Source organism: Candidatus Cloacimonadota bacterium (assembly GCA_020532355.1).
GTDB lineage: Bacteria > Cloacimonadota > Cloacimonadia > Cloacimonadales > Cloacimonadaceae > UBA5456.
Window position 1 is genome coordinate 1 of sequence record JAJBBD010000138.1, and the last position, 57671, is coordinate 57671.

Annotated in this window: 52 protein-coding genes and 1 tRNA gene (1 of these 53 running past the window's edge); 14 read left to right on the top strand and 39 right to left on the bottom strand. The window is 41.3% G+C overall.

Annotated features, from left to right (window positions below):
* Positions 1–176: 176 nt before the first annotated feature.
* On the top strand, positions 177–539 hold the full coding sequence (locus tag LHW48_04915; GenBank protein MCB5259803.1) for a hypothetical protein: 363 nt from the start codon (positions 177–179) through the stop codon (positions 537–539).
* Positions 540–551: 12 nt separating this feature from the next.
* Complete coding sequence (locus LHW48_04920; protein ID MCB5259804.1) at positions 552–2297, top strand: LruC domain-containing protein; 1746 nt, start codon at positions 552–554, stop codon at positions 2295–2297.
* A gap of 428 nt (positions 2298–2725) precedes the next feature.
* Here LHW48_04920 and LHW48_04925 read toward each other — a convergent pair whose 3' ends face one another.
* The 8 genes from LHW48_04925 to LHW48_04960 all read right to left on the bottom strand — a co-directional run bounded on the left by LHW48_04925 (position 2726) and on the right by LHW48_04960 (position 7494).
* Positions 2726–3523 carry an MBL fold metallo-hydrolase gene (locus tag LHW48_04925; GenBank protein MCB5259805.1) on the bottom strand — a complete coding sequence of 266 codons (798 nt, stop codon included), beginning with the start codon at positions 3521–3523 and terminating at the stop codon, positions 2726–2728.
* Positions 3523–4416 carry a Jag N-terminal domain-containing protein gene (locus LHW48_04930; GenBank protein MCB5259806.1) on the bottom strand — a complete coding sequence of 298 codons (894 nt, stop codon included), beginning with the start codon at positions 4414–4416 and terminating at the stop codon, positions 3523–3525. The genes LHW48_04925 and LHW48_04930 overlap by 1 nt, the downstream gene beginning before the upstream one ends.
* A gap of 4 nt (positions 4417–4420) precedes the next feature.
* Entirely contained in the window at positions 4421–6064 is a 1644-nt protein-coding gene (yidC, locus tag LHW48_04935; protein ID MCB5259807.1) for a membrane protein insertase YidC, read from the bottom strand.
* 10 nt (positions 6065–6074) lie between these two features.
* Entirely contained in the window at positions 6075–6317 is a 243-nt protein-coding gene (yidD, locus tag LHW48_04940) for a membrane protein insertion efficiency factor YidD (protein MCB5259808.1), read from the bottom strand.
* The gene (gene rnpA, locus LHW48_04945) at positions 6308–6622 is read right to left on the bottom strand and encodes a ribonuclease P protein component (protein ID MCB5259809.1); all 315 of its coding nucleotides are present in this window, start codon (positions 6620–6622) and stop codon (positions 6308–6310) included. The genes yidD and rnpA overlap by 10 nt, the downstream gene beginning before the upstream one ends.
* 3 nt (positions 6623–6625) lie before the next feature.
* Entirely contained in the window at positions 6626–6760 is a 135-nt protein-coding gene (gene rpmH / locus LHW48_04950; GenBank protein ID MCB5259810.1) for a 50S ribosomal protein L34, read from the bottom strand.
* 134 nt (positions 6761–6894) lie between these two features.
* On the bottom strand, positions 6895–7215 hold the full coding sequence (trxA, locus tag LHW48_04955) for a thioredoxin (protein MCB5259811.1): 321 nt from the start codon (positions 7213–7215) through the stop codon (positions 6895–6897).
* A gap of 6 nt (positions 7216–7221) precedes the next feature.
* Positions 7222–7494, bottom strand: coding sequence for a co-chaperone GroES (locus tag LHW48_04960; GenBank protein MCB5259812.1), 273 nt, complete (start codon positions 7492–7494; stop codon positions 7222–7224).
* 534 nt (positions 7495–8028) lie between these two features.
* Here LHW48_04960 and LHW48_04965 point away from each other — a divergent pair.
* Positions 8029–8490 (top strand): hypothetical protein, encoded by a 462-nt coding sequence (locus tag LHW48_04965; GenBank protein MCB5259813.1) that lies wholly within the window; start codon positions 8029–8031, stop codon positions 8488–8490.
* Positions 8491–9382: 892 nt separating this feature from the next.
* Positions 9383–10615 (top strand): T9SS type A sorting domain-containing protein, encoded by a 1233-nt coding sequence (locus LHW48_04970; GenBank protein ID MCB5259814.1) that lies wholly within the window; start codon positions 9383–9385, stop codon positions 10613–10615.
* A gap of 170 nt (positions 10616–10785) precedes the next feature.
* Here LHW48_04970 and LHW48_04975 read toward each other — a convergent pair whose 3' ends face one another.
* Positions 10786–11478 carry a class I SAM-dependent methyltransferase gene (locus tag LHW48_04975; GenBank protein MCB5259815.1) on the bottom strand — a complete coding sequence of 231 codons (693 nt, stop codon included), beginning with the start codon at positions 11476–11478 and terminating at the stop codon, positions 10786–10788.
* Between the two features lie 13 nt (positions 11479–11491).
* On the bottom strand, positions 11492–12430 hold the full coding sequence (locus tag LHW48_04980; protein MCB5259816.1) for a LamG domain-containing protein: 939 nt from the start codon (positions 12428–12430) through the stop codon (positions 11492–11494).
* Between the two features lie 202 nt (positions 12431–12632).
* On the opposite strand from LHW48_04980, the gene LHW48_04985 reads away from it, so the two are divergent.
* From LHW48_04985 to LHW48_05005, 5 genes are all read left to right on the top strand, one after another.
* Positions 12633–13487, top strand: a complete 855-nt coding sequence (locus LHW48_04985) for an AraC family transcriptional regulator (GenBank protein MCB5259817.1) — start codon at positions 12633–12635, stop codon at positions 13485–13487.
* A gap of 514 nt (positions 13488–14001) precedes the next feature.
* On the top strand, positions 14002–15381 hold the full coding sequence (locus LHW48_04990; GenBank protein MCB5259818.1) for an aminopeptidase: 1380 nt from the start codon (positions 14002–14004) through the stop codon (positions 15379–15381).
* Positions 15382–15383: 2 nt separating this feature from the next.
* On the top strand, positions 15384–18644 hold the full coding sequence (locus LHW48_04995) for a choice-of-anchor J domain-containing protein (protein MCB5259819.1): 3261 nt from the start codon (positions 15384–15386) through the stop codon (positions 18642–18644).
* Between the two features lie 10 nt (positions 18645–18654).
* Positions 18655–20319, top strand: coding sequence for a hypothetical protein (locus tag LHW48_05000; protein MCB5259820.1), 1665 nt, complete (start codon positions 18655–18657; stop codon positions 20317–20319).
* A gap of 291 nt (positions 20320–20610) precedes the next feature.
* The gene (locus LHW48_05005) at positions 20611–20892 is read left to right on the top strand and encodes a pyrimidine/purine nucleoside phosphorylase (protein ID MCB5259821.1); all 282 of its coding nucleotides are present in this window, start codon (positions 20611–20613) and stop codon (positions 20890–20892) included.
* A 555-nt stretch (positions 20893–21447) separates the two neighbouring features.
* On the opposite strand, the gene LHW48_05010 is transcribed toward LHW48_05005, so the two are convergent.
* From LHW48_05010 to LHW48_05085, 16 genes are all read right to left on the bottom strand, one after another.
* Positions 21448–21636, bottom strand: a complete 189-nt coding sequence (locus LHW48_05010; GenBank protein MCB5259822.1) for a hypothetical protein — start codon at positions 21634–21636, stop codon at positions 21448–21450.
* A gap of 10 nt (positions 21637–21646) precedes the next feature.
* Positions 21647–22090: a pyridoxamine 5'-phosphate oxidase family protein gene (locus LHW48_05015; GenBank protein MCB5259823.1), complete on the bottom strand. Its 444-nt coding sequence runs from the start codon at positions 22088–22090 to the stop codon at positions 21647–21649.
* Positions 22091–22101: 11 nt separating this feature from the next.
* Positions 22102–22959 carry a peptidylprolyl isomerase gene (locus LHW48_05020; protein ID MCB5259824.1) on the bottom strand — a complete coding sequence of 286 codons (858 nt, stop codon included), beginning with the start codon at positions 22957–22959 and terminating at the stop codon, positions 22102–22104.
* A gap of 14 nt (positions 22960–22973) precedes the next feature.
* A complete protein-coding gene (locus tag LHW48_05025) occupies positions 22974–23708 on the bottom strand; it encodes a UDP-2,3-diacylglucosamine diphosphatase (GenBank protein MCB5259825.1) in 735 nt (244 codons plus the stop codon).
* 1 nt (position 23709) lies between these two features.
* Positions 23710–24402, bottom strand: coding sequence for a DUF4159 domain-containing protein (locus LHW48_05030; GenBank protein MCB5259826.1), 693 nt, complete (start codon positions 24400–24402; stop codon positions 23710–23712).
* 10 nt (positions 24403–24412) lie between these two features.
* The gene (locus LHW48_05035; GenBank protein MCB5259827.1) at positions 24413–25822 is read right to left on the bottom strand and encodes a hypothetical protein; all 1410 of its coding nucleotides are present in this window, start codon (positions 25820–25822) and stop codon (positions 24413–24415) included.
* A 1-nt stretch (position 25823) separates the two neighbouring features.
* The gene (locus LHW48_05040) at positions 25824–26906 is read right to left on the bottom strand and encodes a radical SAM protein (protein MCB5259828.1); all 1083 of its coding nucleotides are present in this window, start codon (positions 26904–26906) and stop codon (positions 25824–25826) included.
* Positions 26907–26914: 8 nt separating this feature from the next.
* Positions 26915–27802, bottom strand: coding sequence for a glycosyltransferase (locus LHW48_05045; GenBank protein ID MCB5259829.1), 888 nt, complete (start codon positions 27800–27802; stop codon positions 26915–26917).
* A gap of 3 nt (positions 27803–27805) precedes the next feature.
* Positions 27806–28276 carry a transcription antitermination factor NusB gene (gene nusB, locus LHW48_05050; protein ID MCB5259830.1) on the bottom strand — a complete coding sequence of 157 codons (471 nt, stop codon included), beginning with the start codon at positions 28274–28276 and terminating at the stop codon, positions 27806–27808.
* 2 nt (positions 28277–28278) lie between these two features.
* Positions 28279–28740 (bottom strand): 6,7-dimethyl-8-ribityllumazine synthase, encoded by a 462-nt coding sequence (ribE, locus tag LHW48_05055; GenBank protein ID MCB5259831.1) that lies wholly within the window; start codon positions 28738–28740, stop codon positions 28279–28281.
* 62 nt (positions 28741–28802) lie between these two features.
* The gene (locus LHW48_05060; GenBank protein MCB5259832.1) at positions 28803–30089 is read right to left on the bottom strand and encodes a DUF512 domain-containing protein; all 1287 of its coding nucleotides are present in this window, start codon (positions 30087–30089) and stop codon (positions 28803–28805) included.
* Entirely contained in the window at positions 30089–30853 is a 765-nt protein-coding gene (locus LHW48_05065) for a hypothetical protein (GenBank protein MCB5259833.1), read from the bottom strand. The genes LHW48_05060 and LHW48_05065 overlap by 1 nt, the downstream gene beginning before the upstream one ends.
* A complete protein-coding gene (locus LHW48_05070; protein ID MCB5259834.1) occupies positions 30850–31965 on the bottom strand; it encodes an N-acetylmuramoyl-L-alanine amidase in 1116 nt (371 codons plus the stop codon). The genes LHW48_05065 and LHW48_05070 overlap by 4 nt, the downstream gene beginning before the upstream one ends.
* A gap of 3 nt (positions 31966–31968) precedes the next feature.
* Positions 31969–32898, bottom strand: a complete 930-nt coding sequence (locus tag LHW48_05075; GenBank protein MCB5259835.1) for a radical SAM protein — start codon at positions 32896–32898, stop codon at positions 31969–31971.
* Positions 32895–33278, bottom strand: a complete 384-nt coding sequence (locus tag LHW48_05080) for a cytidine deaminase (GenBank protein ID MCB5259836.1) — start codon at positions 33276–33278, stop codon at positions 32895–32897. The genes LHW48_05075 and LHW48_05080 overlap by 4 nt, the downstream gene beginning before the upstream one ends.
* Before the next feature lie 10 nt (positions 33279–33288).
* The gene (locus LHW48_05085; GenBank protein ID MCB5259837.1) at positions 33289–34389 is read right to left on the bottom strand and encodes a sodium ion-translocating decarboxylase subunit beta; all 1101 of its coding nucleotides are present in this window, start codon (positions 34387–34389) and stop codon (positions 33289–33291) included.
* A 558-nt stretch (positions 34390–34947) separates the two neighbouring features.
* Between LHW48_05085 and LHW48_05090 the strand changes: the two genes are divergently transcribed.
* The gene (locus tag LHW48_05090; GenBank protein MCB5259838.1) at positions 34948–36684 is read left to right on the top strand and encodes a T9SS type A sorting domain-containing protein; all 1737 of its coding nucleotides are present in this window, start codon (positions 34948–34950) and stop codon (positions 36682–36684) included.
* 126 nt (positions 36685–36810) lie between these two features.
* Here LHW48_05090 and lpxA read toward each other — a convergent pair whose 3' ends face one another.
* The 8 genes from lpxA to LHW48_05130 form a co-directional block, all read right to left on the bottom strand.
* The gene (gene lpxA, locus LHW48_05095) at positions 36811–37581 is read right to left on the bottom strand and encodes an acyl-ACP--UDP-N-acetylglucosamine O-acyltransferase (protein MCB5259839.1); all 771 of its coding nucleotides are present in this window, start codon (positions 37579–37581) and stop codon (positions 36811–36813) included.
* Positions 37578–38975 (bottom strand): bifunctional UDP-3-O-[3-hydroxymyristoyl] N-acetylglucosamine deacetylase/3-hydroxyacyl-ACP dehydratase, encoded by a 1398-nt coding sequence (locus LHW48_05100; protein MCB5259840.1) that lies wholly within the window; start codon positions 38973–38975, stop codon positions 37578–37580. Before LHW48_05100 ends, lpxA begins: the two co-directional genes overlap by 4 nt.
* Positions 38972–40009, bottom strand: coding sequence for a UDP-3-O-(3-hydroxymyristoyl)glucosamine N-acyltransferase (lpxD, locus tag LHW48_05105; GenBank protein MCB5259841.1), 1038 nt, complete (start codon positions 40007–40009; stop codon positions 38972–38974). Before lpxD ends, LHW48_05100 begins: the two co-directional genes overlap by 4 nt.
* A gap of 2 nt (positions 40010–40011) precedes the next feature.
* Complete coding sequence (locus tag LHW48_05110; protein ID MCB5259842.1) at positions 40012–40668, bottom strand: OmpH family outer membrane protein; 657 nt, start codon at positions 40666–40668, stop codon at positions 40012–40014.
* Between the two features lie 18 nt (positions 40669–40686).
* Positions 40687–42141, bottom strand: a complete 1455-nt coding sequence (gene gcvPB / locus LHW48_05115; protein MCB5259843.1) for an aminomethyl-transferring glycine dehydrogenase subunit GcvPB — start codon at positions 42139–42141, stop codon at positions 40687–40689.
* On the bottom strand, positions 42134–43468 hold the full coding sequence (gene gcvPA / locus LHW48_05120) for an aminomethyl-transferring glycine dehydrogenase subunit GcvPA (GenBank protein ID MCB5259844.1): 1335 nt from the start codon (positions 43466–43468) through the stop codon (positions 42134–42136). Before gcvPA ends, gcvPB begins: the two co-directional genes overlap by 8 nt.
* An 812-nt stretch (positions 43469–44280) precedes the next feature.
* Positions 44281–46413: an aldehyde:ferredoxin oxidoreductase gene (locus LHW48_05125; GenBank protein ID MCB5259845.1), complete on the bottom strand. Its 2133-nt coding sequence runs from the start codon at positions 46411–46413 to the stop codon at positions 44281–44283.
* Between the two features lie 12 nt (positions 46414–46425).
* Entirely contained in the window at positions 46426–46809 is a 384-nt protein-coding gene (locus tag LHW48_05130) for a 4Fe-4S binding protein (protein ID MCB5259846.1), read from the bottom strand.
* A 152-nt stretch (positions 46810–46961) separates the two neighbouring features.
* Between LHW48_05130 and LHW48_05135 the strand changes: the two genes are divergently transcribed.
* The 4 genes from LHW48_05135 (at position 46962) to alr (ending at position 50947) form a co-directional block, all read left to right on the top strand.
* Positions 46962–47049, top strand: a tRNA-Leu gene (locus tag LHW48_05135).
* A 145-nt stretch (positions 47050–47194) separates the two neighbouring features.
* Entirely contained in the window at positions 47195–47713 is a 519-nt protein-coding gene (locus LHW48_05140; protein MCB5259847.1) for a cupin domain-containing protein, read from the top strand.
* A 10-nt stretch (positions 47714–47723) separates the two neighbouring features.
* On the top strand, positions 47724–49061 hold the full coding sequence (locus LHW48_05145; GenBank protein MCB5259848.1) for a PhoH family protein: 1338 nt from the start codon (positions 47724–47726) through the stop codon (positions 49059–49061).
* On the top strand, positions 49061–50947 hold the full coding sequence (gene alr, locus LHW48_05150; protein ID MCB5259849.1) for an alanine racemase: 1887 nt from the start codon (positions 49061–49063) through the stop codon (positions 50945–50947). The genes LHW48_05145 and alr overlap by 1 nt, the downstream gene beginning before the upstream one ends.
* Positions 50948–51094: 147 nt before the next feature.
* On the opposite strand, the gene LHW48_05155 is transcribed toward alr, so the two are convergent.
* From LHW48_05155 to LHW48_05175, 5 genes are all read right to left on the bottom strand, one after another.
* Positions 51095–53008, bottom strand: coding sequence for a SpoIIE family protein phosphatase (locus tag LHW48_05155; protein ID MCB5259850.1), 1914 nt, complete (start codon positions 53006–53008; stop codon positions 51095–51097).
* Entirely contained in the window at positions 52992–54023 is a 1032-nt protein-coding gene (locus LHW48_05160) for an ABC transporter substrate-binding protein (GenBank protein ID MCB5259851.1), read from the bottom strand. The genes LHW48_05155 and LHW48_05160 overlap by 17 nt, the downstream gene beginning before the upstream one ends.
* Positions 54024–54197: 174 nt before the next feature.
* Entirely contained in the window at positions 54198–55277 is a 1080-nt protein-coding gene (meaB, locus tag LHW48_05165; GenBank protein ID MCB5259852.1) for a methylmalonyl Co-A mutase-associated GTPase MeaB, read from the bottom strand.
* The gene (gene scpA / locus LHW48_05170; protein MCB5259853.1) at positions 55270–57411 is read right to left on the bottom strand and encodes a methylmalonyl-CoA mutase; all 2142 of its coding nucleotides are present in this window, start codon (positions 57409–57411) and stop codon (positions 55270–55272) included. Before scpA ends, meaB begins: the two co-directional genes overlap by 8 nt.
* Positions 57411–57671, bottom strand: partial view of an acyl-CoA mutase large subunit family protein gene (locus LHW48_05175; GenBank protein MCB5259854.1) — the 3' end only. It continues 1614 nt past the right edge of the window; 261 of the gene's 1875 nt are visible here — the last part of the coding sequence; its start codon lies beyond the right edge, outside the window; it ends in the stop codon at positions 57411–57413. Before LHW48_05175 ends, scpA begins: the two co-directional genes overlap by 1 nt.

The following is a 57671-nucleotide window of genomic DNA, read 5'->3' on the forward strand; positions in this document are numbered from 1 at the left end:
ACTCTGGAAATAAAAAACTTGACAGAAAGCAAAGTAAAATTATCTTAGATAAACATGTAAGTATATATAGTAATAATAGCCTTTAGCAGTTTTTAGACTTTACAATATGCCTAAACTAATACTGCTAAAGATAACGCTTATAAAGCATGATTTTATTTGAATAAGGAGAATAAACAATGAAACGCTTAATATTCTTCATTTTAATCGTAGTGCTCTTTTTACTTGGCGCTTGTGACGATACCAAGGTAAAACTAACGGAAGTAAAAATGCAAGATCTGGTTGTTCCTGATAACTTCAATTATGAAATGAATAATCAGATAGATGTAAATTTACAAGGTGCATGGCGATTACCCGTCTACATCAAAACTACGGGCGGAAACCTTTTGTTTAAAGCACAAATGAACCCTGCATCCGGGATTAACACTAAGCTGATTCTTCCCAATACAATAAAAGAAGTTGTGGTTGAATACCAAACTTTTGCCGAAACGATCAATGTGTCTGGAGGCAACTTAGATTTCAACTTCAGAGCAGAACAATAAGGGGGAGCATAAATGAATAAAGTACTTTTGATAGTAACGTTTAGTCTCATCAGTTTTGCCCTTTTTGCTCAAGGTACTATAGCTGTTTGGGGAAGCCCCCATAATCAAGTAGCCCGTAACGTTCCCGAAGGTGACGATTTCATTGATATCGCTGCCGGCAACAAATACGGTGTCGCCCTGCGTGCAGATGGCAGTGTTGTAACTTGGGGACAAGCAAACCAACTGGTAAATAATTCCCCTGCCGGCAACGATTTCGTTGCCATTTCTGCCGGAGATCAACACGCAGTAGCATTAAAAAATGATGGAACAGTAGTAGCTTGGGGTAGCAACTCCTATGGGCAACTTGAAGTCCCAACTAATAGCGATATTGCTAAGGTAGCCTCCGGAATATATCATTCTGTTGCCTTGCGCACTAACGGAGAACTCGTTGCCTGGGGTAACAATAGCAATGGGCAATGCGATGTACCATCTGGCACATTTATCGACGTAGCAGCCGGCAATACATTTTCATTAGGCATAGCTTCCAGTGGAGAAATTGTTGCTTGGGGACAGGGCTGGAATAATGAGCTTAACGTTCCTAGCGGAAACGACTTTGTGCAGGTTTCGGCAAAGTTCCTCCACGCTATTGCCAGAAGAAGCAATGGTAGCATTGTAGCTTGGGGAAATAATACCGAAAACCTTAATGCTCCTACTACAGGTAACTACATCGATCTTGAAGCTGGCTGGCAAGGAAATGTTGCCATACGAGATGATGGAGAATTGGTAGCCTGGGCAAACCTTTGGGTGCTAAGAACCATTCCGGAATGGGTACAAGAACTAGATATCGTAAAAGTAAGCGGCGGCGATGCCTTCTTCCTTGGACTTACTGGAGAATTTGGCGAAAGTGATGCCGATAGTGACGGGGTGGCAGATTCTATGGATTCCTATCCCGATGATCCCCTACGCGCCTACAATCTTAGTTATCCGCTAGAATCAGCTACCGGATGGGGCACACTGGCATACGAAGACTTGTGGCCTCAAAAAGGTGATTACGATCTAAACGACTTGGTGCTTGATTATAAGATCAGCCTTGTCTTAGACGCCGAGATGAAAGTGAAGGATATTCAAGGAGATTTTATGCTGCGCGCTGTAGGTGCATCAAAACTTAATGCATTTGCCATCGAATTCCCCTTCCCCACCTCCAATATCGATATTCCTAATTCTACCTTAGGTGTTGGAGATGGTTCAGAATACTCGATGCCGGTAATTGAGGCCGGAACAAATAGTATTCTTAAGGTTATTTCTTCTACAGCGGATTTTGTGAATGTTCCCGGAAATGGTGTGTACTGGAATACTCAGATGGAACAGCCCTATTTTGATCCTATCCCTATTAGTTTCGAAATTACTCTCATCGAAGCCTTAGATCAAACCACATTACCCTTCTGGGGCTTTTGGAATCCATATTTGATGGTAGATCGAATTGATGGACATGAAGTCCATTTACCCGGATATCCTCCTACAGTTCTTGCCAATGAAGAGCTTTTTGGTGAGGAAGACGACACTACAAATCCTGAAATGAACAGATATTATAAAACAGCCTCAAACCTGCCTTGGGCACTTGATTTGCCAATACACTGGAAATATCCCATCGAAATGAAGGAAATCAGCCAAGCATATTATAGATTTGCTCCTTGGGCTGAAAGTGGCGGAACCATTTACCAGGATTGGTATGACCTTGGCACCGGAGATTTAAATCTGGATTTTATTTACGATAGATAAATTTAGCCTCAAACTATAAAAAACACCCCGGTTTTTTGGACTGGGGTTTTTTCTATACTTAGTATCTCTTCGGCACTTTATTAAACATAGTAGCCGACTGCTGTCCCCTTATGACTCACATGATGCAGAACAAGACAGTTTAATAATTGGGGCATGGAGCAAAGCCCCATACTACAAGGATGGTTGGTGGGCATAACTACGATCAAAAGGCTCACCAAGCCGATGTTTGGTGCAGAATAATCTGCTAAATATGGATGTACAACGGTCTCATGACAGTCTATTGGAACTCTCTTGGGCTTCGTTCAAGAAGAATTTATGCGACTTATTGGAAGATTATATCCCAAATAAGGAAGTGGGGATGAATGTATAATTACAGAGGAGATTACAAGCAAAAAAAAAGAGGATCCGAAGACCCTCAAATAAGTAATTCACACTCTAAGCGAGTTGATGGGAATCTCCCACTCTCGAGTATCGTGATCCAAGAGCAGTGTTCCGTTTTTAGCTTTTAGGCGGTCATAGATCTGCCGTTTAGCTTTAACGGTATCTTGACGGCATACATCATAGGCAGATGTTATCGCCAATGAAGTGTGAAATTTTGTGGCTATGATGTCTCCGGCATAGATGTAAAATGCCTCAGGGCTGTCAATTTGCACATATTGACTGCCGACGGTATGCCCCCCGGCTTTTACACAAGATATCTCTGGATATATCTCTGCTTCCCCATCAATGAGCTGTACATCACCTTTTTGTTCCAACAAGCTTAGTTGATAATCGAAATCATAGGCAGCCTTGTTTAGTCGATCTGGGCTTTTTGCTATTTCCCATTCGTCTTTCTGAATCCAATACTTTGCTTTGGGAAAAGTTAAGGCATGGTGATCTTTAAAACCGGTAATGATACCACCGGCATGGTCGAAATGGAGATGTGTCATAACAACATCTGTTATATCTGTATCCTTATAACCAAGCTCTGATAATGAATAGGGCAAAGTAAATTCACTCGGTTGATAGATATCCCGCTGCTTCTCACTGAATCTGTTCCCCAAGCCTGTATCCACCAATATCCTTTTTTTATCGCAGACGATGAGGAGTAAATTCAAATCCATCTTTTGTCGACGACGCTCATCCGTTGTTATCTTATCTTTCCAAATTGCGTAGGGCAAAACACCCATCAAAGCACCGCCATCAGACCAATAATTCCCAGCGTATACTTTGAAAATCTTTGTCATTATGAATCTCCACCTTGCGTTTTATTGTTTTTTCGGCGCGGTCGATAGTTAGATTTTCGGGGTGGTTTGGGGGAAGGCTCTGGTTTGTCCTTAGCAGTATCGCTTGTTTTGGCAACAGCTGATGGTTTATTCTCTGTTTTCTTTTGAGGACGGCGATTGCGTTTGGGGCGAACTGAAGTACTAACGTTTTCTTTTACTACAGTATCTTTTACTTTGGTTTCATTTTCTTTGGCTTGAGTTGGTTTGGGGTTTTTGAGAACTTCACTCTCTTTTTGTTTGGCAGAAAAAACGACAATACGCTTGATTTCACCTTCACCAATTGTGAGAGTTTTTAGCCCTCTTTGTTTTTCGATATGACGATGGATAATCCTGCGTTCTGCCGGATTCATTGGCTCTAAAGTTATTGCCTTCCCATTAAGTTTGATCTTTTTAAACTGGGGTAAAAACTTGTCTAAAAACTGGTTCTCCTTGCGCTGTCGATATCCGTTCGCATCCACATAGATGCGTTCAAAAGTGTTATCAGATTCAAACACGCGATTTATGAAATATTGAATAGTTTCCAGCATTGAGCCATTTTTCCCGATAACAAAACCGGTTTCTACTATACCCTCAATTGTAATAAAAAGAGTTTTGCCCTCTTTTCTGGTTTTCATTTTAGCAAAGCTTATACCCATTTTGCTTAGTAGTGTTTCTAGAAAGAGGCGGATTCTATCTTCAGGTTCGGGAAGCTGGAAGCGCACTAGAGCAATCTTATTGGCAAAAAGCCCTAAGAATCCCTTACTGGGTTTTTTTATGATTTCATAGTGAAGCTCATGATCACTAATATTGTGCTCACGGCGAAAGTTGCGGATGATCTCTTCAACAGAGACTCCGCTTTTATCGATTGTTGTCATCAAACTATTCCTTATTATGTCTTTTTAGCAGATAGTACTGCTGAATCACCGAAAAGATATTGAACACTGTCCAGTATAAAACCAATCCAGCCGGCATATTACGAAAGATGAAGAACATCATGATCGGCATCATCCAAGTCATCATCTTCTGAGAAGACTGAGCCGCCTTCTGTTTATCGTCCATATCTTCGGTTTGTATTTTTTTAGGTTGCATCATTAGGGATTGGATAATCATAAATAGCCCCATAATGATGGGAAGAATCATGTAAGGATCCGGCTCAGAAAGATCCTTTAACCAAAATATAAAACCTGCATTACGCATATCCAGAGAATAACGTAACACATTGTAAAGGGCAAAAAAAATGGGCATTTGCAATAGCAATGGTAAACATCCAGATAGTGGGTTTGCGCCAGCTTCTTTGTAAAGTTTGCTCATTTCAAGCTGAAGAGTTTTAGGATCATCCTTATACTTCTTTTGCAGATATTGCATTTGCGGCTGAATCTTCTGCATTTTGAGCGATGCATCCATGCTTTTATGGGTAAGAGGATGCAGTATGATTTTGATTACAAGCGCAAGAATTAATATCACAACTCCGTAATTCTGGATGTAGCCATGTAACCAGCTAAGGAACCACGCTATGATATTAGCCAACCAGCGTAGCCAAGAAGCACCCCTCTCGGCAATGTTTTCCATCTGTCTTCCATAAGACTTCAGGATTTTCGCATCGGCTGGACCGGCATACAACACAAAGCTTTGTTGCCAATTTGCTTTAGATTCTGCACTAAAGCTATCGATGGCAAAGCCCGGATTACCGGTATCGGCATTTATCTGTGTGTTAAAACTCTTGCTTAGGGGAGGCTCGTTTTCTTTTAAAGCCAGAGTGAAATACTTACTTCGTACCGCAGACCATGCATAGCTGCCAAAGCTACCCTGAGGTGGGTTTTTACGCATTTTAGAAAGCGTAACTTTCAGGATTTCGTTATCGGCATACAAATAGAATCGATAGTCTTGTGCCTTGCTCTTAGTATTATTCTCGCTATCCGCAATTCCTGCCAGTAGATCATAACGTACACCATTTACGCTACCCATGTTTTGGATATTCGTATCCATTATAATGCCATATTGCTCATCAAGTCGATAAACTCTTTTTACTACTGCATCGTTGGCACTGGCTAAACTGAATTCTATGCTTCGAGATTGTTCATTTAGCGTATAATTAAAATTGTAAGCACTCAAATCTATTGTATTTCCGCCACTGTAGATATTGGCTCCGAGTATTTGTGCGTGATTGGGAATAAGATCTACCAAGTTTTCGGGACCGAAATCGAAATGCTTTAACTGGATGGAATTAATCACCGCTCCCTTTGTGTTAAAACCTACCTTGATGTTTTCATTCTCTAAAAAAAGGATCTCAGCTTCGGCGCTTTGGATAAACAGACTATCAACATTCACTGTTGCAGCAAGAGCTTGATCTGTACTATCGGTAATAGTATTGTGGGGGCTTTGAGAACTTTGTGGGCTTTCCACAACTTCGCTGTTTTGCGTGGCAATGCGGGCATTATCGCGTCGTGGTTTCCAAACAAAATGATCGAAAACCAGATACAACACTAGCATCATAAGTAAAGCGGTGATAGTACGTTTATCCAAGCTTATCTCCTTAGGGAAGAGGATCGTATCCACCCTTACAGAAAGGGTTGCAACGCAATATCCGCCAAGAACTTAAATATGTAGCCTTAAGCAGATTATAGCGTTGATACGCCTGTAATGCGTAGGTGGAACATGTGGGGGTAAAACGGCAAGTCTTAGGTAAAAATGGCGATATACTTAACTGGTAAAATCGAATTAGCATCATAATTAGTTGCGCTGGAATGCTCACAATAAAATGTAGTTTTATAAGCATTGCATCATGTCTCCGAGATGCTCACATAGTTGCTGCCAATTAAGGCTGGCAGCACCCGGTTTTGCAATTATATTCATCTTCAAATGAGAGGGTAAATTGTTTTCGTGTTCCCGAAACCAAGCCTTCATTCTTCGCTTCAGTCGATTTCTTGATGCCGCATTTGATACTTTTTTGCTGATTGTAATACCCAGTGCCGGACCGATAGAATATGGCAAGATGGGTATATAGAAATACTCTGTCCGAATCGCTTTTTCCGCGCGGGTAAACTCCATATATTCCTGATGATCTCTGATCCATCGGATCATGATTTATACGCAGAGAGACTTTCTCCCTTTGGCTCTGCGACGGGCTAATACCTTACGACCGTTCCTGGTAGCCATGCGACTACGGAAACCATGGGTATTCTTACGAGATCTGTTTGAGGGCTGGTAAGTCCTTTTCATTTATCTATTCTCCTTTGAATTTCACTATTTTCGATTAGATTGTCAGGATTTTTTAATAGGCTATTAAGTCAAGGGATTTCATGCAAAAAAGGGCGAAAGCAATAACTTCCGCCCATTCTTTCTTGTGAATCTTCCTAAAGAAGCGGATTCAACTTGTCCATTATCTTTCCTTTTTGAACTAATCCTACCAGTTGGTCGCTAATCACACCATCTTTGAAGATTAGTAATGTCGGGATGGACATAATGGAATACTTCCCGGCAATATCTGGACTTTCGTCTATATTCACCTTGCAGATTTTTACCTTGCCCTCCATTTCGTCGGTAAGCTTTTGGATAATAGGCAATAAGGCTTTACAAGGACCGCACCAGGGAGCCCAAAAGTCCACCAATACCGGTATATCGGATTTTAAAACTTCTGCCTCAAAGGTATCGGTCTTTACTTCTATAATAGCCATAATGCTCTACTCGACTACTGCTAAGATGTCACTCTTGGATAGAATGAGATATTTTTCGCCATCAAGCTCGATTTCAGTGCCGGCATATTTGCCATAAAGCACCTTGTCGCCTACTTTTACTATCTTTTGCAGGTCCTCATCGGTGCCTACGGCAATGATCTCTGCTATCTGTGGCTTTTCTTTGGCGGTATCCGGAATAATGATTCCGCCGATTTTCTTTTCTTCGGCTGCCGTGGCTATCTTTACCACAACATGATCTTCAATAGGTCTCAGTTTCATATTAACCTCCATAGTTTTACGTAAGATTCCTATGCATTATAATAGTCAATTTCTTGTTCTTAGCAAACACTTTTTTGGAGTGCTAATTTTTGTCAAGACTAAATGACTTAATTGGGTTTCTTCATATAAGAATATAACAAGTCACTCAATTTTTAAACATAACAATGCAAAAGGATGCAAAAGAAAAAGTAAAGTGTATAACATCTCCCAAACAGCAATAAACACAGCCGCTAATCCTTATTGTGGCCAATCACAGGCATTTTTACAGTTGACGAATATCAACAAGCTGCAGATGGATAGTTTCGTTCATGACAAAGAAGTTTTTTTTCTTGAAAGCGAGTATGGCAAAAGCTTCGAATCTCTTCATTGCATTTTTTAAAAAGATATCATTTCCTCAAATATGGCGGCAAATGAGTGGAAGATCAGCAGGTCATAATTCTATTTTTGAAAAGTAAGGGATGCCTGTGGCATTTTAAGCTTGACAAAACCTTCGATACTATTATGAATATTTTTAATAAAAATATGGAGTGATTTATGCGTACACTTGCAAACATTATCTGGCACTTCCCGTTCTTCGGGTTTATTTCTGCATTGGGTGTATTTTTAGTTGGTGGGTTATTTGTTATAACGGTAATTGGGGCTCCTATTGGCTTAGGTTTGATCCAGTTGAGTAAATTTTTGTTGTCTCCATTTAGCAGTTCTATGGTTAGCAAATCTGACTTGAGCATAGAACAAAACAAAGCATGGAAAACATTTGGAATTATCGCAACTATTGTGTATATTCCTTTTGGTCTAGTGCTTTGTGTTGTTACTGTCTGCCAGATTGCGGGTTTGTTTATTTCTATTATCGGCATTCCTATTGCTTTAGTGCTTGCAAAGAGTCTTGGGACATATTTTAATCCGGTTAATAAAGTCTGTGTTCCAGTGTCAGTTGCCAAAGAGCTTGAGAATCGCAAAGCCAATGCTGATGTAGATAAATATCTGAACAAACAATAACCCAAAATTACTCAGTAATTCTTAATCAATAACTCTGTCTCAGCCTGCAAAACACTGTAGATGGTGAATTGTGCTTAGACTTCATCAATGACTAAGTCTTGGTAGATTATGCGTATGCAAGAGTCATTATTGTAAGATAACGGAAACTACCCTTCGATAGTCCCCGTGCGCTTGCAAGTTATTCATGCTTATTTAATATGTTTGTGCCTTATTACCTTAAAGAGTCAGGGAAATCGCCAATTCCGTACACCGGTTTTGCAATATTAAATGCAATATTATTCTATCCATTTATCGCCATTTGTAAATTTGGGTAAATCTTTATACGATAACTAGAACCCCACAGTTTCAAGCATATATTAGCGATAGTTCCTCCTGCCATTATCCTGCCGATATAGCAGAATATCCGCCTAAACCTTAGTTATTTATTCGCTAAGGCATGAGGGTGAGAGGCGGATTGTTTAGTGCTTAAAGCTATTGGTTTCTAAGTTAGCAAAAACCAAGCTGTCATTGTTGATACTTCTCTCTTCACGAAGTTTTCAAGCCTTTTTTATCATTACTTAAGATCTGCTGATGAATTGATCAAGGCCCAAACTGTGATCATTCCTTATCTTGGTGATATTTATTATAACCAATTAGAGTCTGTTGCACATCCAGATATAACAGACTTATATGCACGAGATCTCGGTTTGGTGGGCTTTATCAGATCGTAGCTATGCCCACCCACACACTTGTAGTATGGGAATCCCCCTTCCCCATGCCCAGATTACTCAACCGTCATAATTATATAATTGAGAGCGACACCTCGAACTGACTGAATAATATTTAGATAAGGAATAGAAATTGCTTCATAAATATAGGTGTTACATTGTCATCCCGAGCGAAGGAGGATATCATGAAAGCTATGCTTATAGCGTTAATATCGCTAATGATTTTACCGATTTTTGCATTGGACTGCTTACCTTATGGACCGAACGCCGATCAGATAACGGCGGTGCATCTGGCTGGCTGGCCTGAGTGTTATGGAGTAATTGAAGATGCTCAGAAAATGTTGGTGATATTCGAATCTGGGCTTTATCAGGAATATTCATTTAGTGGAGGGGGGCTTAGCATAAAATCCATATTGCTAAAAGACGAAAATACTCTGATGGTTCTAATGGGAGATGGCACATACAGCGATGGATTATGGGATTTTGATCTCACTGAACATAGCTGGACAATCAATGAATGGTTTGCATTCCCAAATTTCCTGCGTTATTCAGGGTACAATTCTACCTACTATCTGGGTACGGAACAGGGACTCTACCATTCTGCCGATGCGGAAACCTGGAATAGGATTTGGGATTTGGGCGAGGGCGATTTTACAGAACTAACATGCTTTGAAGGTCATTTTGCCTGCCTCAAAGACAGTTTTGTGTACACATCGCATAACGCCGGAGAGAACTGGCAAAGCACTACTTCGCCCTTTTTTGAATCAATTCGCTATACCGATAATGGAGTTTTGTACGGCATAATGGCAAGAATGAGCGATTCAGACGGACTTTGGCGCTCTTGGGATTATGGCGAGAATTGGGAACTGGTATTTTACAGTTCCAACCTTAGCTGTATTGGCCCGAATTTTGGTAATAAGCTGCCTTTGGGCTGGTCTGATGGCGAAACAAATAACTGCACAGTATTTCTTTTGGATCATCATGATAATCTGATTGAGCTGGACCATCCTAATCTGTATGCTCCCAGTATTCAGATGGACATATTTCCCTTTGTGAATACACCGTCATTTTATGTGGTGAACGACAATGGATTGTTCTTTATTACGGGATTTCTTGAAGTCGAAGTAGATGACCTCGTTTCTGCCCCAGCACATCCCATGACTATATATCCCAATCCAGGAAAGGCAAATTTGAAGCTAAAGCTTGGCAAATGTGAGGCAGGAGAAAGCTTGAGACTATACGATATAAAAGGAAGAATGCTTTGTAGCATGAATATTGATAACTCACAAGCGGAGCAGATAGAATGGAATCTGAACCGTACCTTGAGCAATGCTCTGCCCGCTGGAATCTATTTTGTGCGTAGAGTTAATGCCTTGGGCAAAACTCTTGCCGTTAAAAGAGTGACATTGATTAACTAATAGAGAGTTTAAAAAGAGGAAATCTTAGATTTTCTGCCTGTGATGAATAATTGAGATATGTGGCAGAGCCCCATACTACAAGGGTGCTAGCTAGGCTCAGATAAAGCCCACCAAACTGAGATCCCGTGCATAAAAATATGCTATATATGGATGTTCAACAGTCTCATTTACTAATGCAGATTCGGTTTCTGCGCTGTTACAAATAACTCGCCATTATCTTCTTCATCATATTGAGCTTTACTGTGCAAGATGCTGAACCCTGCACTGGCAATCTCAACCTGAATGCTTTGTGCCGTACCCAAATAGCGGAGGGCAACTCCTTCCCTCAATAAGCAACGGCTTTCAGAATCAAATCCAAGCAAGATGTCACTATCCGTTCTCTCGTAACACATTGTACTCACCAAATAGTATCCGCCTGGTTTTAGTAGTCTGAACACATTTTGCAGGTAGTTTCGGCGATCTTTTCCAATGATGCAATGCAGAGAGTGATTATCCATCACAAGCTTAAATGAGTTCTCTGGGAAAGGTAGGCTTTTTGTGGCATCGTTTACAGAAAACCTGACCTGTGAGCCGCGCTTGCTTGCTTCTGCTTCAGCCCACTGTATGGCTTCAGATGCTACATCCGTACCAAAAACCTCGAAGCCCATGCTTTCCAGCCAGAAGGATAGATTGCCCGCCCCACACCCCATATCCAATACTTTGGCATGCTTGGGCAAAGCAATTTTATTCATCATTGCCTCCATCTCCCGAATGCTTTGTTCTATAACCTCCACACTATCCCAACCAGGATAACCATCATTTTTGCGTTTCCGATAGGCTTTGTTGTGTAGTAAGTAATTGATGATGGGAGCTAAGTATTTCATTATCAAATTCCTCTCATTCTTGCGCTACAACCCGATAAAATTTGTGCGCAATCGTTGGGTATGCATCTTGCCAGAAATTGGTGATAATACCCGATTCTTCAAGCGTCCACCCGACTGGAAAAGCAGCGAGAATATCTTCCGAAGAATATATTCTATAAGAGCTCGCCACATCTTGGAGATCCCAAGAGATAATGACCCCTTCTTCTGAACGGTCAATTGTCACATTATTTGGAGCCACAACCATGTCATACAGATTGCGGATACTTGTTTCATCCAAAGCATAGTCATAGATACTGATCTCATCCAGTTTGCCTTTAAAGTAATGACTGCTTGATGCATCGGGATAAGCAGTACCAATACATAATGGGAAATTGGAGTAGGATATCTGCCCAACCAGAGCCACGGAATTGCAGAGTTCGCCATCCAGATATAGTTTAAACGCGGTTCCGTCGTAAGTAGCACAAAGTAAATGCCAGCTATCGTATTCAACCGCTTGAGGTGACGTAATGATGTTTTGTACATTATTAGCTGCAACATGAGCTTTGGGCACGGTAGAATCGTTACTTACTTCTAAAAGATACGATCCATAGGGAGCTGTAGGTATTCTGTATCTCTTTTCTAAGATTCTGGTGTAATCTGGTTTGAATTCACTACTGAACCAAGCGGTGAGAGTGAATTGTTGTGGTCTTAGCAGGGGGGTATCTGCAACCCAGAAATAGTCGCTAATTCCATTCAATTGATAAGCATGGGCAGATAGACCATGACGATCAGGGCAAAGTTGTGGATTACCCTCGATAGTAAGATGCAATCCGTTTATGCTGCTATCTAAGGCATTGCCATCAAAACTGTAATTAACAACAGGTGCAAGGGTTTTACTCTGTACCTGAGCCAGCGTATTGCCGATATTCAATATCAATGGTAATATAGCCACGATCTTAAGGTATATTGTCACATTTCCTCCCATTTGTTTGGGATTGGCAAACGATTTACTGATATTGTCATTATCTGGGATATTTCAAAACTTGTCAAGCAGATTATCAACCTCACTCCCCCCGTTTTTTAAGCGCCAGCAAAAATTATCAATACATTTTGCTTGACCGATCTCATTGAGCACAGTATAGCAATTATTATCAAAAGTGCGTTAGGAGTGAATCATGCATAACAAGTCCGAGCTGGATAAAGCAATCCGCTATATAGAAGCAGGGTTAAAAACAAAACTGATATTGGAAGATATCGCCGAACAGGCTAACATGTCTGCTTGGCACTTTCACCGTGTTTTTATGGCTTCCACAGGAATCACGGTGGGTGAGTATATTCGTAAACGCAGAATGTGTGAAGCTGCCAAAGAATTAGTATTCACCACCAAACCCATCAAACAATTAGCCAGTGAATATCAGTATGAATCACAAGCTTCTTTTACCAGATCATTTGCGGGGATAACCGGCGTCACTCCCGGGAAAATTAGACGCCAAATAGGTCCCTTACAATATTTTAACGCACTATCTTATACACCAAAAGGAGAAAACATGTTATCAGCTCAAATTAAACACAAAGATGCTTTCCGCGTGGTTGGTATCACCTGCCAAAACACAATGAAGGACAATAAGATCCCCGCTTTGTGGAACGACTTTAACCAAAAGATTTGCGGCAATGTACCAGATGCCGTTAATCCCGGTGTAGCCCTGGGAATTTGTTACTATCTCGAACATTTGGAGATGAATGAAAACACACCCTTTATATACCTTGCCGGTGTAGAATATCCCAAAGATACACAATGTCCTAAGGACTTACAACTAAGAGATGTTCCTGCCGCCGATTATGCAGTTTTTGAGCACCATGGAGCATTGGACACGCTAAACCAGACATATATTGCCATCTATAATGAGTGGTTACCTAAGAGCGGGTACAAACGCAAAAATACTGATGATTTTGAACTCTACGATCAACGCTTTAATTATGGAGAGCCCGATTCCGTGATGGAGATCTGGGTTCCTATCGAAAAAATCTAAACATCAAATTCTTGCTAGCACCGGTTTGGACAACTGATTGGTATATACTAATATCCCATCCGGTGCTTATTTTCTGCATATTGTGCACCATCTACATAACCGTAGGCTTAGAAAAGGTTAAAGCAGACATAAAGCTATCCGACGGGAGTATCTCGGGGGGAACTATGCCCAAAACTAAGCTGAAGCCATAGGGAAGCAAAGACTGAGGATATGAGCATCAAAGACTAGTGGATTATCCAAGTCCATAAGTGTCCAATTCCTGATAATTAGAAATGTACCATAGTAGATGGCAAAACCAAACGAACTAACCTATCCGGCATATTCCAGACCCAATATTGAAATACATTTGTGGCAGAATTTCCAACACATTCACAATATTTGGTCAAAAAGTTCTTGACAATCTTGATTCCAAAACAAAAATCGGTACACATAAGATAAGAATATCTATAACAAAGTGTTATGAACATTATATAGAAGTATATAAGCTAGTATAGTTAAAGGAGATATTGGAATAATGATCAAAAATGTGCAGATTGTGTCGCAACACTCCCAAGTAAAAGAATTAGCCAATGACCTTAAGTTTGAAATGCTCGGTCAATTGATTGGCTCAGCTGCCACTTGCCAACAATTGGCGACAGTCTTGGGTGTTAGTAAGCAAAAAATACACTATAACCTGAACAAGCTATTAGCTGAAGGTTTGATTGTGATAACTGATGATACTGCCGATAATGGCAAAGAAGTATATTATCGGGCAAAGGCAAAGAACTATGTTTTAGATTTTGCTTTGGGAAAACATATCAGTGATGGTACAATTAACGGACGTGGAGTTATTCAGAGCATATTAGAAAGCGAATACAAGCTTCCACTCTCCGTAATTGCAGCCCGCATTTTGAAGGAATCATTAAAACTGAAATCGAGACAGAAGCTTGTTATTGTTACTGGAAAATTCAATTTCCCTTTGGTAGAGAAGATACTTTCTGAGGCGGGGCGGCTGGGTATTCGCTGCACATTAATATATCAGGATGAAGAAATGATCCGCTCCAAGTATGAAGATTATTCGCTGGCTGCCTTCAATGCTGATTATGAGAATTTTAACCGCTTATTGCGCAGCAATGATGCATATTTAAACCTTAATGGAGAAGCGCGCTATATTCCGCTAAAAGATCCAGACAAACTAAAACTTAGGCAATCTCATTTCTTTAAGAGTTCTCAGATCATCAAGCAAAAAAAGATACGAGTGGCAATGATGCCCGGGCTTTTAAATGATACCCTTTCTGAAAAAGCTATTGAAAGCGAATTGCAATTTTGGAAAGCTTTGGATATCAACTATGATAGTTTGGCTAAAGATACAATCCAGATCTGTAAAGATTTTTCTGAAACTGAACACATTCAGATTACCGGTAATGGATCACAATTAAAATTCATGGTAAGTCGGGTGTTAGCCGAAACTGGGTCATTTACCAAAAGCGAATATCAAAGCCCGATGATAAACTTGCCGGGAGGTGAGATTTTGATAGTACCCCAGTCTTTTTCCATGAATGGGGAAATCCGTGGCGATGTAGCTTATGCTTTTGGAGAAAAAATACTCAAGCCTGTATTACAGATAAAGAATAACGAAATAAAAAAATACGATGCTGAAAGCAATTCTAAACTCTTGGGCAAAGCAATTCTGGGGGGTGGTTTGGATGGCAGAAAAATCGCCCTAATCTGCATGGGCACCAATCCCAACATTACCTTGGGTGATATCGACAATTCATTTAAACAAAAAACTCGCGGACTGCTTTCTGTGTATTGGGGTGACAATCGCGCCTTAGGCGGTGATGTTGCCGGCACCCTTGAATGGTTTATCCAAATTGAACAACCCAATATCCAGCTTACAAAAAAAGAGGTATAAAAATGAAAGCTATCTTAGGAATAATACTTATGCTGATTTGCTCTGCCATGTTGATGGCTCAATGGCACATCAACGAAGGCTTTGAGGACATTACTACCATTCCACAAGGCTGGAGCGTTTTTGATGATGGCGATGGTTTGGCGTGGAGAAATCTGCAACATGCAAACGCTCACGGCGGCAGTAGGGCAGCCTTTGCAGATAACTATCTACCAAATCAGAATGCCGATTGGCTTATCACTCCCCAGTTCAACGTGAATGCGGGAGACTTCTTGGAGTTTTATGCCAGAGCTTGGTATGGTAGCGAAAATCTGCAAGTGTATGTATCCACAACAACCGCACAGCCGGGTGCCTTTAGTAATGAGATTTTAGATTTGCAGGGATTGGGATCCACCTATCAATTAGCTCAGGTAGATTTGGATAGTTTTGTTAATATGGATATTTATATAGGTTTTTTTTGGCAATGCAGCACCTACGGAATCTTAGTTGATGACATAAAAATTGGGCAAACAGAAATAATCCAGCCCGAGCTTAATCTACCAGATTCCATCAGTTTCTTTAGTGGTGAAACATACAATATCAACGCCGAGGAATACATTGTTTGTACCGATATATCCGCTGTTTCGTTAAGCGTAGAAGCAAACCTCAACATAGATGTGGAAATTGAAGAGTTGAGTATTAGCATCTCTGCCCCAGATTACAGCGGCGAAGATGAATTAGTGTTTACTCTGCACGATAACAGCAGTGGCTTGGACGTAACCGATACCATAATTGTAAATGTTTTAGAAGAACCCGCGGTGGATTTTGTAATAAATCAGATACGATCCCCTCGTGATGTTGAGTATCAAAACATCCCCCTCATCCCTCAGTTGGATGTATCAAATATGGGATGGGCTGACTTTCAGAATAGCATTAACATCGAAATGCAGGTATTTAGTGAACAAAACATATTATTGTATACCGATAGTGTAACTGAGGATGTCTATCTTCCCGCACAAGAAAGTGTTTCAGTTAGTTTTGCAAACAGCTTTAGCCCTGCACAAGAAGAGGTGCTCCGCTTTGTTTTTACAATAGTCACAAGCGATTCATATCCCGATAATAATAGTGCCGACAAGCTCTGTTACGTATTGTATAGGCATACATCTGGGGGACCGGATGACTTTGGTTATCGCTTTCTGGATAGCAACGATCCTTTGGGTCCTGATTATGAATGGATAGATATAAGCGAAAGTGGTACTTCAACCATCATGTACAACGTTCCCGAGTTTTTAGGAGACGATAACTTTAGTGAAGCTATTCCTTTGGGATTTAGTTTCCCATTCTACGGATCTTCCTATGGCAGCGCTTATGTGGATATTAATGGCGAAATTCTCTTGGCAGAAAACTCATGGCAAACTGATTATCCTGCGCAGGGTTGGGGCAATGACGGTAATATGTTCAACTACATGTATCCCATTCCAGGTTACTCTCAAATGCCAGCATTGATTGCTGTTTACTGGGATGACTTGGAAGCTGATGAAGGTACTGGAGATGTTTATTTCCAAACCTTTGGCACAGAGCCTGATCGTTACGCAATTGTCCAATGGAACGATCTCCGTTTTCGTTCCGGAACAGGAGCTGAGAACTTACTAACGTTTCAAGTAATACTACATGAAGACGGCTCTATCAAGATGCAGTATCATACCGTGGCAACCGCTCAAACAGGTGCCAGTATCCCACATGACTTTGGTGCTAGCTCCACCATCGCCCTGCAAAATGAAGCTGCTACAGTAGGTATTACATATTTGAGAGAGATTGTACAGAACAATAGCTATGTGGGTGTAGAACCTTATGGCAATCTCTTGCACGACAATTTGGCAATCCTGTTTTATTTCTCAGAAGATGATCAGGCTCCCATCATCGCTCATGATGCTATTGGCAACACTCTATCTCAGGATATTGAGATTAAAGCAAACATCATCGATATGACACAGCCAATTAGTGCAATGCTACATTATGACACTGGCTCAGGATGGCAGTCAACAACCCCCACCACAAACTCGGATAACAATTACTATTTCAATTTAACCGATTTACCTCTAGGAAGCACAGTGAACTACTATTTCAGTGCCGAAGACGGAGCGGGAAATTCCGTTTCTTTGCCTGCAGACGCTCCCCTTACGTTTTATTCCTTCAAGGTATTGCCTACAGTAGACGCTCAGGTATTGATTGCGTTTAGTGGCAATCAAGACTACAATCGCATCGAACTGCCAATATATGAGGCCTTACTTACCGAGCTTGATATTGCCTACGATATCTATAATTGGGAGGAATACGATAGTTATATACTACCAACATCTTACAAAGGGATTCTCGCTTATGCCAATACCGGTACAGCCAATGAGAAGATGCAATACTTTGCTTCTCAATTAACCCAATATTTGGATAGTGGTACTGACGAGCAACCTCGAAATCTGTGGTTTGCATCGGATGGACTCGCCTCTTCCCAACACGCACATTCGAATTCAAGTAATATCCGCCGTTTGATGAGTGGATATTTTCGTACATATTATGTTGCTACTGGTTTGGGTGGGGGAACAAACGGTCTGGCTGGTCCCGATAGCTTTTCCTATGAGAACGGTACTCTCCTCGCCTTGCCGGGTACGCCTGTGGGAGCTGTAGATCAAGAGTATCCCGTATATGCCAATAGCCCCGATTGCATTTTCCCTAACGATGCGGCTGGAGATCCGTACTTCGATTCAGTTCCTCATCCAGAAATTGGCGCAAATTACATCTATGCGTTTGAGGATGGACCCATCAACGGCCATGCCTATTTATATCATGGAGTAGCAGCAACAGCAGTAGAAACACCATCCTTCAGAGCGCTATATTTCAGTTTCGACTTCTCTCAGCTTACAAACCCCAATCATCGTTATGAATGGATGGAAGACCTTATGGATTGGTGGAATATTGTGCCTTCAGCAACTGATGATCCACAAATTCCAGCTTCAAATAGCGGCTTGATTAGCATATACCCCAATCCCTTCAATCCCAATACCAGTATCTCTTATTACTTAGAAAAAGCTGTACCTGTTAGATTGGAGATTTTCAACCTCAAGGGTCAGAGAGTAAAGACACTATTAAATGAACAAAAAAGTGCTGGAATGCACATCATTGCCTGGGATGGTAAAGATAACAAGGGAAACACAGTAGCCAGTGGCATTTACTACCTTAGCCTTGTTACGCCAGATATCAAACAAGCTCGCAAAATCACAATGTTAAAGTAAAGGGGAAAACATGAGAAAAACTATGTTCTTTATCTTGGGCTTGATTCTAAGCCTATCCACGCTCCTTGCTGGAGACTTCATTATCGGAATCGATGACGACACCCAAAACAAAGTACCGCTCTACGGCTATGCAAATTATGGCTGGACAAAATTCTTTTACAAAGCCGATGAATTGCAGGCTGCAGGATTCACATCTGCTCAAACAATCGAAAGAATTGCCTTTTATGTGGGCAACGATCAAAGCAATTATCTAACCGATGATCAGCTAGTATATATGGGTTATTATTACAATAGCGATTACAGCAATGCTAGCTATCAAAACCCCGTAAGTCACACGTTAGTATTTTCTGGTACAGTTTCCTGGAATGGACCCGGATGGCAAGAAATTATCTTGGATAATCCCTATTCGTTTGATCCATCTTATGGATGGAATCTCGAAATACTATGGGAAAACCACGATGGTTCCAGAATTGGAGGTCCACCCAATTTCTACACGACCGATACATCTTTCTACAGTGCTGTATATAAAAACGGTACTTCCTGGTCAACAACCAGTGGAACGCGTTCCAAATATTATCGACCAAACATCTGGTTAATGACAAGTCCCGATGCCCCTCCTCCACCAGCAACAGCAACTCAGCCCCTAAATGGAGCTGAAAATGTACCTATAGATACTATGCTCAGTTGGGACCACAATGGTGGCATGCCCACTGGTTATATGCTCTGGTTTGGCACAGACAATCCTCCCACGAACATCATTAACGCCGAAAGCGTAAGTAACACCAGATATACTCTTTCCGAAAGACTGGAGTATGATACAGATTACTTTTGGAGAGTGGTGCCTATAAATGACATCGCACCAGCAATGGACTGCCCGATATGGACATTTAAAACAGAGGCTGATCCTTCTATTGTTGAGTACCCACATCTGGAAACCTTTGATGGAGATTTCTTAGCTCCCGGCTGGACTCAATATGCCGGGACCCTTACAGATCCAATCAGTTTTGTTAGCGGAAATCTTTGGGAACAAGACGACTGGTTAAACTATCCTGGGGATGATAAAGCTGCAAGAATTAATATCTGGGGTTCAATTAGCAGCTTTCTTATATCTCCCATGTTCAACATTCCTGATGAAAACTATGTAATGAAGATTGATACTGCAATACTTAAGTACGATCAGACCCCAGAAGGCACACCACCAAATTATAGCGCTACAGATGATCAATTTGCTATCCTGATTGGTGACGGGTATACTTGGTCTTTGGCAGATGTAGTAAGGGAATACAACAATTCAGGTTCGGAATATGTGTTGAACGATATCCCGATGGCGGGAGAGACCATTACCATCTCTCTAGCTGGACACACCGGACATATACGCATCGCCTTCTTTGCCGGATCACAGACTTATAACGACGACAACGACTATATGCTAAACAACTTCTGGATTGGTGATGCAGATTATAGCTATCCAACGCCTGAAGTGCAAATTGTTCAGGATGAGCTCACGGGTGAACTCAAACTCATCTGGAACCCCATTCCTTATGCTCGTAAGTATAATATTTACAAGAGTGGTGATCCCTTTATGGACTATAACATTATCAAAAGTATCAGCAGTACCAGCTATAACTTGGAGACTGCAGAAGAGAAAGCATTTTTCAAAATCGGTGTGGAATAATAGTTCCACTTAAACCTCAACTTTCGTAACAACTGTTATCGCACATTACGGGGCGCCTTAAAAAGCGCCTCGTTCTTTATGGTCCAGTCCAATAGCACAAACCATTTGAGTTAGTACTTCGAGATAATGAACCTAAGCAAGTCATTGCCCAGTTTAGTTTTTAACCGCCCATCCCGCCCAGATTTGCTAATAGCTTAGTTTTTACTCCCGAAGACCCCAATGATTATTCTCTTGACCTATAATAACACTCCTCAATCCTGGATTAAATGAATAAATCTTAAGGAGTAAACAATGCTAAAAGTGAATGAATACTTTGAAGGTAAGGTAAAATCGATTGCTGTAAAAAATAGCCTTGGTAATTCTACGATTGGGGTAATGGACATAGGAGAATATGAATTTGGCACCAACACAGTAGAATACATGACTGTGATTAGCGGCGTTCTGATTGTTAAACTTCCCGGAGCTTCAGAGTGGAAAAAATGTACTCCCAATGAAACCTTTATTGTGCCCGCAAATGAAAAGTTTCAATTGAAGGTGGAAGAACAAACCGCTTATCTCTGCCGTTACGAATAAACTTACAATAATCCACAGCAATAATCTTGGAGCACAAGCTTGATACTTTTTTGCTCCAAAAAACAGCTTCCTGGAGCTCATAATTCATAGAAAAAGTGAGTAGTAATTCTACTGTTTGCATCAAATGCGGATCGATACCCTTACTGGGCGGCGTTTTATTCTAGATAGTTTGCTCATGGTTTCAACATGATACCCTGATGTTTTAACTAGACATTACCTATAGTTAAACGAGAGATACTCCCGTCTGCATACGAGGATCTCAAGATGAATCATTGTTAATACTAACCCGATGCAATAAGGAGAGAAAGGTATAGGGATGGATTGAATCCAAATTTTTTCAATTGTGGAGCTTCAACAAAGTGCCACAAGGTTTGTTACGCCAAACTTGGGGGTACTACCACTTAAGAAACTCTAGCACTAGGAAAAGATTACGATTAGCACAAACTTTATAGCGTTATCTTGATTCTTCTGACTACGATGGGGTAAAACTTCGAAACAACTTCAAGTAGTAATATAGAATTTTGAGTTAACTGACGTGCCAGATACAAGCAAGATTTATACGCTATTAAGCGCATCTATAAAAAGATTTAGGGTCTCATCCGGATTTTCAACGCTAATGACGCGTTTGTCGCCATTATCGAAAGTGATAACGATTTCACCTAAGGCTTTGGTTACTTCTCTAATTTTTGAGATTACAATATAACTTTTGCCCAGATGCTCATCTTTGTATTCAAATATTTTCAAGGTATCGCCTTTAGTAGTGTTTTAGATTACAGCTTTGGCTATAGGTTTCGCCTGGACGCAGATATTCGGCAAAATCTGGATCGAACTCGATGAGAGTGTAATCCGGATCGTCATAACCGCTAAAATATTGGTCAAAGAAAAAGCAGCGCTCGGAAGCCTCAACTTTGAGCGCTGCATTATTTACGATCGTGGCAATTCCTCTTAAACGGATGTAGCCGGTATGACCATCTTCCGCTAAAGGTATGCATACTTCCACGTTTTTGTTGTTTTGGATCTGGGCAACCTTAGAATCTCCGGTAAAAGTGGCAAAGAAATAACGCTCATCATGCAAAAAGAGCACAATGGGTCTTACTCTGGCTTGGTTCTTATCGCAAGTAGCGAGATAAACGTATTGGTTTTGCCGTATCCAAGCCATTAATTCTTGTTGCAGGGCAGATTCGTTGGTTTTTGCCATAGTTTTCTACCTTATTTAGGGAAGGATACCCCATTAATGAAAGCTTGATTATCCTCAAGGGGATTATCTCTTTCATCGCGAGGTAGAGATTCGATGGTATGCACAATACTCATTCCGGATGTGACTTTACCAAATACGGTATGCCTACCATTCAACCACGGAGTACCATCTTCTTTTGTAACAATAAAGAATTGACTGCCATTGGTATTAGGACCGCTGTTTGCCATGGCAATACTACCGTAAATGACTGGGGCTTTTAACACTTTAGCGTAGATTATATCCTCGAATCCTATGAGTTCTTTGTAATACTCAACCGTGTTCTTTTTTATCGGTTCAAAGCTTTTGCTTACCTGGCAATCTTTCACAAGCTGGGCAATCTCCGCATTAGGAGATTTGTTACCATCCATATGCGGTGCAATTATCTTTCTCCAAATTTGCTCGGCTTCTTCATCGCTGGTAATATCGCCTGTAAGCTCTACTTCTTCATCGTAGCATTCATCTTCAAACATATAGCCTGGTCCACCCTGACCATCGTTCATGCGGTTGTCGTCTTTAGTATTGGGATCTCCGCCCTGAATCATGAAATCTGGGATTACGCGATGGAAGTAAGTACCATTGTAAAAACCTTCTCTACTAAGTTTCACGAAATTCTCGACTGTTTTGGGGGCAAGATCTGGCCACAGTTCTAATTCAATATTTCCATAGGATGTTTCCAGAATTGTTTTCACAGTATTTTGAGCTGCTTCTTTCACAGGTTCCTCCTTGTCAGCATCGTTTTGGGTTCTATTTTGGGTATATAACATAGTTAACCCCAAAACCAAAATAACCGGTATCAGAATCAGCGCTAGATAGTTTCTCTTTTGCATCATGCTGTTTCTCCTTTCTAACTGTTATATTGTTTAAGTTCTATCTTTCCGGAAATTATTTCCACATAACTGTGATGTGAAATCCAATCTCCGCTGTTTACATAGCTTCCGCCCTCAATTTCTTTGAGAATCGGATAATGACTGTGTCCCATAATAACATAATCTGCTTTTGAGCTTTTAATTAGATGCTTTGCATAAGCTTCTAAACCACTGTTTTTCTTTTTGCGAAGAGATGGAGTGTCTTTGCGAGCGCGGCTGCTGCGGGAAAGCTTGCTGCCCAAACCCAAGGCCAAATCGGGATGCAATAAGCCAAATATACGCTTCATCAGCGGGATTCGAATAACCCTGCGAAACACCTGATACCTGAGATCATTTACCGTGTGGGTATCACCATGGCATACATGAATTTTTTTGCCATCAGTTTCCAGGCAAAAAGCCTCATCGTAAAGCTCAAAATTCAAGAAATCGGGTAAAAAATTTCCAAACCAGAAGTCATGGTTTCCGCTTATATGTACAATTCGGCAGCTTTTCTGAGAAATCTCATAGAGCTTTACCAAGAGTGGGAAATACTGCTTGATGATGGTGTAATTCCAATCGTACCACAAATCAAATATGTCTCCGGCAAGAATCAGTAAATCATATTTCCCGATGATGCTGTTTAAAAAATCTAACACTATTTTGCTGTTTTGGATGTCCTCAGCATTCGGCTTTGTATATTTGAAATGTAGATCGGAGATAATACAGATTTTCATATTAATGAGTAGTTATATAGTGGATAATGTTAAGTCCAAAACTTAATGCAATTTCTCTCAGTTCTTGGGGATTGCCGTGAGTATCCGGATCTGCCCACCCATCGCTGATGTTGGTCTCATAAGTATAGAGCATCATCATGCGTCCACTATCGTCAAACATAGCAAATGCTTGAGCTGGATTATTGTCATGTTCGTGGATTTTAGGCAATCCTGTAGAAAAATCGAAATAAGAGCTAAATAAGGGATGTCTTGCATCCAATTCTATAAATTCACGTTCGGGGAATATACGTTTGATCTCGCGGCGAAAGCTTTGATCCATACCATAATCATCGTCTGCATATAAAAAACCGCCTCTAAGCATCCAAGTTCGCAAATTGGAAACTTCTACATCCGAAAACCTGATGTTGCCATGGCCGGTAAGATATACAAAGGGGAAATCAAAGAGCTTAGTATCGTCTGCCTTAACAACGCTCTGATCGATCGGAATACTGGCATCAAGCTGCTGATTTATGAACCTTGCAAGATTTGGCAAGACCTCTGGATCGTTGTACCAATCGCCACCACCATCATATTGCATGCGGGCAAAGCCTGTTTTAATGGGGCTATCCACTACCGACCATCCCCAGCTGAAAACAAACAGCATTATAATGATGAGTATTCTACGCAAATATGAAATGGAAAGTATCCGGCACATATATTAATCCTTAATTCGCTATCTTGAGTTGTATGCAAATAAGTCCATCGGCAACAATAGCATAGAAGCAATTAGAAAAGCTGTCGTATGCAGAAAGACTGTATAAGTCTTCTTTAAAAGTTATGGTCGAAAGGTTTTCTCCCCTCTGCGCATCCACTACGGATATCATTTTTGAAGATGGCACGATGATGATCGATCTATCCAAGCGTGGATCCTCATCTGGACTGATTCGGCTTGGCTCGAGGATGCCCAAATCTGTTATGGGACTATTAATGGTTTGTTGCCATATTTCGTCACCATCCTCAGCATAACCATGTGCTACATCTCCCTCCAAACAGACCATCAACACGTTATCGGAAAAGAACAACGAGTTGATGCGCATGTCGAAAGACTTTTTCCAAAGCAATTTGCGACTCTTTTTTTCGAACGCCACTAAGTGATTACCGGCGGACAGAAAGATGTTGTCTACACTAAATACAGGAGCTATAGTAACTTGATAATCCAGAGTTGAGTTCCATAAAATGTCCAATTCAATATTGCGAGCCGGAAGATTAACGATTCGTTCTAAATACTTAATCAGGTTCTGAGTATCTACAGTAAGATTATTGGGAATCTGATCTAAACGAAGAGTAGTATTGCGTTTAACGGTAATGCGGGTTCGATGGAGCAACTGATCCAGATAGCGGTTACCAAAAAGTACATAGATTATAGCCGACATAGTAACGAATATAATCACCACCGTGCTGATCTGCAATCTCGAAAGCTTTCTACGCCTGGGTTTGATTAACCTTGAACGACCATCTATTACCAGCCAAAGAGGATTCTCGGTGTCGGCAAAGCTTTCAATATAATGATCCAAACTTTCCGGATCATTACAAGTTTCAAACACTTTGGCACAGAGGTTCCCACTTAGTAAGACAAAGCGTTGGTTTTCTCCGATAAAAAGGCGATTAACTTTGACCGATATATCCTTGTCGGCAAAACCCAAAAGGTTCAGTTTTTCCAAAGTTTGCATCTGATGATGCCGATAATCTGTTCCGATTGTTCGCAGTTTCTTCCGATCGGAAATACTACAATACATACGGCCAAATTGGACAAAGAAGATTTCATGGTCGTAAACTACGGCAAAGAATACCGAAAGTCCTTTTTCCGAAAAATCGGAGCGCCGCAGTGCCGCATGCATCTTCCAATGCAATTCGCCCATGAAGTTTTTTAACCACTTCTCCACTTCCATTTTGCTGATTGTGGCAACATCAGAATTACGCACCGCTAACCTTAGCTCGGCAGCCATCTCTTCCAGGTGTACGCTTTGTTCAGGGTGCCACATCGCGAGAAACCAACCAAATCTACCATCTTGGCTCAAGTTTTTTTCTATAAAAGTATATGGAGGATTGTCGTGAATAGTCTGAACAGCAATCATATTAGCTCCACCATCGAATAAAACTTCGATAACTAACTCGAATTAAGGTAGGAAGATGCATCAGCATATTTGTATAAGAAGCATTTGCCAAAGGACACCAGCACTCTTTGTGGTGAATACTGCGTCTGTCTAATTTGGCTTTTTTTGAATACCATACTTTCTTGAATTTGTAGCTGCTCTCGCGCAGATTCCCTAAGGATTTTGCTCTTACACAGCAACTCCAAACATCTCCATCCGGAGATATTTGACATGAAGCGAGACCCGAATAGCATGGAATTACTTGTTTTTCATCTCTTAATATGGCTTTTACTAGATTGTAGTATTCAATTCTAAAAGCCATAGTGATCTTGCTCATACCTTTGTATTTCTCGTTCTTAATGCGATGAATCAGATAATCTATGGCAGATTTATAGGCCACTTTACCAGGACTTATATCTAAACCAACAGTGTCTAATTCAACTCTTTCTTCAGCTATTTCGGTAATGTAGCTATCTGGCTTCAATCGCATCAGCTCATTCGCTACTGAATAAAAGTTTTCCACATTAAAGCGCGAGATAACCGTATGGATGCCCACACTTAGATTTCTTAGCTTAAGCGCATTAAGCTTATTGAAAGTGGAAATTGCTTTTTTGTAATTTCCTGGTACATTTCTTATCTCGTCGTGCTGAGCTTCAATGCCGTCTATAGATACATTGATTATTATCTGTGCTTTGGGGCAAGCCTGTGCGATAGCTTGCACTTTTTCCACTATTGTGCTTACCAAAAGACCGTTGGTAGGAATATTGATAATGCGAGGCTTGCTTATTTTGTAAATTGTTGAGATAACCTCTACAATATCTCGCCGCAAAAATGGCTCGCCGCCGCTAAAGGTTATCCAGTAAGGGCTCTTCCCCACACTACGGAATATCTTTGCATACTCATCGGGACTTAAGTTTTTAGCTTTCTTTTTCCAAATTCTGCATGTGCTGCAGCGGGAATTGCAGGAGTATAACAAACTCACCGTGTAATTCATGGGCATTACACGCGGAAAGCCCAAGTACTTCATAAACCAATATCCAACGATGCGAAACATTATAAACAGCATTGTAATCCTTAATTTTTTAGCATTTTTGTGCTTTGGGATATTTCCCAGTTAAACGGATTTTTCCCTCTTACATAAAAATCCCATGAGCCCAATAACCGGCAATAAACCTCCAAAAGAACGGCTGCAAAAAGGCGGAATACTTCAAGAGGTCGCTCTTTAATCTCAGTTTTTAAAATGCGCACAAGAATGCCCTTATCCTGCGATATAACTTGGTAGTTCTGATTTTTGATAAGCCATAAATGCCCGTTTTGAATACGGCGCCGTTGCTTGATAAAATCGCTTATGTTTTCAGGTCCTTTATTCGTTATTAGTGCTGCGGGGAGATAACGCAATGAAAGTCCTTTGGCACGCACAATTGCCTCTATACTTGCCTCATCTACGGCTGAATCTTTGGGGATGGCATCCATGACCTTTCTAAATGCGATCATTTCTCCCAATTTTGGCGATATCAGTGCCATGCGATGGTGCAAACGCCAAAGAAGATTAACTGAATAACCAACAAAACTATCATTACTATTTATCGGCACAGGTCTGCCTCCGCTTGCTCCAACTCTCTCATCCTCAAAAACAGATACGAGTTGTTCAATTGTGCTTTTTGCGGGGATCACATCAGCGGAAACAACAAGCAAGATATCTTCTTTTGCATTTGCCATAAACAAATTGATTGCACTAGATTTGCCCTCCCTCTTTTGTTGCGTAAAAAGCTTAACCAATGGGTGTTTGAGGGCATATTCTCGCACCAAATCATCCGTATTATCTGTGCTGGCACTAGATACTACAATTATCTCGCTAATAGACACCTTATCAAGTATCTGCTCGCTTAAAGCTGAAAGCAGATGCAAGATATTTGCTTCCTCATTATGGGCAAACACGCCAACGCTGCAACAAATACTCATTCTTTATGTGGGCAATTGCCTTCCTGGCATACTATGAGGTATCCCTTTGTTAATCGCATCCAAAATTCCGTTAATAAACTTTCCGGTGTGTTCACTGCAGAATTTTTTAGCTATTTCAATACCTTCGTTTATAATTACTGGGGCTGGAGTATCGGTAAACATCAGCTCATAAACGGCAACTATCAATATGCTCTTATCTAAATGGGCTATGGATTCCAACGACCAGTGCTCGGTATACTTATCAATCTCTGCTTCAATATCTTCAATATTAATGATGGTGTTTTTAACTAATTCATCGGCAAAAGCATAAACCGTTGAGGATGGACTAATATTCTCTGCCGAAGTTAATTGACGCAGAATCTCCGGATATTCATTTAGTAATCCATATTCGCGATATTCTGCTTCAACATCGGCAAAATCCAACGCATAAATGCACTGAACGGCAAATTCCCGCGCTTTACGACGCTGCCCCATTGTTACAACTCCTGCATCAAGTTCACCATCTCTACAGCGTTTAGTGCAGCGGTAAAACCTTTGTTTCCGGCCTTAGATCCCGCTCTTTCAATTGCTTGATCTACGCTATCTGTGGTTAAAACCCCAAAAATAACCGGCTTAGATGTAGATAAAGCAACCTGAGCTATTCCCTTGCTTACTTCTGCCGAAACATATTCAAAATGAGGAGTACTACCCCGAATCACCGATCCTAGACATATTACTGCATCTATATCATTTTTTTGAGCGGCTTTTTGTGCCACAACTGGGATCTCAAATGCTCCCGGTACCCATATAACCGTTATATCCTCTTCCTGCACTTCGCTGCGGCGTAAACAGTCTAAAGCCCCTTCCAACAACTTTCCGCTTATAGCCTCGTTAAAACGGCTTACAACTATGCTAAAGCGATAGCCTTTGGAAACCAGATTTCCTTGTATTGTTCGCATTTATAGCTCCTTTAATCAAAATTGGTCTATAGTGAGTCAAGATATATTAGGGTTAAAATCATTCAAGTAAAATCTTCACTATAGAGCTGCCAATCTTCCCAGAGAGGATCAACAACCAGAATATCTCGTCTTAAATTATGCTTCAATTCCTCAAGACTCATATTATCTAAAGTATATCCTTCATGATTAAAAATGCAAGAGGGTACCACTATACAGCTATGCTTTGAGGCTTGCACTTGGGATAGTATATCCTGCGCAGTGATGAGTCCTGCCACCGAAACCTGTCCGCCAAAGAATTCGTTACGAATCACTTGCAGGCTGATTTTTCGATCTCTTAGCCTATTTGACATCACTTTCACCAATCGCTGAATTAGTTTTTGCGCACTTGTTGAACACAAGAAGTGATAGTCATTATCTGTTTTCCTCAATTCCCTTAAGAAAGAGCGCTTATATAGATGAAAATTCCGTTCTCCCAATCTCAACATACCAATTCCATTCTCCAGTTGAGGGTAATCCGCATAATATTCCTCCGATGGAATCGATACATCTGCTAATACAAAGAATTCATCGGCTGCGAAGATGCGTTTGCCCGTTTCTAGAGCCCTTAGCTCATCGATGATTGCCAAAGTATCTCTTGCATTTTGGGGTGTAAATGAATCCAGTTTACACAGTTTATGGCGATATTTAGTAAGCCCCACAGGCACTACTCCGATAGATTTTACATTCAGTTTAGAGTCCATCAGATCCATTATGCTGTTTTTAAGCTCATCTTTATCGTTGTAACCTGGTACACACACAATTTGGCTATGAAAAGCAATGTCACATTTTGAAAGTCTACGTAAGATTTGGATCGGATTAATGGCTTTAGCAGAGCGCATCATTTTTTGCCTTAGTTCAACATTAGTAGTGTGTATGGAAACGTATAATGGGCTAATATGCTGATCACAAATTCTGGTAAGATCTTCTTCACTCAAATTGGAGAGGGTTATATAGTTTCCATATACAAACGAAAATATGAAATCGTCGTCTTTTGTATATAGTGTTTTCCGCATTCCACTGGGCATTTGATCGATAAAACAAAATATGCAGTGATTGTTACAAGTCCGCAAGCTATAGTCTTCTGGAATAATACCCAAAGGTTTTGAGTTTTCTCTATAGATTGTAATTTCTTTTAAGTTTCCCAGCCTATCATCTAGTTCCAAATCAAGTTTGAAATCCGAAGCATAGAATTCCAAATCCAAAAAATCTCTGATAGCTTCTCCATTTACTCGGATAAGCGTATCACCTGGTGCAATTTCTGCCTCAGCCGCTAGGCTTTTTGGCTCCACAGATCTTATCCTAAGAGGCATTAATGCAATTCCACAGGTATTTTTAGATGGAAGCAGCTACCAACCCCCAACTGCGAGCTTGCGCTTATTTCGCCGCCTAGCAATTCTACAATCTTACTGGAAATACCAAGTCCCAATCCCAAGCCAGGATACGCCCTCGTAATACTGTTATCAGCTTGTTCGAATGCTTCAAATATAATTTTTAGCCTTTCTGCCTCAATTCCGCATCCAGTATCTTCAACCTCAATATCCAGCCATTGATCTCCGGTATTGGTGCTTCTTAATTGCACTCGTAGTGTCACAGATCCGCTTGCAGTAAATTTAACCGCATTAGATATAATAAAGCTCAACACCCGCTCCAGTTTTTCCGAATCCACTATAACGATAGGCATATCACCACATTCGAAAATTGGTTTTAGTTTTTTGGCAAGTATCAACGGATGATAATGCTCCCAAATCTGTTTAAGCAGTTTATCCAAATCACAATCCACAGGATGTAAATTTGTTTTCCCCATTTGCAGGTTAGATAGATCCAATAAGTTTCCAATTAGAATCAACAGCTTTTTGCCGCTATCTAAAATCACATCCACATAATCTGCTTGTTTAGGGTTTAGATCTGTAGTTTTCAGCATCTGCGCAAAACCCATGATCGCATTCATCGGAGTGCGTATCTCGTGGCTCACATTGGCTATAAAAGCATTCTTGGCATAGGTATTGGCATCGGGTTGAACTGGTTTGGAGCTTACGGTTTTTGCTTTTTCAGATTGTGCTTGTGTACAATTCATGTATTGCGAATCCTATCATAATGGAATTTAAAGCGTTTTATTCCTTCAAATATAGTACGTGCAAGTCTTATTTGGTACTCTTCATTTATTAAAAGCCGTTCTTCATCCTGATTGGATAAAAACCCCAATTCTATCAGGATCGATGGCATAAATGCTCCTCTTAACACATAAAAGTTTGCCTGTTTTACTCCTCTATCGTAAGCTTGGGTACCGGCAATAAGGTTTTGCTGAACATTACCCGCCAACTCATTACTGCTTTCCAAATGCTCCGTCTGACTCAAATCGCTCAATATGAAATCCAAATCGTCATATTTGCTGCGAGCAGATGCACCACCCTCATAAAGTTCAACTACCTGGTTTTCAAGCGCTTCCACTGCTCTGGCATCAGAGGTCATAGCCGTTGCCAGATAATATGTCTCAGTGCCCTTTGATGCAGGGTTCTTGGAAGCATTAGCGTGTATGCTAACAAACAGATCCGCATTATTTTCGTTGGCAAAACGAGTGCGATCGCCCAAAGAAACAAAACGGTCATCCTGTCTGGTCATCAATACTCTTACGCCCAACTCTTGTTCCAACATCTGTTTAAGCTTTAGTGCCACAGACAAATTTACATCTTTCTCTTTTACTTTCATCTTTTTACCCACCGCACCAGGGTCTTTCCCACCATGACCAGGATCCAGCACGATTACTTGAACGCTATGATCCACCGGTTTTTTAATACGCAATACGGAATCTTGAAACTGATTGTCGTTGGGAAAATGCATAGGTAGGTGAGCGGTAAAAAACTCAAGCGGCAAATAATAGTCTCCGGATATCCGTTTAAGCGGATACTGCATATTGTAAGAGTCTATTTTGTAGCTATAATATGCGCTACCTTCCAAAAAGATAAATGTTTCTCCATATATGTGCAGATATAGCCGTTGATCGGAGCGTTCCTGCTTTTGGATGCAGCGGAATATAGGGCTCACATCTTTGATTGCCAGATACTTAACCCCCTTAATTTCGGTTTCTGGGATATTCTCCCTCCCACTCTCGCCAGCAATCTGAACTCGCAAACTCCAGGCTATGTTTGCACATATCAGGATCAGTAATATTACATATATTTTCTTCATAATCTAATTTCTCGCCGCATATCTCGGTAGTTTAAGTTCTTTATTTACTCTAAACTTAGGCGTCCATAAATCCGAACAGGATAGCTGCTGAATATATACATTGCTAAAACCCAGATCTGTTGCCACAGCCAATACTTCCTGATACTCTTGAGCATAAATTCCACGATTTAGCTCAGGATAGTGATGCGCATTCCCGGCCGGATAATACTGCGCCATAATACTTAATGCCATTTCTGGACCAAACTCGTCGAATATCTTTAGCAAACTCTGCTTGGCGCCTGCCAATCCATGTGGCAAAACCAATAGGCGTATCAAAACACCGCTTTGGGCAATGCCATCTGCATCTAACTGTAACTTTCCTTTCTGGCGATGCATTTCCCGTATGGCTCCAAAAGCAATTTCTGGGTAATTTGCTGCATGAGAATACTTCTTGGCATACAAGCTGTGATAGTACTTGTAATCTGGCAAATAGATATCTATCAAACCATCTAATGTTTTTAAGGTCTCAATCTTCTCATAAGCGCTACTATTCCACAAAACCGGTATTTGCAAACCTAGATTTTTCGCTTTACGGATCACGCCAATAAGCTGCAAACTGTAGTGAGTAGGCGTTACCAGATTGATATTGTGCGCCCCTGCAGCTTCCAGCTCGAAAAACATTTCTACTAATGCCTCTTCGCTTATGTTTGTGCCATTCCCCTCAAAGCTTATAACACTATTCTGGCAATACTCACAAAGCAGGTTGCAATAAGCAAAGAATACCGTACCGCTACCTTGTGTGCCTGAGATGGGAGGTTCTTCACCAAAATGCAATTGCGTCAAATTTACTCTTAGCTCTGCCTTAACATTACAGAAACCTACTGCAGAATAACGATTTACCCCACATTCTCGGGGACATATTCGACATTGTTGCAATAGATCTCTTACAATCACAACCTAAAAGCTCCCGGCAATAGTAGTTTCATAGTGCTTTCCACTGTTTCGTTCCGGTTAGCATACACCACCGGAATACTCGGGGCAAATTCGCTTATTACCTGCCTACATGCCCCACAAGGCGGAAAAAGCTTATTGCTATCAACATATATCGCAATCGCAGTAAATTCTTTATGACCCTCACTAACCGCTTTGAAGATGGCAGTACGTTCTGCACAAATGGTTAGCGAATAAGAAGCGTTCTCTATGTTGCACCCAGTATAAATGCTCCCATCAGTACATTTTATTGCACTCCCAACTTTATACCCAGAATAAGGCACATAGGCTTGTTCTGCCGCTTTCTGCGCCAGCTTTAAAAGCTCACTTAACTCACTGTTCATTTTAAAACTCCTAAGCCAATAACGAAAGGATTATTCCGCCGGCAATGACACTACTGATTTGTCCCCCCACATTAACACTTACCGCTGGCATCAGCAAAAAGTTAAATGGATCTTCTTTCTGACCCATCTGATGAATCACTCTGGCACTCATCGGAAATGCTGAAATACCGCAAGCTCCAATCATTGGATTCACTTTGTCTTTACGAATCAGGTTTAGCAATTTGGCAAATAGCACGCCCCCGGCAGTATCGAAGATAAAGGCTACCAAACCCAATACCAAGATGAATAGGGTTTGTGGGCGCAAGAAGTATTCTCCCTGCATCTTGCTGGCAATAGTTATTCCCAACAAAATTGTAACTATATTCCCCAGTTCGTTCTGTGCGGATTTGGAGAGACTTTCCAATACTTTACATTCGCGCAGAAGATTGCCGAACATCAAAAAGCCAATCAACGCCAAAGAAGCCGGAACAAACACTCCGGCAACGATAGTAATGGCGATGGGAAAAAGTATCTTAACTGTTCTTGATACATCTCCGCTATGGTAGTCCATTCTTATCTGACGCTCTTTCTTGGTTGTTAAAGCCCTAATTACAGGAGGCTGGATAATTGGCACCAAAGCCATATACGAATATGCTGCTACGGATATTGGACCTAATAGATTTGGAGCAAAACGATTGGCTACATAAATAGAAGTTGGGCCATCTGCCGCACCGATTATCCCTATTGAAGCAGCTTCTTTGATATCGAAACCCCACGCTGCGGCTACTACAATGGTAACAAATATTCCAAATTGAGCTGCTGCGCCAAACAGCAACATAAATGGATTTTTTAAGAGCGGACTAAAGTCTATCATCGCCCCAATTGCAATGAAGATTAAAAGAGGAAACAATTCTGTATCGATGCCTGCTTTGAATAACACAGTTAAAGGACCATGTTCGCCAATTGCTGCCGACATTGGAATATTCGTTAAGATTGTGCCAAAACCTATCGGTAATAGTAGCGCCGGCTCGTATTTTTTGCTTATCGCAAGCCATATCAATACGATACCTACGATTATCATAATCAACTGCGTAAGTTGAAAATTCGTAAGAGCAGACAGCATTACTTCCATTATGACTCCATTTGTTCAGATTAATATCACACTATTTATCCGGCTCATTTTTGTCAAGTTTCCTTAAGTTAATAATGATATTGCACTTTCACTAAAACTTTTTTTTCTTAAAAAAAGGCTCCCATATTTGCAGATTTAGTTGCTATATCGCCTTTGAGCTAGCAAGATTCTCTTGTAGCAAGGATCGAAGACATTGTTACAAAATGCTTTTATCACTTCTTTGCACCTTTTTTAATTCACAGTATACAAAGCAAAATCCCAACACTCAAAAAATAATCCAGTTTCGGCTCAATATGCCACTACGGTAATCCACACACACTTTAAAAGAGCAAAAACTGAGCAAACTGCAATTTCTTACCCAAACTTTCAAACCATAATTATCGTAGCTTCATCCCGTGATACTCCCCAAATACAGGATCATGGCCGCCTTAACCAAGCTTGATTGTGAGCTAGTCCATTGAGGGCAGCTCAACATTTCAATTGACAAATCAATACCAGATTATTTGTTAGCTATTGGTCTTAGTAAAAATTTTATTGATTATCCCAATCTTAGGAGTTATGATGAAATTTGGATACTTATTGATTTGCTTTGTTCTGTGCTTCCTTAACTGCTCGCTTGGAGCAAAATCTTTTGAGGTCTACGACATTCGGGGAAGATATGTTGGCAACGCTCAGCTCCCCGCAAATACGAGTTCTGGAACTTGGGCAAATATACCTAATGCCCAAACATCAAGAATGTTATCAGATTTCCCAATTGGAAGATATATCATAAAAGAAATTATGCCTTACTCTTACACTAACTTTCCGAAAAATAGCGACGCATTTGCATGGCAAGATGTAACATCTCAGGTTTACCCGCTACTAGAAACCAATACTAATGCCATAGCTGTAGCCGATTTTAATGGAGACGGTAGGGACGATATTTTTGAATATTGCGCACTTAGCCCAGATCAGTTAACAGGAGCGTCAAAACTCTATATTCGTCATCCAGAGGAGGGATTTGTTGAAGAATCTGCAAGCCGTTTACCCGATATTTCTGCACAAGGCTTTACTGTTCAAGTTCTTGATGTCCAAAATGATGGGCATAAAGATATTTTGTTGATAGATGAAAGTTACAATGATCGCAGTACTACAAATGTGCTATTAATAAATGATGGCACAGGTCATTTTACTTATGCCAATCAGAGCGTGTTGCCACCAGTTAACGCACTGGATGCAGTAATTGGTGATTTTAATCAAGATAGCTTTGATGACATTGCATATCTGGTAATTGATGATGGTTTATTGAAACTACATCTATGGATCAACATTGACGGTGAGTATTTTATAGATCAGAGTGCAGAACGCTTGCCATTCTCAGAATCGGACATCATGTCGACGGATTTTATTTCTATATTGGATTTAAATCAGGATTCTCATCTGGATATAATAATGACAAACAGCGTTGTAAATGACAGTCAAAATAACATCCTTCATAATGGAGAAGACTTGGTATTGTTGAACGATGGAGCGGGATTTTTTGATCTTCCCCCAATAAATCCCCTATCTAATCTTAACCGATTTTTAATGCACTACTATCCAATCGATTATAATAATGATGGAGTTCAAGACCTGTTATTGAACTTCTCTATAATAGAAGAAACTGGAAGCAATTCCATCGGGATCTTTGAGCTTATTGATAGTCTATTTGTTGAAGTTGTAGATGCAATACCCAATATCCAGTATCATCATAATAATATTCTAATAGATGATTTTACTCAAGACGGATATCCGGATATATTCCTTCCTTGTGTATTATTAGGAGAAGAAGCGGAGGATATATTTTTGGTTAACAATCAGGATGGCACTTTCGCCAACATGGCAGAAGCCCTGCCTGGAAATGTCGATTTTACTATTGATGCGGCAATCATTGACCTCAATTTTGATGATAAAGCGGATCTTGCGCTTGGAAACAGCGGCACAGATGCAGGCATACCAGCACAAAACAAATTGTATCAGAATTCTACAATTACTAGCATAGACGACCCAGTAGCACCTGTTCCGGAAATATCAGTTTATCCCAACCCCTTCAAAGATTCTGTTCATCTGCAAACTAAAGACAAACACATTGATGCGTGCACAGTGTATAATCTTAAGGGACAGATAGTTAAATCCTTCAAACAAACTGCCGCTGTGTCTTCCTTAACATGGAACGGTGAGGATGATCGAGGTAGTAAAGTGGCGCAAGGGATATATCTGTTACGCTTTCATAGTGGACCGGATACTTATAATCGGAAAGTTTTGTATTTAAAATAGATATTGGCTTGTGCTCGCTTAAATGTTTGAGGGCTCATCCCCAAGGATTTGCCCTCATTTTATTAATTGCGCCTTTAAAAAAAAACCCGGTTTTCACCGGATTATAAGCTTTAATTAGTTACAAAATTAGTTGGATATGCCTCGTTCTGCATTCCTTACAAAATCTACAAAGACCTTCTGATACTCATCCAGTTCTATCTTTTCAGTTTCAGCAAGCGCTTGCGTAGTATTTAGTTTGCTACGGTAAAAGAGATTATAGATGGCTTTAATGCCGGCTATTGTTTCATTTGAAAAACCCTTTCGCATTAGTCCCACGCTGTTTAATCCTACAGTAAGATAAGGATTGCCCTGCCCGCGTGAAAACGGTACAATATCTTTTTTAACCGCTGATGCCCCTCCCACAAAGGCATGCGTTCCTATGTGCACAAATTGATGCACGGCTGTAACACCACCAATCGTGGCAAAATCGTGAATGTGAACATGACCGGCAAGCTGCACCACATTAGCAATTATGCAGCTACTTCCGATCTGACAATTATGTGCAACATGTACATATTCCATCAATAAGTTATTGCTACCCAGCACAGTATCTTCTTCCATTTGATTACTGCGATTTATGGTAACAAACTCACGAAAAGTGTTGTTATCACCAATTCTTAAGCTGGTTGGTTCACCAGAAAACTTCAGATCTTGCGGATCTGTACCCAGTACCGCATAAGAGAATATTTTATTGCCATTTCCAATGCTTGTATGTCCATCTAAAATCACGTTGTTGTGCAGAATATTATTCTCTCCTAAAACAACGTTTTCACCTATCACACAATATGGGCCTATCTCACAATTAGCGCCTATAACTGCGCCTTTCTTTATTATCGCAGTGGGATGAATCTTACTCATATACTCCTCTTGGTTATCATCGCCATAAAATCTCCCTCGGCCACCTTCTCGCCGTTCACATAGGTATCTCCGTGCATCTTAGCTAAGGAACGTTTTAATGAAATAACCGTTAACTCGTAGCGCAAAGTATCCCCTGGCATCACTGGCTTCCGGAATTTCACATTGTCTATAGAGGCAAAATATGCCACATAATCCTGAGGATTATCCAATTGATTGAGCAACATGATGCCTCCGGCTTGTGCCATGCCTTCGATAATCAGCACTCCCGGCATTATGGGATGACCGGGAAAATGTCCCTGAAAGAACGGTTCATTGATCGTAACGTTTTTCATCCCAACGATGCTTTCACCGGGAACAAATTCCAGTATTTTATCTACTAAAAGGAAGGGGTAGCGATGCGGTATGATGCGCATAATGGCGTTGATGTCGAATACTACTTCTTTGCTTTTGGTTTTCTGATAGATCTTTTGCAGTTCTTGCTTCTTCTGAATTTGACGCAGTTTTTTTACCAATTCCACATTGGTCTTATGCCCGCTGCGCGCAGCTAGGATGTGCCCTTTAATTGGCACTCCTAATAGCATGATGTCGCCTAAAAGATCACATACTTTATGACGGACAAATTCGTTGTAATAACGTAATGGATGGCTGTTTAGAATACCTTCTGAAGATACTGTTACTTTTTCATGATAACCAAAAACGTCTTGTAAATGTTTAAGCTCTTCATCGCTAATACCAGGTTCTGCTATTACCAGCGCATTCTCTAAGGAACCGCCTTTTATAAGCCCCATTTCTTTTAGCTGTAATATCTCTTTGATAAAACAAAAAGTGCGGGCACCAGCAAATTCCTTCTCGTAAACATCAATATTGGGTAACCATGTGTATTGAGTGCCCAAATAGGGATGCTTGTAGTCTATCATAAAAGTAACTTTAAGTTCATTAGAGGGCACTATCACCACATCCACATTCTCTTTAGGGGCCGAGAAACTAATGGGACCCTCTATTTCAAAATATATTCTCTCGCTGTCTTGCTGAATCTTTCCCGCTTGCTTTAGCAAGTTAAAAAAAACGATGGGGCTGCCATCAGCAACAGGAGCTTCGGGGCCATCAATTTCTATGCGGATGTTATCCAGATTCAAACCTTTAATCGCAGATAATACGTGTTCTATTGTGCCAACCGTTGCGCCGTTCACACCTATAGTGGTTCCTCTGGATATATCTACAACATGATCTATGTCCGCTGGAATTTCTGGTTTATCTGGCAAATCTACCCTTATGAATACAATGCCATCATCACTACCGGCGGGTTTGAATCTTATGGTGGATATTTCTCCGCTATGTAAACCAATTCCGGTGTAAGATACCTCAGAACCTATAGTGTGTTTGTACTCTGTCATTGATCTCTTTCCTTGAGTCTTTTTTGATAGTCTCGAAGCATGTCTGGAAGGTGTTTTTGTGCCACAAACACACGCTTCATCTGATTTGCATCCCCAGCGGGTGTACCAAATAGTCTGGCCCCCGCGGGAACATTTCCGGCAATACCACTTTGAGCTCCAACCATTGCCCTTGAGCCTATTGTGATATGCCCTGCGGCTCCAACCTGCCCGGCAAGATAAACATAATCTCCCACAATTGTACTGCCGGCTAAACCAACTTGCGCACAAAGTACGCTGTTTTCACCAATCACGCAATTGTGCCCTACTTGAACCAGATTGTCTATCTTCGTGCCTTTCCCAATAACTGTTGAGCCCAAAGTTGCACGGTCTACAGTACTATTGGCACCAATCTCCACATCATCATGGACTACCACATTCCCAACTTGAGGAATCTTGGTTTGGCGACCGTCAAGTACCAAATATCCAAATCCATCAGCACCCAAAACAACTCCACTGTGAATCTCACAGTTCTTGCCAAGCACCGTATCATCATATATGCAAACTTGATTGTGAATGATACTCCCTGCTCCAATAGATACTTTTTTGCCGATGTTACAACCAGACCCAATGCGTACACCCTTGCCCAAAGTAGTACAAGCTTCAATCACGCTATAGGCACCAATGGCTACTTCACCCTCGAATCTGGCTTCTGGATCGATAATGGCAGTAGGATGAATGCGATACTCTACTTCTCCTGCATCGAGACTAAGCCAATAAGAAACAAGCTTCATGAAGCTAAAGTACGGTTTTTCACAAACAATAACATTGCGGTTTTCAAAATGTGCAGCAAAAGCATCATTGGTAAGGATTAGTCCTGCTTGGGATTGTCTAAGTGTTTCCACCAACCTATCTTGCTCGCAGAAAACAACCGATCGCGCATTTGCTTCGCTTACTTCGCAAACATTATCCAGTTTGAGTGTTTGCTTTGAGTGTCCTTCGCCCCCAGTAACGGCAACAATTTCATCGATTGCTAAGGCGTGTTTAAACAGTTTCATAATCAGGGTTGTTTTTCTTCCGGCTTATAATCTGAGTTGAAGTCGTCCGTAAAGCCCCCGAACCCTTCCATATTCTTGTCTGCAAAAGGATCTTTGGGTGGCTCTGTTCCAGCTTTCGGTTCTTCCGTGCTTTCACTGGGAGGAATAGTATCCTTATTCAGTTCCTGCAACACCTGATCGGTTAGATCGATTGCAGGTGACGCATACAGCACAACGCCCATGCTTACATCCAAGATCATGGTATACTTTTCGTCTTCGGCAATTTTGGTGATAATATCATGAATCTTTTTTGTAAGAGGCTCGATGAGTTCACGGTAGCGCTGTTCAGCTCTGCCATTTTCACCAAAGTATTCTTCCAAAAGTCTTCCAGCTTCTTCTTTTTTGCTATCTATCTGACCCTGTAGCTCTCGTTTACTGGCTTCACTAATAGATAGACGGCGTATCTCGAAATCACGTTCCATCTGTTTGATCTCTTCATCCAAAGAGCGAATCTGATTGCTCCAGTTTTGTCTGTCGAGCTGGAATAATCTGGCAATCTCAGCCGCTTCATTGCTATCGAACAGAATTTGATCGGTATTTACGTACCCAAGCTTGGCATTCTGTGCATATATAGCTGCAATGCTTAAAAGTGCGAGTATTAATATGCTAAGTCTTTTCATTAATTCTCCTGTAAAATATTATTCCCCAATCTTAAAGATTGGATCTAGTTCTTTTACGGCACGTACGTCATCCACTCTCCTAACCGGTGTGGTAATTGGTGCCTCATGTAGTAATTCCGGATTTTGCTCCGCTTCCTGCGCTATTTCTATCATCGCCTGAGCAAATGCATTTAGTGATTCCAAGCTTTCAGTTTCGGTGGGCTCAATCATCATTGCCTCTGGTATGATTAGAGGAAAATACACTGTTGGAGCATGAAATCCCTTATCCAACAAACGCTTGGCAATATCCAAGGTACTTACCCCTTTCTCTTTCTTCTGTTTGCTTCCATCTGCAACAAATTCGTGCATACAATATTCCTGATGCTGTATGTGATAATAATCTTTGAGCATAGCCATTAAATAATTGGCGTTAATAATGGCGTTTTCGCTTACTCTGCGCAATCCTTCTGCTCCCAGCATCTTTATATATATATAGGCGCGCACCAATACCGCAAAGTTTCCGTAGAAAGTGTGCACTTTCCCGATTGATGTGCTTTTATGTGCATAATCCAGATGGTAACCGGCATCATCTTTGCTGATGGTGGGAACGGGCAAATAGGGAATCAGTTTTTCTACAACCCCCACAGGACCAGCTCCGGGTCCGCCACCGCCATGAGGGGTGGAAAAGGTTTTATGCAGGTTGAAGTGCATGATGTCAAAACCGATCTTTCCGGGTTGAACGATGCCCAAAAGCGCATTTAGATTAGCCCCATCCATATAGATCAGGGCATCAACGCTGTGCATAATTTCCGCGATCTCTTCAATCTGAGTTTCGAACAAACCCAGAGTATTGGGATTTGTAAGCATAAATCCGGCCGTGTTTTCATCCACCAATTCACGCAGACGAGCGATATCACAACGCCCTGCGGCATTAGATTTTAGCTCTATCACATCATACCCCACTAAGTGACAAGTAGCAGGATTTGTGCCATGCGCACTATCTGGAATGATTATCTTTGTTTTATTCGTATTTCCTTTGGCCTTATGATAGGCATCGATGATCTTGATGCCAGTAAATTCGCCCTGTGCTCCAGCTACTGGTTGCAAGGTCACTTTTGCCATACCGGATATCTCAGCAAGATCTTGCTGAAGCTCATAAAGAAGTTCCAATGCCCCTTGCAGTGTGCTTTCATGCTGATAGGGATGAATATTGGCAAAACAACTGTGTCTTGCCAGTAATTCATGAATCTTAGGGTTATATTTCATCGTACAGCTACCCAAAGGGTACAATCCTTTTTCGATGAAGTGGTTCTGCTGCGAAAGCTTAATGTAATGACGCATCACGTCCAGTTCACTCAGTTCCGGCATACGAGCCGCTTTCTCCCGATGAAATTTGACAGGAATGATTTTGTCTAACGGAGTATCGATCTCGCGAGGAGGCAAAGTTACACCTCTGCGACCAACAGATGTATATTCAAAAATCGTCTTAGGCATGGCACACCTCCTGCATCGCTTTTACAAAATCATCAATTGCAGCTTTGCTCTTCTTTTCCGTAACTGCCATCATCAATTCGTTTGTTCCTACCTCCACACCAGCGTATATGCCGTGAAGAAGCATCTTTTCAATGATAACTTTAGCTGGTTTAGGGCTTGTTATCACAAACTCTTTGAAGAAACTAGCAGCAGGATATTTTAGTTCTATTCCATTTATCTTGCAAAGCTCTTCTGCCAAATAGTGAGCTTTTTGTGTGCTTTGAATAGCTACTTCCCGCAAGCCTTCACGCCCCATCAGGCTCATATAGACGGTTGCAGCTAGAGTACATAGCGATTGATTGGAGCAAATGTTTGAGGTTGCTTTTGCTCTGCGGATATGCTGTTCACGGGCTTGCAGAGTAAGCACATAGGCTTTGTTACCATCTTTATCTAAAGTTCCACCAACTATACGACCCGGCATTTGACGGTTCATTTCCAGCTTTGTGGCAAAGAAACCAAACAGCGGTCCACCCATATACATGCTATTGCCCAAAGCCTGCCCTTCGCCAACCACTATATCCGCTTGATACTCTGATGGTGCATTAAGAATCGCCAACGAAATTGGGTCTACTGCGGCAATCAACAGGCAATTTTCCTGAGTGTGAACCATTTCAGAGATTTCAGATGTATCTTCTATATTACCAAAGTAATTTGGGCTTTGCACCACTACAGATCCAACGCTTTCATCAAGCATCCGCTGCAATGCTGCCAAATCTGTTAAGCCGTCTTTTGCTGGAATAGTAACAAGTTCCACTCCTGCGCCTTGAGTATAGGATTCTATAACTTTTACAAATTCCGGATTCAATGTGGAGGGCAATAGAGCTTTTTCCAGTTTATTTTTGCGCACAGCCATCAGAATAGCCTCTGCAATTGCGCTGGCACCGTCATACATCGACGCATTGGCAATTTCCATGCCGGTAAGCTCGCAAATCATGGTCTGATATTCATAGATAAATTGCAACGTACCTTGGCTAACTTCAGCTTGATAGGGGGTATAGGCCGTAAAGAACTCCGGGCGCGATACGATAGTATCTACCGCAGCGGGAATAAAGTGATCATACACTCCAGCGCCCAAGAAAGAATTGGCAGATTGAGCGCAGAGATTCTTACAGGTCTGCCCCTTGATCTTTTCGCTGATCTCCATTTCGGAGAGAGCTCTATCCAGTTTTAAGCCGCCCTTTATGCGGAATTTGGCAGGAATAGCATGGATAAGTTCGTCAAAATTATTCACTCCGATTTTGGCAAACATCTCCCGTCTATCTCTATCAGTATTAGAAATATACGGCATTTGTGCTCCTTTTTACCGCTTGGTAAAATAGTATTTTTTCCACGCTTTCGAATTGGCTGTTTATGTCAATGGAATTCTACGAGCCTGTCGAGCATGGACGAGCACTTTTGGCTATTATAATTTATAGGATTCATCTTGATATCAAATAATATCGATAAAGTGTCTGAAAAACTGCAAACTGAGAAAAAGTACTACTGTGAGATTGATTTTTGAACTAATATTTTCATAGTTGTTCAACTATGTTACCATGCTATGAAGCATTCTCAATATTCTTGCAAGCAAAAGGATAATGATTGGGACATCCTTATGCACTCACGGCAGAACCATAAATCTGTAGAGCGGGTAAAGGTGGTTGGTATGGCATGATTTTTATTCCCTAACGATTGCAGGCCTTTTCATAAAAGCATTTGCGATACTTCAGCCAACCAAGAGATTGCCGGATCCACCATATCTCCCTCATCACCTTAAGTATATTTCAAGCATGATTTAGGCAGGGATTCTCCTTTGCTCACAGGATGATGTCTGCTTAAAGCTTCGCTAGTGTTTACTTGAAAGAATGGGAAAACCACATGTAGTTATAAAAAAAAAGTAAACCCACTCCCAAATACAAGACCGTTGAATAGGCGGATACCAATATTACACGGGTGGTGAGTGAGCATAGATGCGATCCGAAGAAGCCCACCAAACCGATGTCTTGCACATAGATAATCTGCTATAGATAGATGTGCAACGGTCTCTAAGCGCTCTATTTCAAACACTTAAAAAGCCCATCCCCTCTCGGAGACAGGCTTTTCATGTTATATTTTTCTGATTTACAGGAAGCGTTTTACCACTTCTATCACTTCCGGTAGATCCATGCCTATATTTTTAAGATGTTCCAAAGTCGGCACGCCTTCTTTGGTCCAGCCCTTACGTTCATAAACGGCATCGACCAGTTGTTCATATTGATTTTCGCGATGCTTGCGGGTAATATCCATCTTTTCGGCTACGGATTTTCCGGCGGGGTCCACGCCAATCTTCTCTTTCAGAAGGTTATCGTAGCGTTCTTGGCGAGATATATACTCTTCCTCAGTAACAGGACCAACTGCGCGATACGGCGGCATATCGTCCTCGCGACGACCTCCACCCATTCTCATGCAGAAGACCTTCTGAAAATTATAAACCCTTTCACTTTGACGAATCAGCTCGTGTTTATCCATCGGTTTACCGGTGACGGCTTTATAGATATCCACATAGTTCTGCACGTGTTCAGGTACCTTTGCCGGTTCGTCGGTCTGAGCGTTATCGGAAGGCTCGATGTCGTTCCACGGCAATTTACATAATCCCTGCAAGCCAAACCAGGTACGAAACATGGGAAAATAATGCAAAGCTTCGGCTTTATCTTTGAATGTAGGAATTTGATTATTGACCATATCCATAAAAATTAACCAAGCTTCGTCGTGTTGCGGGCCTTTGAGCGCTAAAGTATATCCACCTTGTTGAGCCAGAGATTCTTTGCTCATATATTGGGAATATTCCAATCCTTTTGCTTCCATACCGATGTCTTGCAAAAACTGAGGATCAGCGCCATACATTTCGGCAAAGATCTTCTTCATGCGGCGTACGCCTTGACCTACGATCATGCCAAACCCTTCGCCGCGAGCCATTTGGTGAAGGATCTCCAAAGCGGCATCGGCATTGCCCCATGTGAGTTCCAAACCTCCGGTACGTTCTTTATTTAAAATACCGTTTTCGTAGCATTCCATAGCGAATGCTACGCTGGTGCCAAAAGAGATCGTATCCACACCATAGGTGTCACAATAAAAGTTGATTTCCACCACATCTTTGGGATCCCATACGCAGATATTTGAACCACAACCGCCGGCAGTCTCGTATTCGGGACCATCAACCGTTACGGGCTGGCCTTTGTAAGGACCGGTGCGTGGTTTGAAGTTATCCACCGCCTTACAGCAGGAAAGCGAGCAACCAAACCAGCAGCCATCTGCCATCCCTTGGGTAAAGAGCTTGGTAAATTCGCGAGAGTGCAATCCTTCGGCTTCGGGCATCTGACCGTATTTAAAGTTCTTGATGGGCAAAAGGTCATAATCGTTCATGATCTCCATCAAGTGAGCAGTGCCAACCTGATGCATGCGGCATTGAGAGTCATCTCCAGCTTCAATTTCTTTGTGGAGCTTGAGCCCGGTTTTCTGCAGAGAGGGCAAGTCTGCGGGATTGTTGGTATCCACTTTAAGACCGGAATATTTCACCACTAAGGCTTTGATCTTTTTGTGTCTGAAAGCAGTACCCGTACCGCCGCGTCCGGCTTGTTTAAGGCGGGCAACCTTGCGGCGTTTATCCCAAAACGAGAAGTTCAGACAAGTAATAAGGACATTATCCGCCGCCTGTCCCGAAGAAACCACCGATACGTTCTGCATCTTGTCTTCACTATCGGCAAATTCTTTGTGCAAGGATTCTGCAAGCAAGTGACTATTGATTTCTTCATCAGGTGCACTCATAATCTTTACAATTCCTTTGTCGCCGTCGATATATACAATAACCTCTTCATCGGCAATGCCTTGCAATTCCAGAGCATCAAAGCCGGCAAACTTGCAATAGGGACCAAAGTGCCCCCCTACGTTGCAATCCACCGGAATGCCAGTTAAGGGGGATATTGTTGTAACAATGGACTTTCCGCTGCCAGGATATGAGGTGTTTCCACAAAGCGGTCCAAACGATATGCAGACTTCATTTTCGGGATCGTTCCATTTGGTGTTATCTTTTACACCATGCCACATCAAATAGAGGTCAAAGCCCTTGCCACCCGTGAATTTATCGATCATCATGTTGCTTACTGGCTTTTCTTTGATTTCTTTTGTGCCCACGTTAACATATAAGGTGCGGCGGTTATATCCTTTTTCGATAGGTTTTAAAGTGTAACGGTATTCAGCCAAAACTTTCCGGTTCATCATCATATCTCCTTATACCTCTACTATTTCCAGTGCTTCTGCGGGGCAAGTTTTCACACAGGCTCCGCAAGCAATGCACTTGAATGGGTTATGCTTGCCAAAAGCTGTACGCATGCTGTTTGTAGGGCATACTGCCACGCACATCAAACATCCGATGCAAAGGTTACGGGAAAGCATCACTACACCTTGTTTGTTTACAGTAAGTGCCATAGTGGGGCAAACTGCCACACAGGCTTGACATTGGTTGCACACATTCATTTGGGGGGGATTTGTTTCGTCATGAATTTGGATGCAAGATAGTTCGGGATTGTCTTCTTTAAAATAGAGATTAGAACAAGTGCTCTCACACACGTGGCACGAGATACACTTATCCGGATAAGTTTTCAGCATTTTCATCGCCTTATGCTCCTATGAATTATATGATTATCTATTGGTGACAACTTTATGTAAGAGCATTTAGTGGTCAATCATAATCTTTGTAGATAACTTAATTAAAGATTTTGGCTTGACAGAAAGACGCCGTTTTACAGATTGGCAACACTGTTTGTGCTGAAGTGGTGAAATTGGTATACACGCTAGTTTCAGGGACTAGTGAGCAATACGCTCATGGGGGTTCGAGTCCCCCCTTCAGCACCATTATTTTACTCCTAGTTCAGCAATTATTCTCTCTAATCTCGTAAGTTAGGCAAGCTATCAATCTTTGGTTCAACGTTTGAATAAAAAGATTGACTTATAGTAGCATATAGCTTTTTATTGTTTCATCATCAAAAAGGAGAATGCCATGCAAAGCTATCGAGATATTATCGAGCGGTTAAACCTTTTGCCTCATCCAGAAGGAGGTTACTATCGTAGAAACTGGCAATCTGAGCTAGAGGCAGAAGCACAAGATACAACTGGCAAAAAGATACATTCCCGACGCAGTATTGGCTCATCAATACTATATCTGCTTCCATTTCAGGAAGTTAGTGCTTGGCATAGGGTATCTTGTGATGAAATGTGGCATTATTATGCAGGCAGCCCGCTTAAGCTTATTCTTTTAAGCAAACAACACGGCATGCGGCAACAGGTTTTGGGAAATAATTTGCATAATGATGAACTGCCCCAGTTTATTATTCCACGCAATACCTGGTTTTGTGCAGAAGTGATCGAGATAGATTCATACAGTTTTTGTGGTTGCACCTTATGGCCTTCATTTAGCTATGCAGATTTTGAATTGGCAAATAAGGAGAGACTTTTGGAAGAATTTCCCGAACATCGTGATCTGATAAATCACATCTTCGACAAACAGAAATTTGAATAACGGAGTTAAAATGGAAAAAAAGATATTTGTGCTGGATACAAATGTGCTGATTCATAACCCACGCGCTCTTTTTGCTTTTGAGGATAATCGAGTAGTAATCCCAATAGTAGTAATTGAAGAAATAGATCAGTTTAAGAAGGGTCTCGATGAAAAAAGTCGTAATGCCAGACAAATTGGCAGGTATTTGGATGATCTTCGCAAGAACGGAAAGCTTCAAGAGGGTGTGCCAACAGATCAGGGGGGCATAATCCAAGTAACGGTAAATCGAGAAGTTACAGACGCAGCATCGAAACTAATATTTATGGATAGAAACGATAACCTGATAATCGGAACCGCTTTATATTTTCAACAAAAATATCCGGATTCTAAAGTAATCTTAGTATCGAAAGATGTTAATGTACGCATTAAAGCGGATACTATGGGTATTCAAGCTGAGAACTTTGAGAACGATACAATCAATTTTGATGAATTTTTTACTGGCTGGACTCATGAAGAACTACCTGGAGAATTGCTGGAAAAACTCAATCAAAATGACTATATTAATAACCCTCTTGAGAACCTGTTTCCCAATCAGTTTGTGCGGATTACTTCTGAAGGGCACAGCGAAAGAATTCAAACCTTACGCTACAATGCAGAGAGTAACAAATTGTTTAAACTTAGCCATTATAAGGGGCAGGATGTTTTTGGCATCACAGCGCGAAATTTTGAGCAGGAAATGGCTTTAGACTTGTTGTTGGATGACGATATTAAGCTGGTTAGCCTTTCCGGTAAAGCCGGCACCGGAAAGACGCTTTTGGCTATTGCCGCCGGTTTGGCAAAAGTGGTCGATGAAGAACGCTATACTAGACTGGTTATCTCTCGCCCCATCTCTCCACTGGGGAAAGACTTGGGTTATCTGCCCGGCAATAAAGCCGAAAAATTTAATCCTTGGATGCAACCTATTTATGACAATATGGACATTCTTCTTTCCTTGCATGACGAGAAGCAAGAAGGACAAAGAACTAAAAAGAAAGCCACCATTGATGATTATATGGATTATGGATTCTTGGAATTGGAGCCACTCACCTATATTCGTGGGCGTAGCCTTCCAGATCAGTTTATAATAATTGACGAAGCGCAGAATCTTAGTCCCCACGAGATGAAAACTATTATAACCCGAGCAGGGAAAAACACCAAAATTGTGCTCACCGGAGACCCATATCAGATCGACATCCCTTACCTGGATGCAATAAGCAACGGTCTTTCTGTAGCTGTAGAAAAGCTAAAGGGAGAACCGATGGTAGGTCATATGACTTTAGAAAAAGGAGAGCGCTCCGCTTTAGCAGATCTGGCGGCAAAATACTTTTGATGGAACGTAAAATAGTGGAACGCAGCTGGGTAGAAATTGATCTGGCGGCGTTTAGAAAAAATCTTAGCTTTCTCAAGACTTTTCTGCAACCGTATCAGTCATTTTTACAGATCGTAAAAGCAGATGCCTATGGACATGGCGCAAAAGAGATCGCCGAAACAGCCCTTTCAGAAGGGGCAGTTTATCTGGGAGTTGCAAATGTGGAAGAAGGCAAATTGCTTAGAATACAGGGTATATCTGCCCCTATTCTCATCCTGTCTCCCAGTTTAGCATCTGAAACTGATGAAATAGTAAAATACGATCTTGTACCAGCAGTTTCAGATTTGGACTTTGCCGATTCTCTGACACAAGCAGCCATCAACGCAGAGCAAAGCGTTAAGATCCATCTAAAAATCGATACAGGTATGCACCGCAGTGGAATACGCATAGAAGAAGCCAATAGTTTTTATACAAGTATTCTCCAGTACAAAAACTTGGAAGTAGAAGGCATATTTAGTCATTTTAGCTCGGCGGAAAGCGATCCGGATTTCTGCCATGAACAGGAGAAACTTTTTGAAGCATTCATAAGAAATATTGTACCAAAACCTAAATACATCCACATCTCAAATAGTGCCGGAACCATTAATGGGCACGGGAAGCAGTGCAATCTGTCCCGCTTTGGAATATCCAGTTTTGGGGTAGATAGCATTGGAAAATACCACAATAAACTTAGTCCGGTAATGACCTTCAAATCCATTCTTAGTCAAGTTAAAACTATTAAAACCGGTGAAAGTGTAGGCTACAATAGAGATTGGGTGGCCACTTCACCCGGCTGCTATGGCATTATTCCTATTGGCTATGCAGATGGTTACGACTTCATGCTTTCGGGCAAGGGGCTTGTGTCTGTGCGCGGTGTTTTATGCCCAGTAATCGGAAGAATCTCGATGGATATGATTACAATAAATCTTAGCGCTCAACCAGAGGCCAAAGTTGGCGATGAAGTTGAGCTTCTGGGCAATCAAGCCTTGCCTTTACGAGCCGAAAATTTGTCAAAACTATATGGTGGTTCTGCTTATGAGCTCTTATGCCAGTTGGGAAGAAGGGCACGCAGATTCTATAAAAGCAATGACCACATATTACATAGCACTCCTTTGGCAAGGCGGGATTTTATCGCAACAGATTTTGGCGATAGCAAGTTGAATCAGATTATCTCTTCTGCCTTAGCTAAACGTCTGGAAAGTGAGGAAATAGGCGAGCTAATCTATCGTGAAATCTTACGAAGCTTTTTTTACGATAAAGATCGGGATGTACATTATCGGCGAAATTTTGTTCATAAAATCAGTTTTGTGGATTGCAGTGAAAATGGATACTTCCGAGTAAAAACTCTGCTTAGCTACCGCAAGATATTGGATTACAACTATTTTATTGTGGCTTGTGCCGGCTCGGACGAAATATTGAGGAACTACTTTATGCGCTCTGATGTTGAATATAGATGGCTTCTAGATTCAGGCGTGAGCATCAATAGTAGTAACTTCAAAGTGGATTCGGTAAAAGTGAACCGACTGGATATGTTAAAGGAGTTAAGATTTCAAAAAGGCGCTTTGGAAATACACTGTCGTCATGTAGAGCTTGATGCCCTGCGAGGCACAGAAGTTGAATTTGAGATTTGCACAAGCACTCTGTATCCGGCAAATATCCATCAGTTATCTGTATTTATTAGCGAACTAACACGAGGCATAGAAATATCCTTTGAATACCCAACAGAACTTGGTAATGTAGAGCCTGTCAGTATATTCTCAGGACAAGAAAAGAATCCTGATGTGAGCCGAGAAGAAAACAAGATCACAATCAAGACCAAACCAGATGAATGGGTATTCCCACTTTCGGGTGTTGTTTTCACATATTAATTTTCTGGGATTGTAATAAATCGGAGTAATGGACAGCACTACACCCAATTAGTATGGTAACCAAAAAGACCATCATTACAAAACCTAAATGTGGCTATTTCCCAAACCATCAATTGTTTTAAGCTATATGACAGCAATCTTAATAAGTTAGCCAATTTCAGGATGCTTATAGTCTATCACAAGAAGTGTAATATCATCCTTACTTCTTGCCCCTTTAGCAAAAATATGTACTTCTTCCAGTATCTTTTTTGCCGTAATTTCAGGATTGGATAGAGTAAGCTTCCCCAAAATTGTCTCCAAGCCTGTTAAACCTAAGAATTCGTCGTGAGCATTCATTGCTTCGGTGATTCCATCCGTAAACAAAATGATTTCATCACCCATATTAAGTTGGATCTCATCGCTACCAATCTCCAGATTCTCAAAAACTCCCAATGCAGTAGAATGAGTTTCGCCATACTTAATGAAACTTCGGTCCATTCTGCGTATGTATAGGGGCACATGCCCGCAATTTGAGTATTGCAACGTACCGGTTTTCAAATCCAAGATTCCCAAAAGTGCCGTAACAAAATTAGTTTCAATATTGTTTCTGCACAAAAAGTTATTAAGTTGCAGCAAAAGATCACTACTTGTTTTATAGAAGGGCGCTATAGAAGGTAATAATGTAGAAGCCATGGTCATTGCCATTGCAGCCACTATTCCCTTTCCTAAAACATCTGCAATTACAAAGCAGAAATGCTCATCATCAATTAAAAAATAGTCATATAGGTCACCGCCAATATCTCCTGCTGGCTCCAGAATGCCATAAGCCCTTAATTCGTTTATCCCGAATGGGTGTTCACTGTTTACTGGAATCAGCTTGTTTTGAATCTCGCTGGCATATATTACATCTCCGCGAATCTGGTTCTTTTCTTCAGTAGTGATCCGCAAGTTCTTGATATAATCCTTTAGCGATGCCTGCATTGCCGAAAAGGATTGAGCCAGCGTTGCAATTTCTGCAGTTTTATCAGAAACAGGAATTTGAGCATTAAAGTCTCCGGTCCCAATACGATCAGCTACTTGCGCAAGCCGCTTGAGGGGGCGCGATACATTTAATACCCTAGCATAGATCATTATTGCTACACTCAAAAAGATCAAGATGTAGGCAACTGTTTGGATCATTAGTACTAGACTTACGTCACGCATCAAATAATTTTCATCAATTGCCACACCCACTGACCAACGGTTACTTAATAAGGGCTGGTAATATATCCAAGCCTTTCTAAAAGGAGAGTTACCTCTAATGCGTACGTGTCCTTGTTTGCCGGAAACCATTGCATAACCCAAGTCGGATAGATCTTTATCGTTATACTCTTCGGCTAAACTAAATAAGCTTTGATTCATGATCAAATCCGAATTACGGTGTGCCACCAGTGCCCCCGTGGTAGAAACAAGAAAGCTGGAACCAATCTTAAAATACCCACTGCCAGAAATAAGCTCTTGTAGATAGCCTAGTTCTATATCAAACCGAATCATCCCTGTGCCTTTACCTGCTTCAAAAATGGGTAATGAGTACGAAATAACCAGTTCTCCCTTACCTTCGGTATCTACCCAAGGTTCAGACCAATAGGGCAATTCGGTTATATGGGGGATCTGAAACCAATCTTGAAAGCGGTAATCTAAACCACTTATGCTTCTGGTTGTATATCGATGCCTAAGCGTAAAATGAATAGTTGGTTCAATACCTTTATCCAAATTCTCCGCAATACAAATAGAATGTATTTGGGGGTTATCTAGAAGAATATCGTGCAAAAAAATCTCTTTCTTTTCCACAGTGATATCATGCTCGGATAAAACCTTTCGTGTAATTCTGGCAAAACCTTCTATTCTAAATAATATGCCATCAATTAGATAGATCCGTTCGTGAGCAAGATGGCGCATATTATCTAATTGATTATCGAGCATGATCTTATGATATAAAGAGCGAGTAATCAGAATTGATGCTAAAAAAATTATCAACATAAAGACAAAGACAAAGGATATCAAATGATATGCCAGAGTCCTATCTTCATTTTTGTACGCCATAGGGGAAAAACTCCTCATATCTTATGTTTCGTGGAAAATTGTTGTATTCTACCAATGCATTTAAAGCCAGGTTGAAATCTGTCCTTTTTAGCCAACCTAATTGCTCTTTTGTGGGAGCAATTGCTTCTTTCATGCCTTCCAACATCCATTGTTGATGAGCCCTGTTTGCCTTAAGATTATCTGCTTGCATTCTTTTTAGTACTACATCCAAGGTTTCATTTATGTGGCTAAATGCATATAACCAACCATCCATTGTTGCCTTTGCGAATGCCTCACACTCTTTGGGATGAGACTTGTAGAAACTGGGGGTCACATATAAACCTTCATCTGGTATGGATAAGCCGAATTCGGCAACATCTACCACAAATAAATCCTCTTCTTTGATACCGGCTTGCAGCATCTGATGGTACTCATTATAGTGCATGGCATTGATAACATCAACTGCATTTTGAGTGAAGAGATTTATCGACCAGTCTATATCAATTACTTTCATGGGGATTTGTAGTTTGTTCATAAAGATCTTGGAAATTAGAAATGAAGCACTGCGCCATAAGCCGATTTTTTTCCCCTTAAAATCTTCAATAGAGTTTATCCCTCGAGATCTCTTGCCTATAAGGAGTAAAGAATTCTTCTGCGTAATTTGTCCTATATTTACGATCTTGGTGCTATCTCGACAGTGCTCCAAAGCATGAAGAAGATCCAGGTGTACGATGTCGGTTTTACCCGCAACCAAACTGTCTAGAGCGTCATGAGATTGTAATAGTTCTTGAATTTGTACATTCAAACCGTGTTGCGCATAAAAACCCTTTTCCAGCGCCATGTATATTCCTGCAAATTGAGCTTGAGTATGCCATTTGGGACGATAGCGGATAGTAAATAGGTCTTGCGTTGAGTTCGCATCATTGGTAAAAACACTGGAATTATGTTCGCGCAACTTATCTGATTTGCACGACACAAGAGTAAATAGACATAATAGAGCAAGCGTAACAAAACTTAAGTTACATCTATCCTTCATACTTTCTTCTCCAATGCTTTTTATAGTTTATGGTTTCTATTACAAGCCGAAGAACAGACGCTCATCAACTCAACTATAAATTCATTTAATATATTATAGCGCTGTGATTGCAATAAAAATATTGGGATTTAGCCAAAACAACTGTAGAAATAATTCAACTACCCTAATTAAGTTCTATTCTTCCAGCAAGATAGAAACGGCTAATGCTACAGGTATTTCACCCTTCGCTACCTGTTCACGCAACCTAGGTAGGCGAGATTTTGTAGAATTAGATTGATAGAAGCGAGTGAGTACTGCCTCCGAAATTAGATCTTCAAACCAAGCGGCAACTTGATTGAGCCGTCGCTCTGTAAAAATGCCTGATGCCTTTGTTTTATCTTGAAATTCAGTTATTGTCTTCCATATCTCGGGAATGCCCACACCATTTTGGGAGGAACAAGTAAGAGCTTTTGTTTTCCATCCTTTAGTAGCATTGCGGATATAATGTAAAGCATTGTTATATTCACGAGAAGCCAGTTCTGCATTATGGATGTTATCCCCATCTGCCTTATTCACTACAATCAGATCTGCCAATTCCATAATACCTTTTTTTATGCCTTGCAATTCGTCTCCAGCTCCGGCTATCTGCATCAAAAGGAAGAAATCTACCATCGAGCGTACTGTGGTTTCGCTCTGTCCTACTCCCACAGTCTCAATTAAGATTACTTCAAAACCTGCCGCTTCACATAGGACAATGCTTTCTCTGGTTTTTCTGGCTACTCCTCCCAACACTCCGGCTGCAGGTGAAGGGCGAATGAAGCTCATTTGATTGCGGGCAAGTTCTTCCATGCGAGTTTTATCCCCCAAGATACTGCCGTGTGAAAGGGTGGATGAAGGATCCACCGCTAAGACTGCAATCTTCTTTCTCTGTTGGGCAAGATACAAGCCAAAGCGCTCAATGAAGCTGCTTTTCCCCACTCCAGGAACTCCGGTAATTCCGATACGGATGGAATTACCGGAAAGTGGCAGGAGTCTTTTTAACAGCTCCTGTGCAATCTCGAAATGTTTGGGAGAGTTGCTCTCCACCAATGTTATAGCCTTAGCCAAAATGGTCCTGTTGCCTGCTATAACTCCGCTTTCCAGGGCATCCAAATCCCAGATTTTTCTGGGATGCCCTTTGTGGGGCTCAGCTACGGATTCCTTCTTGCTTATAACCGAGCTGGCAAAAGCTACGCCCGCATTTTCTGGAGTCCATTCTGGTTTGCGTTTATTCATTGTGCTCCAGCAGTTTTTCCATCATTTTCGCTGCTGCCGTAGGCAAATGCGTTCCCGGTCCAAAAATTGCCGATGCTCCATGTTGATACAGATAATCATAATCAGCTTGGGGAATCACGCCTCCAACAATAACCATAATGTCTTCTCTATCATGTTTTTTAAGCTCTTCCATCAGTTGAGGCAGCAGAGTTTTGTGTCCTGCCGCCAAAGAACTCATCCCAATAATGTGTACATCGTTCTCTATTGCTTGACGCGCAGTTTCTTCCGGTGTTTGGAACAGCGGTCCCATGTCCACGTCAAACCCCATATCGGCATAAGCCGTTGCCACTACTTTCGCACCCCGATCATGGCCATCTTGCCCCATTTTGGCAATCAGGATACGGGGTCTACGCCCTTCCTGTTCTGCAAATTTGTCGGTTAAGGCTCTAACTTTTTCGATGTCTTCCATATTTGCATACTCGCTACTATAAACATTGCTTATTAGTTTTATCTCTGCCTGATGGCGTCCAAACACCTTTTCCATAGCATCTGAAATCTCACCCAAAGAAGCTCGGGCACGAGCAGCTGCGATAGCCAATTCCAGCAGATTCCCGTCCTTATTTTCTGCAGCATTGGTAATGGCAGCCAATTTATTCTGTACTACCGATTCATCCCGATTTTTGCGCAGCAACTCCAAGCGTGCAAGTTGGGCAGTGCGTACTGCTGAATTATCTACTTCTAAGGTTTCGATGGGATCTTCTTTATCCAGGCGGTATTTATTAACTCCCACAATTGTATCTGCGCTACTATCGATCTTTGCCTGGCGTCGCGCAGAGGCTTCTTCAATGCGCATCTTAGGCAAACCGGTTTGTATTGCTTTAGCCATACCACCCAGTTTTTCCACTTCCATTATATGATCCCAAGCCTTATGCATCAGTTCATTGGTAAGTGTTTCTACGTAATAAGAGCCAGCCCAAGGATCTATAACTTTACACACATTGGTTTCATGCTGTAAGAACAATTGTGTATTACGTGCTATGCGTGCCGAGAAATCGGTAGGCAATGCAATCGCCTCATCCAGTGAATTTGTATGCAGACTTTGAGTATGCCCCATCGTTGCCGCCAAAGCTTCGATACAAGTGCGAGCCACATTATTGAATGGATCCTGCTCGGTGAGGCTCCAACCCGATGTTTGCGAGTGTGTTCTTAGCGCCATGGATTTTGGATTTTGAGGCTTAAATTCCTTGATGATTTTTGCCCAAAGCATGCGTGCACTACGCAATTTAGCTATCTCCATAAAGTAGTTCATACCCTCTGCCCAAAAGAAGGACAATCGCGGTGCAAACACATCAATATCGATTCCCGCAGCTATTCCCGTGCGGGCATATTCCAGCCCATCTGCCAGAGTATATGCCATTTCCAGATCTGCCGTAGCGCCGGCTTCATGCATGTGATATCCGGAAATACTGATACTATTGAACTTCGGCATCTTACGAGAAGTATAACTGAAGATATCGGCAATAATGCGCATGGATGCTTCCGGTGGGTAGATATAGGTATTGCGTACCATATATTCTTTCAAAATGTCGTTTTGGATAGTGCCGTTAAGTTGCTCCGGTTTCACCCCCTGCTCTTCGGCAGCCACGATGTAGAAAGCCATAATCGGGATCACAGCCCCATTCATTGTCATGGATACACTCATTTTATCCAAAGGAATCTGATCGAAGAGAATCTTCATATCCAAAATGCTATCCACTGCCACTCCGGCTTTGCCCACATCCCCTATAACGCGAGGATGATCCGAATCGTAGCCCCTGTGTGTGGCAAGATCAAAAGCTATTGAAAGCCCTTTCTGCCCCATTGCCAGATTGCGGCGATAAAAGGCATTAGATTCTTCTGCTGTCGAGAATCCTGCATATTGACGAATAGTCCACGGCCTCTGCACATACATGCTGGGATATGGCCCTCTTAAATACGGTGCTATGCCGCTCAAATAATCCAAATGTTGCAATTCTTTAATATCTTCGGCGCAATAAACTGGTTTAACGGCTATCTGTTCGTTTGTATGCCAAACATTGTCTATTGTATTAGTTGATACTTCCTTATTTATGATAGAGGAGAAATCCGGTTTGAGTGTCGTAAAATCTGGTTTCATTAGTTCACCTCCATTTGTCGTGCTAATTCTTTGAGCGTATCGTAGACATTTGCGCGTATGTTTATAAACATATCGATCCCAGATTTCTTGTAGGATTCCACCATATCAGACGGAAATCCTGCAAGTATCTTAATTCTACCGCTCAACTTTGCACATAATGCCGGTACCAATTCCTGATATTTCTCATCTGTGCTGCAAATACACACAGCAGAGTAGTCTTTGGCTGCTTCCACCGCTGTTTCCACATCGTCATAACCCGT

Coding starts and splice junctions, on each gene's coding strand:
- LHW48_04990 (MCB5259818.1), top strand. CDS start 14,002: ATGATCAAAAATGTGCAGATTGTGTCGCAACACTCCCAAGTAAAAGAA.
- LHW48_04975 (MCB5259815.1), bottom strand. CDS start 11,478: ATGAAATACTTAGCTCCCATCATCAATTACTTACTACACAACAAAGCC.
- LHW48_04960 (MCB5259812.1), bottom strand. CDS start 7,494: ATGAAACTGAGACCTATTGAAGATCATGTTGTGGTAAAGATAGCCACG.
- LHW48_05155 (MCB5259850.1), bottom strand. CDS start 53,008: ATGGCGTACAAAAATGAAGATAGGACTCTGGCATATCATTTGATATCC.
- LHW48_04920 (MCB5259804.1), top strand. CDS start 552: ATGAATAAAGTACTTTTGATAGTAACGTTTAGTCTCATCAGTTTTGCC.
- LHW48_05045 (MCB5259829.1), bottom strand. CDS start 27,802: ATGAGTATTTGTTGCAGCGTTGGCGTGTTTGCCCATAATGAGGAAGCA.
- LHW48_05085 (MCB5259837.1), bottom strand. CDS start 34,389: ATGGAAGTAATGCTGTCTGCTCTTACGAATTTTCAACTTACGCAGTTG.
- alr (MCB5259849.1), top strand. CDS start 49,061: ATGGAACGTAAAATAGTGGAACGCAGCTGGGTAGAAATTGATCTGGCG.
- rnpA (MCB5259809.1), bottom strand. CDS start 6,622: ATGATCCGATGGATCAGAGATCATCAGGAATATATGGAGTTTACCCGC.
- LHW48_05130 (MCB5259846.1), bottom strand. CDS start 46,809: ATGAAAATGCTGAAAACTTATCCGGATAAGTGTATCTCGTGCCACGTG.
- lpxA (MCB5259839.1), bottom strand. CDS start 37,581: ATGAGTAAGATTCATCCCACTGCGATAATAAAGAAAGGCGCAGTTATA.
- LHW48_04925 (MCB5259805.1), bottom strand. CDS start 3,523: ATGACAAAGATTTTCAAAGTATACGCTGGGAATTATTGGTCTGATGGC.
- LHW48_05090 (MCB5259838.1), top strand. CDS start 34,948: ATGATGAAATTTGGATACTTATTGATTTGCTTTGTTCTGTGCTTCCTT.
- LHW48_04970 (MCB5259814.1), top strand. CDS start 9,383: ATGAAAGCTATGCTTATAGCGTTAATATCGCTAATGATTTTACCGATT.
- LHW48_05000 (MCB5259820.1), top strand. CDS start 18,655: ATGAGAAAAACTATGTTCTTTATCTTGGGCTTGATTCTAAGCCTATCC.
- LHW48_05145 (MCB5259848.1), top strand. CDS start 47,724: ATGGAAAAAAAGATATTTGTGCTGGATACAAATGTGCTGATTCATAAC.
- LHW48_05100 (MCB5259840.1), bottom strand. CDS start 38,975: ATGACAGAGTACAAACACACTATAGGTTCTGAGGTATCTTACACCGGA.
- LHW48_05125 (MCB5259845.1), bottom strand. CDS start 46,413: ATGAACCGGAAAGTTTTGGCTGAATACCGTTACACTTTAAAACCTATC.
- LHW48_04985 (MCB5259817.1), top strand. CDS start 12,633: ATGCATAACAAGTCCGAGCTGGATAAAGCAATCCGCTATATAGAAGCA.
- LHW48_04915 (MCB5259803.1), top strand. CDS start 177: ATGAAACGCTTAATATTCTTCATTTTAATCGTAGTGCTCTTTTTACTT.
- LHW48_04965 (MCB5259813.1), top strand. CDS start 8,029: ATGCGTACACTTGCAAACATTATCTGGCACTTCCCGTTCTTCGGGTTT.
- nusB (MCB5259830.1), bottom strand. CDS start 28,276: ATGGGGCAGCGTCGTAAAGCGCGGGAATTTGCCGTTCAGTGCATTTAT.
- LHW48_05140 (MCB5259847.1), top strand. CDS start 47,195: ATGCAAAGCTATCGAGATATTATCGAGCGGTTAAACCTTTTGCCTCAT.
- trxA (MCB5259811.1), bottom strand. CDS start 7,215: ATGGCTATTATAGAAGTAAAGACCGATACCTTTGAGGCAGAAGTTTTA.
- gcvPB (MCB5259843.1), bottom strand. CDS start 42,141: ATGCCTAAGACGATTTTTGAATATACATCTGTTGGTCGCAGAGGTGTA.
- scpA (MCB5259853.1), bottom strand. CDS start 57,411: ATGAAACCAGATTTTACGACACTCAAACCGGATTTCTCCTCTATCATA.
- ribE (MCB5259831.1), bottom strand. CDS start 28,740: ATGCGAACAATACAAGGAAATCTGGTTTCCAAAGGCTATCGCTTTAGC.
- LHW48_05025 (MCB5259825.1), bottom strand. CDS start 23,708: ATGAAAATCTGTATTATCTCCGATCTACATTTCAAATATACAAAGCCG.
- lpxD (MCB5259841.1), bottom strand. CDS start 40,009: ATGAAACTGTTTAAACACGCCTTAGCAATCGATGAAATTGTTGCCGTT.
- LHW48_05070 (MCB5259834.1), bottom strand. CDS start 31,965: ATGAAGAAAATATATGTAATATTACTGATCCTGATATGTGCAAACATA.
- LHW48_05110 (MCB5259842.1), bottom strand. CDS start 40,668: ATGAAAAGACTTAGCATATTAATACTCGCACTTTTAAGCATTGCAGCT.
- LHW48_05060 (MCB5259832.1), bottom strand. CDS start 30,089: ATGCCTCTTAGGATAAGATCTGTGGAGCCAAAAAGCCTAGCGGCTGAG.
- gcvPA (MCB5259844.1), bottom strand. CDS start 43,468: ATGCCGTATATTTCTAATACTGATAGAGATAGACGGGAGATGTTTGCC.
- meaB (MCB5259852.1), bottom strand. CDS start 55,277: ATGAATAAACGCAAACCAGAATGGACTCCAGAAAATGCGGGCGTAGCT.
- LHW48_05030 (MCB5259826.1), bottom strand. CDS start 24,402: ATGTGCCGGATACTTTCCATTTCATATTTGCGTAGAATACTCATCATT.
- LHW48_05005 (MCB5259821.1), top strand. CDS start 20,611: ATGCTAAAAGTGAATGAATACTTTGAAGGTAAGGTAAAATCGATTGCT.
- LHW48_05065 (MCB5259833.1), bottom strand. CDS start 30,853: ATGAATTGTACACAAGCACAATCTGAAAAAGCAAAAACCGTAAGCTCC.
- LHW48_05015 (MCB5259823.1), bottom strand. CDS start 22,090: ATGGCAAAAACCAACGAATCTGCCCTGCAACAAGAATTAATGGCTTGG.
- yidD (MCB5259808.1), bottom strand. CDS start 6,317: ATGCTTATAAAACTACATTTTATTGTGAGCATTCCAGCGCAACTAATT.
- LHW48_05040 (MCB5259828.1), bottom strand. CDS start 26,906: ATGCTGTTTATAATGTTTCGCATCGTTGGATATTGGTTTATGAAGTAC.
- LHW48_04995 (MCB5259819.1), top strand. CDS start 15,384: ATGAAAGCTATCTTAGGAATAATACTTATGCTGATTTGCTCTGCCATG.
- LHW48_05080 (MCB5259836.1), bottom strand. CDS start 33,278: ATGAACAGTGAGTTAAGTGAGCTTTTAAAGCTGGCGCAGAAAGCGGCA.
- LHW48_05035 (MCB5259827.1), bottom strand. CDS start 25,822: ATGATTGCTGTTCAGACTATTCACGACAATCCTCCATATACTTTTATA.
- LHW48_05160 (MCB5259851.1), bottom strand. CDS start 54,023: ATGAAGGATAGATGTAACTTAAGTTTTGTTACGCTTGCTCTATTATGT.
- rpmH (MCB5259810.1), bottom strand. CDS start 6,760: ATGAAAAGGACTTACCAGCCCTCAAACAGATCTCGTAAGAATACCCAT.
- LHW48_05020 (MCB5259824.1), bottom strand. CDS start 22,959: ATGATGCAAAAGAGAAACTATCTAGCGCTGATTCTGATACCGGTTATT.
- LHW48_04930 (MCB5259806.1), bottom strand. CDS start 4,416: ATGACAACAATCGATAAAAGCGGAGTCTCTGTTGAAGAGATCATCCGC.